This window comes from Methylobacterium sp. Leaf100, from assembly GCF_001422845.1.
Classification (GTDB): Bacteria; Pseudomonadota; Alphaproteobacteria; order Rhizobiales; family Beijerinckiaceae; genus Methylobacterium.
Map to the genome: position 1 here is coordinate 1 of NZ_LMMW01000056.1, position 55,417 is coordinate 55,417.

Here is a 55,417-nt window from a genome sequence, read left to right on the forward strand (position 1 = left end):
CTTAGCGACGATCTCTCCAGCCGTATGATTCTTCCGCTTAGCGACGATCTCTCCAGCCGTATGATTCTTCCGTCCCATAAAAACATCCTCCAAATGACCCAAGGCCATACATCAGGGAGGACCACTTTTCAGGGGGCAGGCCATAGGCAGCAGCGGCGCTATCACCGCCCACTTACACCGCTGAACTGCGACACCTCGCCCAACACAAATCCGACAGTGCCAATTTGTGAGCACGCGGGCCAACTATGCATCAACCTGCGGGCCAAATACCGGCATTTGCGGGCCTTTTTCCGGGCGAGGACAAACATCGGAGGTCACTTCCTTTGCATGGTCGCCGTGATCTTCGAGACCCGTGATCTGGAACGGCCCCTCCATGGTGCCGAAGGCCGGCACCAGGCCAGTATCATTGGCTGCCAAAGCCCGATCGCAGCACGACCTTGAATGCACGCCGCGACTCAAAGATACCGCCAAGCTCGGAAAAACCTCATTTTTCTTAGTAAGTTAGCAAACTACACCTTATGGGATGGCAGAACACCCGTAGCTAATGGCAGCACTTTGCTGCACTTTACACCACCTCGTCCCGGTGCCGCCCGCCGAGGCGCGAGCCGGCGACGTCCTTCTATTCTCCTTCCGCGCTCACCTGCCGGCCCGCCACTGCGCCATCGTGACCGGGCAAGGCACGATGATCCACGCCCATGACGGCGCCGCCGTCACCGAGGTCGCCCTGACCCGCTGGTGGCGGCGGCATTGCACGCACGCGTTCCATTTTCCGGAGGGCGCGGCCCGAAGCCGCCAGGAGGGGGCGCCCGGCTGATGCCGCGGCGGCCCGCCCGGGGCTCACATCACCGGGCGGATAGCCGGGCGGCCGGCTCCGATCCGGTCTTGCGCCCGGCCGGTCTCGGGGCAGGGGTCCGCTCCTGCCTCGGCCGCGCATGCCTCTCCTTCGTGCCGAAGCCGTTGGCGATCGCCAGGGCGGAGCGGTTCGCCGCGTAGGACGGGGCGACCATCGGGTAATCCGGCGGCAGGCCGAAGCGCGCCCGGTAGGTGTCCGGGTCCAGCCCATGCTTGGTGAGGTGGCGCTTCAAGGTCTTGTAGGACTTGCCGTCGAGGAAGCTGATGAGGCCGCCGGGCAGGACAGACTTCCTGACCTGGGACGGCTTGAGCTTCTCGACCTTTTCCTCGCGCGCAGCCTCCGATGCGCCCTCCGCCGTCAGATTCGTCAGAGCGTCGGACACGGCCCGGATTAGGATCGGCAGATCGGCCGCCGGAACCGAGTTGTTCGACAGATAAGCGCCGATGATCTTCCGGGTCAGATCCAGGCGATCGGCGGTTTCGGGTGAGCTGTGTTCAGTCATTTCGATGATCCAGAGAACATGATCGATCAGGGGCAGGCTTCGACTTGATCCGGCCAAGCCGTGCTCGGGCCACCTGATCCCCCCGACCCGATGTCTGCTCGAAGGGAGGCAAATCAGACGGCGAAGCTTCTCTTCGACATTCGCTCGAAGAGATGTCGCGCCGTTTGTCGTGTCGGATCAGGTGATGTCTCGTTGTACGAAGCCGATATGCGTCTCAGATGAACCCGATTTCGATCACTGATCTCATCGCCAAGATCGAAAACCATTCCTCATTTCATACCCAGAACGACACGTTGCCGGCTGAAATGGGAAACAATCGATCCGTTCATCTGCCATTATCCTAACACAAACTTCGCCGGACTTTTGCTCGAAGGCGCGGATTGTTTTGACTATCCGGACTTTCGAATGATCTCGAACCCCCGAACGATTGCGTACAGTACTATCCAGGGTGTCATTCCGGCGACAAGACGCCCTTTGACTGTGGCGCGGGGCGATCAACGACAGATTTCGCCAATCGACATCACCACGATTGATGATCGACCGAGTGATGGCGAGAGCGAGGCCGCCGCTTCGCGGCGTTCCCGACGAGGGGATCGGGCCCGGCAAGTGGGACGCCAGCGCCCCGGCGCATCCTGAGCCAAGGCATCCTGCGCCAAGGCGTTCGACAGCATGCCATTTGACGGCATGGCGCCGCGATGGTTGTCAAGGCGGGCCGCGCCGAGGGCGCCGGCGGGTCCCGCGAGGCACGGAAATGGTCACCGCCCTGCTCGCCCCGATCCTCGCAGCCCTGGCGGGGGCGGGCCTCGTGATCCAGCAAGCCCTGAACGCGCTGCTGCGCGGGGGCCTGAACTCCGCCGCCTGGGCGGGCTTCGTCAGCTACGCCGTCGGGCTCGCCTGCATGGGCGCGCTGGCCCTGGCGCGGCGCGATCCCCTACCCGCCTGGGCCACCGCCTCGCGCGTGCCGTGGTGGGCCTGGAGCGGCGGGGCCTTCGGCGCGGTGTTCATCGGCCTCGGCATCGTCCTCGTGCCGGTGCTCGGGACCGGAACGTTCATGGCGCTCCTCGTCGCCGGGCAGATGCTCACCTCCGTGGCCGTCGACCATTTCGGCTGGCTGGGCCTGGCCCAGCGCCCCATCGACGGCCCGCGCCTCGCAGGCGTCGCCCTCCTCATCGGCGGGGTGATCCTGATCCGGCGCTGAGGCGCCCGAACCCCGAACATCCCGGAGCCCGCCATGGCCACGCTGATCCTGCAAACCGCCGGAGCGGCGGCCGGAACGGCGCTGGGCGGTCCCATCGGGGGGATCGTCGGTTCGGCGGTGGGCGCGGCGGCGGGGTCGGGGATCGACGGGGCGCTGTTCGGCGGTTCGGGGCCGCGGGTCGTCGAGGGGCCGCGCCTCACGGAGGTGGCGGGCCTGACCTCGACGGAGGGCGATCCGATCCCCCGGCTCTACGGCCGCGCCCGCCTCGGCGGCACCCTGATCTGGGCGACACGCCCCCTGGAGGTCGCCAACACCCGCGTCGAGCGGGCGGGCGCGAGCGCCAAGGGCGGCGGCGGCGCCAGGACCGTGCGCACGGCCTACGCCTACTCCGTCGACCTCGCCATCGGCCTGTGCGAGGGCACCGTCGCCCAGGTGCGCCGAATCTGGGCCGACGGGCGCGAACTCGACCTTACCAGCCTGACGTACCGCCTCCACCGGGGCGAGGCCGACCAGGCGCCGGACCCGCTCATCGTCGCGAAGGAAGGCGCAGCCCCGGCCTATCGGGGGCTCGCCTACCTCGTGTTCGAGCACCTCGACCTCGCCGAATTCGGCAACCGGGTGCCGCAATTCGCCTTCGAGGTGGTGCGGCCCGTCGAGGGGCTCGCCGACCGGGTGCGGGCCGTGTGCCTGATTCCCGGCTCGACGGAGTTCGGCCTCGACCCCACCCCCGTCACCGAGGAGGCCGGCTACGGCACGAGCCGGCCCGCCAACCGCTTCCAGCTCCAGGGCATCACCGACGTGGTCGCGTCCCTCGACGCCCTCCAGGCCCTGTGCCCGAACCTCGCCAAGGTGTCCGTGGTCGCGAGCTGGTTCGGCGACGACCTGCGGGCCGGCCGTTGCACGGTGGCGCCGAAGGTCGACAATTCCACCAAGGCGACCACGGGCGACACCTGGCGTGTCGCCGGCCTGACCCGGGCGGGCGCCGGCCGCATTTCGACGACCCCCGACGGCCACCCGGCCTATGGCGGCACCCCGTCCGATGCCGGCCTCGGCCGCCTCGTGGCGGACCTCCACGGGCGGGGTCTGGGCGTCGTGCTCTACCCGTTCCTGATGATGGATGTGGCGCAGGACAACACCCTGCCCGATCCGCGCGATCCGTCCGCGCCGGGTCAGCCGCCCTATCCCTGGCGCGGCCGCATCACCTGCGATCCCGCCCCCGGTCTCCCGGGCAGCCCGGACGGCACGGCGGGGGCGGCGGCCCAGGTCGCGGCGTTCTTCGCGCAGTACCGCAGCCTCGTCCTGCACTATGCGGATCTCGCCGCCGGCTGGGGGGTGCCGCTGTCCGGCTTCGTCGTCGGCAGCGAATGCGTCGGCCTGACCCGCGTGCGGGGCGCGGACGACACCTACCCGGCCGTGGCGGGCTTCCTCGCCCTGGCCCGCGCGGTGCGCGACCGCCTCGGGCCCGGCGTTCCCCTCGTCTACGCCGCCGACTGGACCGAGTACGGCGCCCATGTGCGCGACGGCGGCGACACCGTGCGGTTCCCCCTCGATGCCCTGTTCGCCGATCCGGCGATCCACGCGGTCGGAATCGATTACTATCCGCCCATCACCGACTGGCGCGACGGGCCGGACCACGCCGACCTCGCGGAGGCCGATTCGATCCACGACCGGGATTACCTCGCGGCGCGCCTCGGGACGGGCGAGGCGTTCGACTGGTTCTATGCGGATGCGGACGCCCGCGCCGCCCAGATCCGCACGCCGATCACCGACGGCGCGCACGGCAAGCCGTGGGTGTTCCGCGCCAAGGACCTCGTCGGCTGGTGGTCGAACCCGCATTGGGAGCGCGACGGCGGCGTCGAGACCCGGACGACCGCCTGGGTGCCGGGGGCCAAGCCGATCTGGCTCACCGAGATCGGCGTGCCCGCCGTGGACAAGGGCACCAACGGCCCCAACGTGTTCCCCGACCCGAAATCCGCCGAGAACGCGTCGCCGCCCTTCTCCCACGGCACCCGCGACGACCTCATCCAGGCGCGCGGCCTCACCGCCATCCTGGAGCGGTTCGACGCGGACGCCCCCGGCTTCGACCCCGCCCACAACCCGGTCTCGGCCGTCTATGGCGGCCCGATGGTGCCGCCGGATTCCGTCTTCGTCTGGTGCTGGGACGCACGGCCCTACCCGGCGTTCCCGGATTTCGACACCGTCTGGGCCGATGCCGGCAACTGGTCCGTGGGCCATTGGATCACCGGGCGCATCGAGGGCCTCGAACTCGACCGGCTGATCTCCGCGATCCTCGACGATTGCGGCGTCGACGTGCCGGCCCGGATCGCGTGCGCGGCGCAGCTCGACGGCTACGTCGTCGACCGGCCGCTCTCGGCCCGCGCCGCCCTGGAGCCCCTGGCCCGGCTGTACGGCCTCGACGTGTCGGCCGTCGCCGGCGTTTTGCGCATCCGCGCCCCACGCCGCGAAGCCCCCCTGACGATGCCGGCCGGCGACCTCGTGGCCGCCTCGGACCAGGCGCCCCTTTCCCTGGTGCGGGCCGAGGAATCCGAGCTGCCCCGGTCCCTGGAGGTCACGGTGACCGATTCCGAGGGGGGCGCCTATCGCCGGATCACCGCCGCCGCCTCGCGCCCCACGGGTGCCCGGCGGCGCGAGGTCCGGTTCGAGGCCGCCGTGGTGACGCGCCGGGCCGAGGCCGAGGCCCTGGCGGAGGCCATGCTCGACGCCGACCTCGCCGCCCGCGACACCGCCGGGTTCACGGTGAGCCCGCGCCGGATCGATTGGGAACCCGGCGACCTCCTCGCCCTGCCCGGCGAGGCGGCGCCGCACCGCATCGTCCGCATCGCCGACGGCCCGGCCGGGCGCCGGATCGAGACCCGCGCCGTACCCCGCCACGGCCGGACGGCGCGGGGTGGCAGGCGCCCGGAGGCGGCCCCGCGCCGGGCGCCGCCGGCGCTTGCCGGACCGCCCTTCGCGGCCATTCTCGACCTGCCCCTCGATGAGGGAACGCCGACGCCGTTGCAGGTCCTCGCCGTGCGGGCCGAGCCGTGGCCCGGCGAGATCGCCGTGTGGCGGGGCGAGGCGGACGGGCCCCTGGCCCTGCACGGCCTCGTGGATTACCCGGCCTTCCTCGGCGAGACCCTGACGGCGCTGGCACCCGGCCCGCTATGGCGCTTCGACCGGGCGATCCGCCTCGACGTTCGCCTCGGGGGGGGCGGGGGGCCTCGCCTCCGTCCCGGAGGCCGCCGTTCTGGCCGGGGCCAACCGGTTCGCCCTGGTCGGCCCGGACGGCGTCGTCGAGATCGTCGCGGCGGCGGGCGTGACCCTCACGGGGCCGGGCACCTACCGCCTCACCGGCCTCCTGCGGGGCCTGGGCGGCAGCGAGGCCGAAGCTGCCCGCACCCTCGCGCCCGGCAGTCTGATCGTCCGACTCGACGAGGCCCTGGTACCCCTCGTCACCCGCCTCGACGCCGTCGGACGGCCGTTCCGCTACCGCATCGGCCCGGCCGTCCGGGACCCGGCCGACCCGCTCTTCGTCGCCCGCACCGCCACCGCCGGGCTCACCGCCCACCGGCCCCTGGCGCCCGTCCACCTGCGGGCGCGGCGCATCCCGGAGGGTCTTCACCTGACCTGGACCCGCCGGACCCGGCGCGACGGCGATGCCTGGGAGCCGGCCGACGTGCCGCCCGATCCCATGGTTCAGGGCTACCGGATCGATATTCACGCTGCCGACAAGACCGTCCTGCGCAGCCTCGCGGCCACGGACCCGTCGGTCCTCTACGCCGACGAGGCGGCCGATTTCGGCACGCCCCAGACGAGCCTCGACGTCGGCGTGGTTCCACTCGGCACCCTCACGGGGCCGGGGCCGGCCCTGCGCGCACGGGTGCCGATCCGCACGGCGTGACGCCCCTTACTCCGACACCCGACAGGAGGCCGCCCATGGCGCAGACCACCCCGCACCTCGCCCTGCCGCTGCTGGCGGCGGGACAGGCCGGCAAGCACGTCACCCACAACGAGGCGCTGCTCGCCCTTGATGCCCTCGTGCACCTCGCCTGCCGCGACAGGGATCTGTCGGCGCCACCCACCGACCCGGCGGAGGGCGACCGCTACCTCGTGACGGCGCCGCAACCGAGCGGGGCCTGGGCCGGCCTGTCCGGCCAGATCGCGGCGTTCGGAGACGGGGTCTGGACCGGCCTCGTCCCCCGCACCGGCTGGCTCGCCTACGTGGCCGACGAGGACGCGTTCTACCGCTTCGACGGGACGGGCTGGCGCCGCCTCCTCGACGGCCTGCGGGCTTTGAGCGGCCTCGCCGCCCTCGGCCTCGGCACGGAAGCGGACGCCGCGAACCCGTTCGCCGCCAAGTTGGATCGGGCCCTGTGGACCGCCCGCGATCCCGCCGAGGGCGGCAGCGGCAGCCTCGCGCTGGTGCTCAACAAGGCGACGGAGGCCAACGCCGTGGCCCTGCTGTTCCAGGCGGCCTATGCGGGCCGGGCCGAGTTCGGGTTGCTGGGCGAGGATGCGGTCAGCCTGAAGGTCTCGCCCGACGGGGCCGCGTGGCACGGGGCATGGCGGGCCGATCCGGCGACGGGCCATCTCGGCCTCGGGACCCTGGCCCTGCCGGGCGCCCCGGCGGCCCGCGCGCCCCTGCACGTGGCGCGGGAGGGAGCCGGTCCGGGCCTGTGCCTCGAAGCCTACGGCGCCGCCCCGGTGGCCCCCCCTCATCGAGACCCGCACCGGCCGGGGCAGCCGGGAGGCCCCCCTGCCGGTCCGCGCGGGGGATTGCCTCCTCGGCCTCGCCGGCGGCGGCGTCTTCGCGGGCGGCGTCGCGGAGAACCGTCTCACGGTCCGGGGCGTCGCCGAGGAGGATTTCTCCGCCGGCGCCCAGGGAACCGGGATCGTGTTCGAGGCCACGGATCTCGGCGGCACCGTTCCGCGTGCCGTGGTGAAGGTGCGGGCGAACGGCGCCCTCGAACTCGTGGCCCGGGCGGGAATCCCCGGTGCCGGCACGGCACCGGGCCAGATCGTGTTCGACAGCACCCTCGGCGCCTTCCGGGGCTGCACCGGCGCCGCCTGGTCGCGGCTCACCGGCCTCGCCCGCTTCCGCGTCACGACGAGCTTCGACAACTACATCGGGGCCGGCGCCTGGACGCGCATCGGTTTCAACACCGGCGACCTCAACGATCAGGGGCTCTTCCAGGCCGCCACCGGCGCCTTCGTCGCGCCCGAGGCGGGCGTCTACGCCCTCTCGGCCGGTCTCGCATTCCGGCGCAACGGCACCAATGCACCCGCCTCCCTGCAGGGCCGCTTCCACCGAAACGGCACGGCCGTCGCCGGTACCCGCCGGGGCGCCGCTGCGCCCGTCGACGGCGTCTCGACGGTTGGCCTCGGCGTCACCCTGGCGCTCGCGGCCGGGGATACGATCACGGTCCACGCCCTGTTCACGGGCGCGGACGGCTACGTTGCCGCCTCCGACAGCGACTTCTCCGGTTTCGGCCTCGCGTGAGCGCTCAGTACGGGTACCCGTAATACGGCGCCGACCGCCGAAGTTCATCGCCGTAGACGGGGCGCCCGTAACCGCGCGGCGCCGCTGCGGCACCCGGTCCGTAATAGCGGGGCGGCCGGTAGTTGCCGTTGTTCACGCCGGCCGAACGGTCGTTGCCGCTCTCCGTGGCGAAGGGCGTCAGCCCGCTGCCGCTGCTGCTGTTCTGGGCCGAGGCCCCGCCCGCCCCCGCCAGGAGAAGACCGGCGGCGAGGCCGCCGGCGGCACAGCGGGCGACGATCCGTGCTCGTGTCATGATCGCATTCCTCGCATCCGGCCACCGCGCGGGCCTGTCCTCATCTCCCGAACGAACCGCCGGACGCGCGCTTCCGTTCCGCGCGTCCCGCTCCCTTCCTACCCCAGATCCCTTCCTAACCCAGATCCCTTCCTAACCCAGATCCCTTCCGACGCAGGAGTGTTCCATGGATCTCAGCCCCATCGGCAAGGCCGTGCTCGTCGCCCGCGAGGGTCGGCGGCTGCATGCCTACCGCGATTCCGTCGGCATCTGGACCATCGGCATCGGCCACACCAGCGCGGCCGGTCCGCCCCTCGTCACCCCCGGCCTCGCGTTGACCCCGGCGGAATGCGACGCGGTGTTCGACCGCGACGTCGTCCGCTTCGTGGCGGCCGTGCGGGCGGCGGTGCCCGCCCCCCTGCCGCAGCACGCCTTCGACGCCCTCGTCTCCCTGTGCTTCAACATCGGCCCGGCGGCGCTCGGCCGCTCCACCCTGGTGCGGCGCCTGAACGCCGGCGACGCGGAGGGCGCGGCCCAGGCGATGATGCTGTGGGACCGGCCCGCCGCGCTCATCCCGCGCCGGGGCGCCGAGCAGGACCAGTTCCGCACGCCCTACGCCGTCGCCCTGCCCCGCGCCCGGCGGAACGACGCGGCGCCCATCGCGGTGCCGGACGGGACCGCACCCGCCCGGCCGGTCGCGCGCCGCACGGTGCCGCGCAGTCCGGGCGCGCCGCCGGCCGTGCCCCTGCCGCCCGAAGCTGCGCCGACTTGGCTCGCCCGAATCCGCGCCGCCCTCGGCGGCCGGTCCGGCGCCTGACGCACGCACCCCTCACGCCCCCCCGGAGACCCGAGCCATGCTCCACCCGATCCCGCGGCCGTCCCGCGCCACCCTCGGTCTCGCCCTGATGCCGGCCCTGACCGTGATGCCGATTCTACCCTGCGCCGCCGCCGGCCTCGACGCCGCGAGCGTGATCGTCCCCTGGGGCGACGCCGCCGCAGCGGTTGCCCAGACGGTCACCGGCCTCCTGCTGCCGCTCGCGGTCACCGCCGCGACGGCCGCCCTGGCGCGCCTCGCCGGCCCCTTGCGCGCCCTCGTCACCGCCACCCTGGTGGAGCGCCTGGTCCGCAACGTCGGCGACTACGCCGTCAACGCCGTGGCGGGCGCCGTGCGGGGACGGACGCTGAGCGTGCCCCTCGGCTCGGCCGTCATCGCTCGGGCGGTGCAGCGCGGCCTCGACGAGGCGCCGGCCTGGCTCGTGCGCGCGGCCGGCGGGCGCGAGGGCTTGGCCGAGAAGGTGTTCCGAAGCCTGCCGCTCGCGGAGGACGCCACCATCGCCAACACCCTGCGGCCGGCCGTGGAGGCCGCGCGGACGGGACGCCCGGCGCCCTGACACAGCCGGGAAACGCGGGGGCAGGCTCGGCCGGGGAGATCCGCGATGGAGGAGATCCGCGATGGAGAAGATCGCCCTCGAGGCCGCCCGCCTGCTGTTCTCCCACGACGGCGCGGGGTGGATCGTCGCCGTGCTGCTGGGGCTGGCCTGCCTCCACCTCCACCGCGAGACCGTGCGCGCCCAGGAAGCCCGCATCGGCGACACGGGCGCCACCGCCACCGCCCTGGAGCGGGCCTCGCACACCAACGCGGCCGTGGCCGCCGCCCTGGAGAGCCGGACCCGGGTGCTCGAGGACCTCACGCGCCTGGTGAGCGAGATGGCCCGGGGCGCCGAGCGCGGCGAGGAGCGCGCCCGAGACAAGCTCGACGACATCTCGCGCCGCCTCGACGAGGTCGTGCGCCGCCTCGGCGAGGGACGCCCGCCGCTCCGCCCCTGAACGCGCCCGTACGCCCGAACGCCCGTACGCCCGAACGAAGGTCAGCCCATGTCCCGCTTCCCCCTCACCGTCGATCCCGCCCGAAGCCGGGCGGCAGGGGCGCGCCTCGGCGCGGCCCGGCGCCGTTTCGATCTCTCCGCCATCGCCCTGCGCAAGGCCGCCCTCGATCACGTCGACGGCGAGATGCTCGTCAGCGTCGCCCTGCGGGCGAGCCTGGCGCGCCTCGCCACTCCGCCCGGCCCGGCATCCTGAGGCGTCGCCCCCCGCCCCCGGGGGCGTCGCCCCCGGCCGGGTGGAACCGAACCGCACCGGTTGCGCTTGCACCGGCATTCACGGCGCATTCAGTGCCCCCTCCCTATCCCGTGGTTCATGCGCATCCTCCTCGCCCTGCTGCTGATCGGCCTCGCCGTCGCGGGTTTCGCGACGGGCTCGATCGGCACGCAGGCCGAGGAGACCACGGGGGCTGCCATCGTGGCGCCGGTTCAGGTGACGCCGCGCCCCGACACCTGCCTCAACGCGGCCGACCTGCGCGAGGCCGTGGCCGACAAGCGCGTGATCGAGCCCGTGGCCGCCATCCGGGCCGCCCGCAAGGTGATCCCACGGGCCGAGATCCAGCGCGCCCGCCTGTGCCGGCACGAGGAAACCCTGGTCTACCTGCTCACGGCCTTGCGCCGGGACGGGCAGTTCGTCCACGTCATGGTCGATGCCACCACGGGCGAGATCAGCGGCCCCTGAACCAGCGAATTAGAGGAGTGCGGGACCGTGCGTCTGCTCGTCGTCGAGGATGACCGGGACATCAACCGGCAGGTGGTCAACGCCCTGGAGGAGGCCGGCTACGTCGCCGACAAGGCGTTCGACGGCGAGGAGGGCGGCTACCTCGGCGAGAGCGAACCCTACGACGCCATCATCCTCGACATGGGCCTGCCCAAGGCCGACGGGGTCAGCGTTCTCCAGAAATGGCGGCGGGCCGGCATCAAGACGCCCGTCATCATCCTGACCGCCCGCGACCGCTGGTCGGACAAGGTCGACGGCTTCGACGCCGGCGCCGACGACTACGTGACGAAGCCGTTCCACATGGAGGAGCTGCTGGCGCGGGTGCGCGCCCTCCTCCGGCGCGCCGCCGGCCATGCCACGAGCCAGATCGCCTGCGGCCCCGTGGTCCTCGACACCCGCTCGGGGCGGGTGTTCGTCGACGGCAACCCCGTCAAGCTCACGAGCCACGAGTACCGGCTGCTGTCCTACCTCATGCACCACACCGGCCGGGTGGTCTCGCGCGCCGAACTCACCGAGCACCTCTACGACCAGGATTTCGACCGCGACTCCAACACCATCGAGGTGTTCGTCGGGCGCCTGCGCAAGAAACTCGCCGTGGACCTGATCCAGACCGTGCGGGGCCTGGGGTATCTCGTGGACCCGACGCAGCCGCCGCCGCGGGTGTGAGGCGATGCGTAGGCGAAGCAATTGCCCATATTGAGCTGGGCCGGATGCCCCTTGGCCCTTGCCGTAGCGCGAGAAGGCGTCAAGGGCGCCCTCCGTATCCTCGGGGGTAATGGCCACGACGCGGACCCGTGCGGCTTCGAGCATCAACCGGACATCCTCCCGCGCCGCCGCGATGCCGCCACCGCGCTGGCGCGCAATGGCCAGGACGGTCTCGTAGAGGGCTAGGGCCGAGGTGATGGGTGCCGGGGCCGCCTCGAGCCGGTCGGTTAGGGCCTGCGCCTCCGGCTCGCGCAGGATCATCGCCACGAAGGCCGAGGCATCGACGAACATCTACGGGTTGCCGCTGAGCGCGTCATAGAATGCCTTGTCGGCCGCGAGACCCGTCGCCGGACGCGCGAGGGCACGGTCCTGGATCGGCCGAATCCGCTCCCAGAGACTCAGCTTCTCATCCTGGCGTTGCAGTTCGTTGCCGACGGCGAGCTTGATCGCCTCATCGGAAGAAATGCCCCTGCGCGCCGCCAGGGTCTGGACGAGCTGCTCGGTCTCGGGATCTTGGATATCGAGGCTCATCGTCGAATCTCCGTTCGGATGATGTACAGACGGAACGCGTCACCTTTCAACCGTCGCGCGCGGCCCCGGACCACGACGACGAGACCCGCATGAGCCGCGCCGCCGCATGATCTCCTCCCCCGCATGAGCCCGTTTCCCGCTTGGCTTCCCCTGCGCCGGCGCTCCATCGCCGTGCGGCTCGCCACATCCGCCCTGCTGGCGAGTTCGGCGATCCTGCTCATCGCCGCCGGCATCCTCACGACCCTGTACCGCGAGAACACCGAACGGGCCTTCGACAGCCGGCTGCTGGTCTACGCCAACAACCTCGCCACGGATCTCGTCTCGCCCAACGATCCCGAGAGCCGCTCCTTCACCCTGAGCGATCCGCGCTTCGACCTGCCCCTGTCGGGCTGGTACTGGCAGATCGGGCGCCCCGATGCGAAGCCCCGGGACCTGCGCACCTCGCGCTCCCTCGTCGGCGTGCCGCTCAAGGCCGCCAGCACGCCCGACACCACCGCCGGCGTCGGCCAGATCCGTCAGGGCTACGGCCGGGCGCAGGACGAACGCCCCCTGCGGATCATCGAGCGCGACGTCGATCTCGGCGAGGAGGGCCGCTACACCGTGCGCGTCGCCGGCCCGGCCGACGAGATCGCCAACGATGTCGGGCGCTTCCGCTTCTCCCTGATGGTGACCTTCGGGCTGCTGGGCCTGTCCCTGGCCCTGACCACCCTGCTGCAGATCCGCTTCGGCCTCGCCCCGCTGGCCAAGCTCCGCAACGCGCTCGGCGCCATCCGCCGGGGCGAGTCCGACCGGATCACCGGCGAGTACCCGCGCGACATCGCGCCGCTCGCCGGCGAGGTGAACCTGCTCATCGAGACCAACCGCGAGATCCTGGAACGTGCCCGCACCCAGGTCGGCAACCTCGCCCACGCCCTGAAGACGCCGCTCTCGATCATCGTCAACGAGGTCGGCGCGGCCGACGCCCCCGGCGACCTCTCGGCCAAGATCCGCGAGCAGGCCGCCGTGATGCGCGATCAGGTGAACTACCACCTCGACCGGGCGCGGGCCGCGGCCCTCGCCGGCACCCTCGGCACCTCCACGGAGGTCGAGCCGGCGCTCGCCGGGCTGGTGCGCACCTTCGGCAAGATCTACCGCGACAAGGACATCGCCTACGCGGTCCACGTGCCGCCCGGCCTGCGCTTTCGCGGCGAGCGCCAGGATTTCGAGGAGATGATCGGCAACCTCGTCGACAACGCCTCGAAATGGGCCGCCGGACGGGTCTCGATCCGGGCCGAGGCGGTGGCGCAGGACGATTATCCCCACCTGATGGTGTCCATCGAGGATGACGGGCCGGGCCTCGCCCCCGAGGACCGCGACGCCGTCCTCGGGCGCGGCCGGCGCCTCGACGAGACCAAGCCGGGCTCGGGCCTCGGGCTCTCCATCGTGGCCGATCTCGCCACCCTCTATCGCGGCCGGCTCCGCCTGGAGGCGGCGAGCCTCGGGGGCCTGCGCGCGGTGATCGAGGTGCCGGGCGACGCGCCGGCCGGGGCCGCGCCGCACGCCTGACGGGAATTCCTTGGGGTCGCACGGTTTGCCGTCGTGCTCCATACGGTTAAGGTCGATCCAGCGCCGGCCTTCGCGTGACACCGTGTCGCCCGAAGCCTGCATCGTAGGGACCACAGCGTGGCCTTACATGCGGTCGCACAGTGTTTCGAGGCGTGATGACGGCACTCTGGTTCATTCTGGCGCTCATGACCGGCGCGGCGGTGCTCGCCCTGCTCTGGCCGATGTCGCGTCGGGCCAATCCGTCGACGGCCCCGGATGCCGGCGCCATGGCGATGGAGACGGGGTTCTACGAGGACCAGCTGCGCGAGATCGAGCGCGATCTGACGCGCGGCCTCATCGCCGCGCCCGAGGCCGAAGCGGCGCGCACGGAAGCCGGCCGCCGCCTCCTGCGGGCCAACCGCGTGGGCGTTCCCCTCGTCCCCGGCATCGCCGAGCCGGCCCTGCGCCAGCGCCGCGCCGCCTCTGCCTTCGCCCTGTCGACGATCCCGCTGGTCGCCCTCATCGCCTACGGACTCTACGGCTCGCCGCACATGCCGGCGCAGAGCGCGGCCGAGCGGCAGGCGGCGGAGAACGGCGGACAGGATCTCCTCAACGCCATCGGCCAGATCGAGGCGCGGCTCGCCAGCAATCCTACGGACGGGCGGGGCTGGGCCGTGCTCGCCCCCGTCTACATGCGGATGGGCCGGTTCGACGATGCGGCCCACGCCTACGAGGCCGCCGCCCGCACCCTCGGCGAGACCTCGCAGCGCCTGTCCGATTGGGGCGAGGCCCTGATCGCCGGCAACAACGGCGTGATCTCGCCGCAGGCCAAGACGATCTTCGAGCGCGCCGTCGCCCTCGACGGAACGGCGGCCAAGCCCCGGTTCTACCTCGCCCGCGCGGCCGAACTCGACGGCGATATCCCATTGGCCATCAAGCGCCTGGAGGGCCTCGCCGAGAATGCGCCCGCGGACGCACCGTGGCTCCCCGTGGTGCGGGACAACCTCGCTCGCCTGAAGGGCGAAGCCTCCCCGACGGGCGGGGTCTCGCCGAAGGGTGATGCGCCGGTGGCCCGGCCCGGCGCCGGGGCCGCGCCCGATCCGGGCGCCGCCGCATCGCTCCAGGCGATGCCGCCGGAGGGCCGGAACGCCGCCATCCGCAGCATGGTCGCGGGCCTCGACCAGCGCCTCGCCGAAAAGGGCGGCACGGCGGACGAGTGGCTGCGCCTCGTGCGCTCCCTCGGCGTGCTCGGAGACCGCGACAAGGCCGGGGCCGCCCTCGCCCGGGCCCGGACGGCCCTGGCTTCCGACCCCGCGGCGCTCCGCGGCCTCGAGGCCCTGGCGGGTGAATTCGGGTTGACGCGCGACGGAGCGGGCCAGCCGGAGGCTGAAAGATCCGGCGCGGCCGGTGGTACCAGGGACGCCCCCAAGACAGACACCACGCAGGCCGATGCGGCCAGGGCCGGCACCGAGGCGGCGGTGGCCGCCGTGAAGGCGATGCCGGCGGCCGAGCGGGACGCGGCCATTCGCGGCATGGTCGCGGGCCTCGACCGGCGCCTGGCGGCCAAGGGCGGCACCATCGACGATTGGCTGCGCCTGGTGCGCTCCTATGCCGTCCTCGGCGAGCGAACCCAGGCGCGCCAGGCCCTCGACCGGGCCCGCATGGCCCTGAGCCCCGAGCCCCAGGCGAAGGAGCGCCTCGACGAGCTCGCCCACGAACTCGACCTCGCCGCGGCCGGACGCCCCTGACAATCGGTCCCGGCCGCCGACCTTGACCCGGGCGCCGACGCGGCCGACACCGTCCTTTAAGCCCATTCCAAACACGGGTTCCGGCCGCCGGGGGCGAAACGCCCGCTCCACCGGCGCCCGCGACACCACAACCGAGACGGGACGACCCGCGTGACCCGCAAGAGCCGCCGCCTCATCCTCATCAGTGCCTGCGGCGCCGTGCTGGCCCTGGCGGTCGGACTGATCCTGTCGGCCATGAGCGGATCGATCGTGTTCTTCCGCTCGCCGACGGAGGTCGCGGCGCAGGGCGTCGCACCCGGCACCCGGTTCCGCCTCGGCGGCCTCGTCAAGGACGGCTCGCTCCAGCGCGGGCCGGACCAGACCGTGGAATTCGCCGTGACGGACACCAACGCCACCGTGCAGGTGGCGTATCGCGGCCTGCTGCCCGACCTGTTCCGCGAGGGCCAGGGCATCGTGGCGGAGGGCCGCCTCGAGCCCGGCGGCCTGTTTCGCGCCGACACGGTGCTGGCCAAGCACGACGAATCCTACATGCCCCGCGAGGTCGCCGACGCCCTGAAGGCGCAGGGGCGCTGGCAGGAGGGCAAGGGCATGGTCGAGAAGCCCGCCGGCACCAAGCCCGCCGACGCCAGCACGGCCATCACCGATAAGACACTCGGTCAGCGCAGCGAGCGATGATGCGCAAGCTCCCCCGGAAGGACGCCCCCACGTGCTGATCGAAGTCGGCCACTTCGCCCTCGCCCTGGCGCTCGCCCTCTCCCTCGTCCAGGCGGTGATGCCGGTCTGGGCCGCCCGCTCGGGCGACCAGGCCCTGCGCGCCGTGGCGACGCCGGCCGCGCTCGGCACCTTCGCCTGCGTCCTGTTCGCGTTCGGGGCGCTCACCTACGCCCACGCCACCTCGGATTTCTCCGTCCAAAACGTGGTCGAGAACTCGCACACGGCCAAACCCTTCCTCTACAAGCTGTCGGGCGTGTGGGGGAACCACGAGGGCTCGATGCTGCTCTGGATCCTCATCCTGGCCCTGTTCGGGGCCTTGGTTGCGATCGCGCGCGAATCGGTTCCGCCGACGCTTAGGGCCAACACCCTCGCGGTGCAGGGTCTGATCACCTTCGTGTTCGTGCTGTTCATCATCACGACCTCGAACCCGTTCGCCCGCGTCAGTCCGGCCCCGCCCGAGGGCAACGACCTCAACCCGCTGCTGCAGGATTTCGGCCTCGCGATCCACCCGCCGCTCCTCTACGTCGGCTATGTCGGGTTCTCGATCACCTTCGCGTTCGCCATCGCGGCCCTCATCGACGGGCGCATCGACGCCGTCTGGGCGCGGGCCGTGCGGCCGTGGACCCTCACCGCCTGGAGCTTCCTCACCCTCGGCATCGCCATGGGCTCGTACTGGGCCTATTACGAGCTCGGCTGGGGCGGCTGGTGGTTCTGGGATCCGGTGGAGAACGCCTCCCTGATGCCGTGGCTCGCCGGCACGGCGCTCCTGCATTCCACCGTGGTGATGGAGAAGCGCGACGCCCTCAAGGTCTGGACGGTGCTCCTCGCCATCCTCACCTTCTCCCTGTCGCTGCTCGGCACCTTCATCGTGCGGTCGGGCGTGCTGACCTCGGTGCATTCCTTCGCCACCGACCCAACACGCGGCATCTTCATCCTCGCCATCCTGATCCTGTTCATCGGCGGCTCGCTGACCCTGTTCGCGTGGCGGGCGCCGATGCTGCGCCAGGGCGGCCTGTTCGCGCCGATCTCCCGCGAGGGGGCGCTCGTCATGAACAACCTGTTCCTCGCCGCCGCCTGCGCCACGGTGTTCGTCGGGACCCTCTATCCGCTGCTGCTGGAGATGCTGACGGCGGAGAAGATCTCCGTCGGTCCACCCTTCTTCAACTACACCTTCATTCCGCTGGCGATCCCGCTCCTGCTCATCGTGCCCTTCGGCCAGACCCTGGCGTGGAAGCGCGGCGACGTGCATGCCGCGTCCCAGCGCCTGTTCGCGGCGCTGGCCGTCGCCCTCGTGGTGGGCCTGGCCGTGCTCGCCTACACCTGGGGCGGCCCGATGATGGCCCCCGTGGGGATCGGCCTCGGCGCATACCTCGTCATCGGCTCCGTGCTGGAGATCGTCTCCCGCGCCCGCGGCTACGGCGCGAGCCGCACCCGCAAGGCCTCCGTGGTCTGGCGCCGGGCCATCGGCCTCCCGCGCTCGGCCTGGGGCACGGCGCTCGCCCATGCGGGCGTGGGCGTGGTGGTCCTCGGCATCGCCGCGCAAGGGTGGGCGACGGAGGGGCTGAAGACCCTGAAGCCCGGCGAGTCCCTGGCCTCGGGCCCCTACGTGGCGACCCTCGACCGGGTCGGCCCGCGCATGGGCGAGAACTACTCCGAGACCACGGCCTTCCTCACCATCCGCAACACCGGCGGCGACATGATCGGCACCGTGGAGACGGGCAAGCGGTTCTACCCGAGCCGCAAGATGACGGTGACGGAATCCGGTCTCCTCACCCTCGGGGTCAGTCAGGTCTACGCCAGCCTCGGCGAGGTCCTGCCCGAAGGCGGCATCGGCCTGCGCCTCTACTACAAGCCCTTGGTGCTGCTGATCTGGCTCGGCGCCGTGGTGATGGCGCTGGGCGGCGCCGTGTCCCTCACCGACCGGCGCATGCGCGTCGGCGCCCCGGCCCGTGCCAAGACGAAGCCCGTGCCCGCCGGCAGCATGGCGGCGGCGGAATGACCGCCGCCCCGCGCCTCGCCCTCGGGCTGCTCCTCGCCCTCGGCTCCGCCGGAGGCGCGCTCGCGGTGCAGCCCGACGAGGTTCTGAAGGATGCGGGCCTGGAAGCGCGGGCCCGGGACATCTCCGCGGGCCTGCGCTGCCTCGTGTGCCAGAACCAGTCCATCGACGATTCCGATGCGCCGCTGGCCCGCGACCTGCGCGTCATCGTGCGCGAGCGGCTCCAGGCGGGCGACACCGACCCCCAGGTCGAATCCTACGTGGTCGGGCGCTACGGCGAATACGTGCTCCTGCGCCCGGTCTTCGCCCTCCACACCCTGCTCCTGTGGCTGACGCCGCTCGCCGCCATCGGCCTCGGGATCTTCGGCCTGTGGCGCCTGTCGCGCCGCCGCACCGAGCCGACGCCGCAGGGCCTGAGCGCCGCCGAGGAAGCCGAGATCGCGGCCCTGACCCGCCGGGACTGACGGGCCGGGGGCGGAACTCGCGCCTCGGACGACGCACCCCGACGCCTCGCTTTCGCCCCACTGAAACGGGATGGATGAGGACGGCCCGGCGTCAGCGAAGGCCGATGTCCGGCGAAGGTTCGGACTCAGCGAAGGGCCGGGTTTACGCTTTCTTCACCACGACTCGCGAGCGTCTCCGCCATGCCGACCGCTTCGCTCACCCACGTTTCGCTCACCCACGTGCTGACCGGCTTCGCCGTCCTTGCCGCGAGCCTCGCGCTCGTCCCTCCGGCGGAAGCGCATCCGCACGTCTGGGTCTCGACGAAGGCCGAGATCACCTACGGCGAGGGGGGGCGCGTCACCGGAATCCGCAACGCCTGGACCTTCGACGCGTCCTATTCGGCCTTCGTGGTTCAGGGGCTCGACGCCAACGGCGACGGGGTGTTCTCGCCCGAGGAATTGTCGTCCCTGGCACGCGAGAACACCGCGAATCTCGTCGAGTTCGGCTACTTCACCAAGCTCAAGGTCGCCGGCAAGGAGCAGCTCTTCGCCGATCCGACCGAGCCGCGCATGGCGATGGAAGACGGCAAGCTCATCATGACGTTCCTCCTGCCCCTGAAGACGCCCGTGGCGCCGGGGCGCGGGGTGACGGCGCTGGAAGTCTACGACCCGACCTATTTCGTCGCCTTCGGCCTCTCCGATGAGGCCGACGCCGCGCGCCTGACCGGCGCGCCCACGGGCTGCGCCGCCACCGTGACGCGGCCGAAACCCGAAGTGGTCAAGGCGGCCGAGGGCAAAACGCCTGATGGCAAGACACCTGACGGCAAGACGGCGGACGCCAAGCCCGGCCTGTCGGAGGCGTTCTTCGAGGCGCTGACCGCCTCGGCGAATTACGGCAGCCAGTTCGCCAACCGGATCATCGTCGCGTGTCCGTAGGCGTCGCCGTCGCGGCGCAGCCGCCGGGCCTCCTCGGTCGGCGCCTGATCCTTGCCGCCGGTGCGACGACGCTGGCCGCCGGATTGCTCGCCGGCCTCATGCTCGTCATCGGGCCGGACGTGGCGGCGCCCCCGCCGCGCTCGCCCTTCGGCATCGGTTTTCGCGAGGCGGCGCCCTCGGCCACGGGCCTCGGCGGCTGGATCCTGGCCCTCCAGGCGAGCTTCTCCCGCAGCCTCCAGGGCGCGCTGCAGGCCATCAAGGCCGGCGGCGCCTGGGGGCCGATGCTGCTGCTGGGCTTCAGCTACGGCGTGTTCCATGCGGCCGGCCCCGGCCACGGCAAGGCGGTGATCGCCGGCTACATCGTCGCCGGGGAGCGCGCCCTGGCCCGTGGTTTCGCCCTGAGCTTCGCCGCCGCCCTGCTGCAGGCCGTGGTGGCGGTCGCCATCGTGGGCATCGGCAGCCTGCTCCTCCACGCCACCGCCGCCGGCCTGACCCGGGCCGGCACCGTCATCGAGACCGTCAGCTTCGCCCTCGTGGCGGCCCTCGGCCTCGCCGTCACTTGGCGCAAGGCCGGGCATCTGGCCGCCTTCGGGCGCGAGGGGGCCGGGTGCGGGCCGGATTGCGGGCACGTTCACCTCACGGACGGCGACGCGCTGGCCCGCCTCGGCACGTGGCGGGAGCGGGCCGGCGTGGTGCTCGCGGCGGGCTCCCGCCCCTGCGCCGGGGCGGTGCTCATCCTCGTCTTCTCGGCGTCCCAGAACATGCTCTGGGTCGGCATCGCCGCGACCTTCGCCATGGCGCTGGGCACGGCGCTCACCACGGGGGCGCTCGCGAGCCTTGCGGTCTTCGCCAAGGCGCTCGCCCTGCGCCTCGCCGGTGGGCGCGGTGAAGCCGGCACGCGGGCGGTCGCGGCCCTCGAACTCCTGGCGGCCGCCTTCGTGCTGGTGCTGGGCCTCGCCATGCTCACCGGCCTCGCCTTCGGCACCGGCGGCTGACTCAGGCCGGATCCGCTTACGTCTTTCAGGCTCGTGGATCCGGGCTCCGCTCAGGCCCGCCGGGTGATCCGGTCAACCCCAAGGTCGAGCTCCACGGTCTCGCAGTTGTCGAGCCACACCCCCGTGAGGTGAAAGAAGAACGTACCGTGTCCGACCACCGCGATGGTGCGCTCGGGCCGCGCCGCGAGCCAGTCGCGAAACGCCGCCACGCGACCATCGAACAGGGTGCGGGGCTCGACATGGATGCCCTCGGCATCGGGCTCGCCCTCGGCGTGCCACCAGATCTCGGGCAGGTGATCGACGGCGACATCCGGGAACTCGGCCGCCAGCACGGAGGCGGCCCGGCCCATGTCGCAGCTGCTCTCCTGGCATTCCCGGTGCAGCACCTCCACGAGGATCTTCGGCTCGGCCGGATGGCCGGCGAAGATCCCCTTGGTGGTCTGAATCGCCCGGGTCAGGGGCGAGGTCACCACGAGGTCGAAGGCGATGTCGTGGAGACCGGTGCGCGCGGCCTCGACCTGAGCCAGCCCCCGCTCGGTCAGGCGGGCATCGATGTGGCCGGGGTCGCGCCCCGTGAGGCGATGGGCGGCGTTGAAGGTCGATTCGCCGTGTCGGATGCAGACGATGCGCGTCGGGGTCATAGAAATCCGGTCTGGATGGGCGGGGGTTCCCGTCGAGATAGGCGGCGGCCCACGGGCTGGAAAGGGCGCTGGGGTCGCGCTTCGTCAACGGAGCCTCAACCAAGGGCGCGTTGAGTGGGCGGCCGAGCCCTCCAGGATCGCCCCCATGCTTCAGCCGACGCCGCCCCCGCCGGACACCCTGGCCGCCCTGGAGGCCTTGCGCGCGTCCGAGACCCTGGCCTTCCCGGGTGATGCGGCCCTCCGGACCGCGTTCGGCACCTGGCAGGACGAATTGCTGCGCGAGCGCCGGATGTCGGGCAACACCGCGGAGGCCTATGCCCGCGACCTGCGCCAGTTCCTCGCGCACCGGCAGGCCCGGCACGGCCGCCCCGACATTCCCGGCCTCATCGCCCTGAAGCCCCGCGACCTGCGCGGATTCCTGGCGGCGCGCCGCGCCGAGGGCATCGGCGGGCGCTCGCTCATGCGCCAGCTCGCGGGCCTGCGCTCCTTCGCCCGGCACCTCGCCCGCGAGGGCCACGGCACCGTGGCCGCACTCGGCGCCGTGCGCTCGCCCAAGGTCGAGCGCCGCCTGCCGCGGCCGATCCCGATCCCCGCCGCCAAGGCCATGACCCGCACGGCTTTGCGCGACGGCGAGGACCGCGAACCGTGGATCATCGCCCGGGACGCGGCGGTGATCGCCCTTCTCTACGGCTCCGGCCTGCGCATCTCGGAGGCGCTCGGCCTCGCCGCCAGGGATGCCCCGATACCGGGCACGGATTCGGTGACCGTCACCGGCAAGGGCGCCAAGATGCGGATGGTGCCGGTGCTGCCGGCTGTCCAGCGGGCGGTGGCGGCCTACCTCGCCGCCTGTCCCTACAGCCTCGACCCGGCCGGGCCGCTGTTCGTCGGCGCCAAGGGCGGGCCGCTCTCGCCCCGGATCATCCAGTACGCCGTCGCCGCCATGCGTGGCGCCCTCGGCCTCCCCCCGAGCGCGACGCCGCACGCCCTGCGCCACTCCTTCGCCACGCATCTGCTGGGCCGCCAGGGCGAGTTGCGGGCGATCCAGGAGCTGCTCGGCCACGCCTCCCTGTCGACGACCCAGCTCTACACCAAGGTCGACGCCGCCCGGCTCATGGACGCGTTCGACGCGGCCCATCCGCGGGCGGGGACGATGCGGCGGGTGTCGGGGGCGGCATAGACCGTCGGCCGAAGCCCGCCGGGCCGCCCGGTCGAGGCCCCCTACAATTCGGAGTCCGGCACATCGATGCCGGACAGCGTCCCGTCGGCCAGGCCGCGCGCCCGCGCGAAGCGCGGGTGGTCACGCAAGTCCGGCTTGAGACCGAGCGCCCTGTCGAGATCGGCGCGGGCACGCGCGACGTCGCCTTTCTGGCCGTAGGCGATGCTGCGCTCGAACAGCGCCTCGGCCCAGTGCGGCCGCAGGGTCAGGGCGTCGTTGAAGTCGCCGATCGCCCGCACGGATTCGTTGCGGCGCCGCCACATCAGGGCCCGGTTGTACAGGGTGACGGCCCGCACGGTGGCATCCGTCGCCAACTGGAGCGCCCGTGCGAAATCCGCCTCGGCCCGAGCACCGTCGCGGAAGTGCTCGTAGAGCCCGGCGCGCACCTGATAGGCGAGCGCGATGCCCGGATCGAGCGCGAGCGCCCGGTTCACATCGGCCAGGGCGCCGCTCCAGTCCTTGAGGTCGCGTTTGGCGAGACTTCGATCGTAGAGGGCCAGGACGCCGTCCGGCTGGCGGCGCAGATACGCGTCGAAATCCGCGATCGCGGCGGCGGGCTCGCCCCTGCCCCGGTGCGCGATCCCGCGGTTGAGGTAGGCCGGGGCGTAGGTCGGATCGAGGCGCAGGGACGTGTCGAGATCGGCCAGCGCGCGATCCCGCTCCCCGCGGACCGCGTGACCGACGGCGCGGTTGAAGTACGCGAGGGCGTAGGACGGATCGATGGCGATCGCCGCGTCGCAGGCGGCGATGCCCAGGTCCGGCGCGCCGGTGTTGTTGAGGACGTTGGCGCGCCAGAGGAACGCCGCCTTGTTGCGCGGATCGAGGCGCAGGGCCGCGTCCACCGCCGCCAGAACGCCGGCAGCATCGTGCCGGTCGAACAGAAGTCCGGCCCGCAGGACATGGCTGTCGGCCCTGCGCGGATCGATCCGAAGGGCCTCGTCGATGTCGGCGAGGGCGGCCTCCTTCTCGCCCATCTGATTCAGAACGGCCGCCCGGGTCGAGAGGATGACGGGATTGGTCGGGACGAGGCCGATCGCCGTGTCGCAATCGCGTCGCGCCTGCGCGACCCGCCCCTGCCGGAACAGCACGAAGCAGCGATTGCCCAGCGCATCGGCGTAGGACGGCATGAGCGTGAGGGCCGCGTTGCAATCCTCCAGGGCGCGATCGAGGTGCAGTCCATCCGCCTGGGCGCCGCACCGATTGCTGAGGAGAGCGGGCTGGTTCGGGGTCAGCCTGAGGGCTTCGGTGTAGTCGCGAATCGCCTCGTCCGTCCGCCCGAGGCGTCTCAGGGTGTGTGCGCGCCACCAGTAGAGATCCGAGGTCGAAGCCCCCTTGAGCGCCTCTCCCAGATCGGTCACCGCCTCGGCGAGTTGCCCGAGCTTGAGGAGGGCCATCGCGCGGCGGCGATGCAGGTCGGCCGTCTCGGCGTTCGCATCCGACGGCCTGTCGCGCAGCAGCAGCGAGCACGCGGCGACCTGCGCGGCCCAGTCGCCGCGCCCACATCCGGCCGTCGCGATCTCGGCGGCCTGCGGCTCCGGGGCCGGGCCGACGTCGAGCGCCCGGGCGGAGCCGCCCATCAGGGTCGCCGCGAGGATCGCGGCCATCCGCACCGGACCTGGGACCATCCTGAACCTCCCGCTCCGCACGCGGACCCCACGGGCCCGGCCCCCGAGGGACCGAACCTCCGCACGCACAACGCGCAGACCCCGGCGAGTGTGCCGCCTCGCGGGAGGTTCACGGTCGGGGACGAGCATCCGGCGCCGGTTCGAACGACGGGCTCCGCACCACCGCCGTGGCGACGTCCAGCAAGGTCTCCCCGGTGATGTCCGGCGCCCGCAGGGCGGGCGAGTACGGACGGCCGCGCGCGACGTAGCCCGCCGTGAGGCCGGCGGCCATGGCGCCGTGGAGATCCCACGGATGGGTCGCGATGAGGGCCATGTCGCCCGGAGCGACCCCGGCCGCCCGTGCGGCGTGGAGGTAGACCTCGGCGCGTGGCTTTGCGAGCTTCACGTCCTCGACGGAAAGAACCCGCTCGACGAGATCCTCCAGGCCCGCCGCGGCGAGCAGGCCCTGCGTGGTGCCGGCCGCGCCATTGCTCAACGCGAAGATCCGAATGCCGGCTTCGGCGAGAACCCGGAATGCGGCCCCGGCGTCTTGGTGCGGGGGAAGGCTCTTCATCATGTCGAGGACGGCCTGCCTGCGCTCCGGGGCGGTCTCCAGGCCCTGCATGGCGATCAACTCGTCGAGGCACCCCGACAGCGCGGACTGGAAGGGCGCGAAGGTGCCGGTCGCCGCCAACGCGAAGGTGTCCCGCAGTCCGGCGGTGTAGAGGAAGTCCAAGGCGAGGGGCGGCAGGCCCAACGCGACCAGCGCGGGCCGCATCGGCTCATGCTGAACACCGTGCCGATGATGTCGAAGGCGACGACCTTGGGGCGAGGGGGCATGACGGTTCCACCGGCGCGAGGCGCGTTGGGATCGAGGGCCGGGGTGATATCGCGGGCGTCGCACACGCCCACGGCAACGGGAGGGCCGCCCGGGATGCGCTTCCGTCCACGCGGTTAGAGGGTTCGCGCGCCCGCCAGCCGCTCCAGCACCCGCGCGCGGCCGATGAGGGGCAGGAGCCCCGCCAGGTCCGGGCCGTGCTCCAGGCCGGTCAGGGCGAGGCGTAAGGGCATGAACAGCGCCTTGCCCTTGGCGCCCGTGCGTGCCTTCACGGCGCCGGTCCAGGCCTTCCACGTCTCCCCGTCCCAGGGCTCGTCCGGCAGGACATCGACGGCCGTTGCGATGAAGGCCGGGTCGGCGATCACGGGCGTGACGGGTCCGGTCACGACACGCCACCAATCCCCGGCCTCGGCGACCTTGGCGAGGTTGGCCCGCACGCCGAGCCAGAACGGCTCCAGCACGTCTTCCGGCACGCCGAGGGCTAGGAGGCGGGCGCGGACCTCGCCCACCGGCATGGCGTGGATGAGCCGGGCGTTGAGGCCGTCGAGCTCGTGCGGATCGAACTTGGCGGGTGCCCGCGAGATGTGGGCGAGGTCGACGAGGCTCGCCAGCTCGTCCATCGACGCCACCGCCCGCACGGCCTCGGCCGACCCGGTGAGGACCGCGAGCGACCGCACGGCCGCCGGCTCGTAGCCGGCCTCGCGCAACCCCCGCAGGGACAGGTGACCGAGGCGCTTCGACAGCCCCTCCCCGTCCGCCGTGGTCAGCAGATTGTGGTGGCCGAAGACCGGGACCGGATGCCCCAGGGCCTCGAAGAGCTGCACCTGAACGCCGGTGTTGGTGACGTGGTCCTCGCCCCGGATCACGTGGGTCACACCGAGGTCGGCGTCGTCCACCACGGAGGGCAGGGTGTAGAGGTAGGTGCCGTCGGCCCGGATCAGCACGGGATCGGACAGGGAGGCGCAATCGACATGGGCCTCGCCGCGCACGAGGTCGATCCAGCCCACCGTGCGGGGTTCGAGCTTGAACCGCCAATGCGGCGTGCGCCCCTCGGCCTCGAGGGCGGCGCGCTCGGCCTCCGTCAGGCCGAGCGCCGCCCGGTCGTAGATCGGCGGCTGGCCGCGCCCGAGCTGGCGCCGACGCCGGCGCTCCAGCTCGTCCTGGGTCTCGTAGCAGGGGTAGAGCCGCCCCGCGTCCTTGAGACGTTCGGCCGCCGCATCGTGGATCGCCGACCGGTCGGACTGGCGGGCGCGCAAGTCGGGCACGATGCCGAGCCAGGCGAGATCCGTCTCGACGGCCTCGGCGAATTCCTGCGTCGAGCGCTCCCGGTCGGTGTCGTCGAGGCGCAGGAGGAAGCGCCCGCCATGGGTCCGCGCGAACAGGGCGTTGAGCAGCGCCGGCCGGGCATTGCCGAGGTGCAGGTAGCCCGTGGGCGAAGGTGCGAAGCGGACGAGCGGTGGGGTGCGATCGGTGGTCATACGCGACCGTCTAGCAGGCGGTTGGAGGCGAGGAAAACGCCGCTTCCGCCAGCAGGGCGGTGAGAAGGGCGCGCAGCTGCGCCGGCCGGGTCGGCTTGTGGACGAGTTCGGCCCCCAGGGCCTCCACCTCGGCCGCGATGGCGGCGCCGTGGTCGGCGGTGGTGACGATGACGGGCGGGACGCGCCCGGCCGTGTCGCGAAAGTGCTCGGCGACGGCGAGGCCGCAGGCGCCGTTGTCGAGGTGGTAGTCGAGGATGAGCAGGTCCGGCCGGAGGTCCGCCGCCGCGACCCCGGCGAGATCGCGGAAGACGAACACCTCGGCGTCCCAGTTGCGCAGGAGGCGGGCGAGGGCGTCGGCCGTGGCCGGATCGTTCTCCACGACGAGGATCCGGGCGCCGGTCAGGCGCGTGGCCACGGGGCCGACGCGCGCCTCGGGGGCCGGCGCGGCGGCGCTCACGGGCATGGTCAGGCTGACGCGGGTGCCGTGGCCGGGGCGGGAGGCGAGGGCGAGGGGATGGCCGAGGGCCGCCGCCATGCGCTGCACGATGGAGAGCCCGAGACCGAGGCCGGGCTCGCAATCCCGTGTCTCGGCCTGTCCGCGATAGAATTCCTCGAACACCAGCGCGCGCTCGGCCGGAACGATCCCGCAGCCGGTGTCGATGACCTCGATCCGGCACACGGACCCGCGCGACCGCACGGCGAGGAGGACGCCGCCGGAGGTGGTGTAGCGCAGGGCGTTGGAGACGAGATTCCGGACGATGCGCCCGAGCATCACCGGGTCGCTCACCACCATGCGGTCCGCCCCGCGCACGTGCAGGCGCAGGCCCTTGCCCTCGGCGGTGTGCCGGAAGCTCGCCGCGATGCCGTCGAGGAGATCGGCGAGGCGCACGGGCCGGATCACGGGGTGCACCACCCCGGCATCGAGCTTCGAGATGTCCAGGAGGGTCTTGATCAGGTCCTCGATGGTCTGCAGCCCGCGCTCGATCTGGCCCGAGATCGCCCGGGCGTCCGGGCCGAGGGACATGTCGGCGAGGGCCGAGGCCGAGAGGCGGGCGGCGTTGAGGGGCTGGAGCAGGTCGTGGCTGGCGGCGGCGAGGAAGCGGGTCTTCGAGCGGTTGGCCGTCTCGGCCTCCTCCTTCGCCGCGACCAGGGCCGTGTTGGACCGCTCCAGGCTGTGCATCAGCCCGGTCAGTTCCTCCGTCCGCGACCGGACCCGGCCCTCCAGCATGATCGCCGTCTGGAACAGCGAATAGGCGCTGCCCTGCTGGTCCATGCTGCGCTCGACATGGGCCATCAGCGCCGCGTTGATGCGCTCGAGCTTGGCGATGCGCTGCGCGCTCTCCGGGTCCGGGGGACCGCTCACGGCAGCGGCCGGCGCCCGATGGCGATCCCCGTGAAGGTCTGGTTGAGGTGCATGGCCCGGTACTGCTCGCCGTAGGTCTCGAAGCCGACGACGTCGTAGCGCCGATAGAGGTCGCAGATGCCGTGGCGCCCTTGCGCGTGCTCGGCGTCGAGGCGGCGCAGGATGCAGTCGAACCCGATCACGAGGTCGATGCCGCCGAGTTGCGTCTCCAGGCGTTCGAGTTCGGCCCGGGTGGCGGCGACGATGTCGCGCGGCCGGGCGAGGGTGAGCACCACCCCCTCGTCGATGGCGCAGAAGAAGCTGAGTGACCCGTTCTCCGGATCGAGGCGCCGGATCGAGCGGCAGAAATACTCGCCGCCGATTCGAACGGCCAACGGATAGGCGGCAAAGCTCATCGGCGAGAGCCCTTCGGGGTCGAGCCCCACCGCCATGGCGTATTCCCGCGCCGCCGGCTCGGCGTTGAGCTCGTAGACGATGCGGCGCTCGTCGTCGGAGGCCGTCACCACGAACTTCGTCGTCGTCGGTTCGAAGTTGTCGCTCTTGAAGATCTGCGTCGGGTAATCGGTCTCCACGAGGAGCAGCACCGCCGCCCGCCGGTGGATCGCACCGCCGTGCAGGAGCGTCGCCTCCCGGAAATCGAGGCCGTCGCCGGCCGAGCCGCCGACCAGGGGAATGCCGTCGAGGGCCCAGGCGATGGCCGAGACCACGGTCTCCTCGGCATTGGCGAGCCCGTCGATGAGGGAGAGGGCGAAGCGCCCGCCCTGGGGCGGCTCGCCGGCCTCGCCGCCGAGGGTGCGCCGCAGGGCGCGGACGGCGGCGGCGGTGCGGGCGACGTCGAGGTGATCGATGGCGTCGAGCACCGCGGAGACGATGCGAAAGCCGGCCATGGGAAACGCGATAAGCACGAGGCCTCGGGCGAGGCCCCCGGCCGGGCTGATCCCGCCCGACATGGTGCAGCCGGCGACCGGCATACCGGGGAAGTGCTTCGTCAGAGCGTGATTGAGGGTCTCGACGCAGACATCGGACGAGAAGAACACCACGATCTGCGACAGCTCGGCGGGGCCGAGGGCGGCGGCGATCTCGGATACGGCGCGGCCCGCCTCGGACGCATCCGTCCAGGCCGTTCGAATCCCGCACAGATGCGTGCGCACCTGCGTGTCCTGGCTCACGCCTCGCTCCCGTGCCGTCGGGCGCGGGCTTGGCGCCCGTCAACCCATTGCGCCGACTGTGTCAGCGCGCCCGAACGCACGCAAGCGCGCCGCGTCAGCCGGCGGGCACGCCGACGGAGAGGCCGCCGCCCCGGCCGATGGCGCGGACGCGCGGCCGCTCGGGTACGAGGTCCCACAGCCGGGCCTCGGCGTAGCGCAGGCGCCGTTCCCCATCCGCGCCGGTCCCGTGGAAGCACTGCTCCAGGGCGAGGATCGCCGTCGGGCGCGGCGGGTGCGGTCGCGCGGTCGTGTCGATGTCGAGGGCGACGGCGTCCGCGATCCCCTGTGCGAAGCCCTCGACGGTCGCCACGAGGGCGGCCATCTCGGATTCGTCGAGGGTCAGGACGAGGCAGAGCCGGGGCGCGTCGTCGGGGCAGGCCTCGACGGGGATGTCGCGCCGGAAAGCGAGGGTAAAGCGCGGGGTCTCCGCACTGGGGTAATCCCACCGGTGAGCGGCCCGCACGCCGGCCAGCGCCACCCACTGGTCGGGCCCGGTGGAGGACGGCGCGGCGATGCGGCCTTCGGGGCGCCCGTCCTGACGGAAATGCAGGAGGGGGTTGATGCCCGCCCGCCCGACATCGGGATAGCGGGCGAGATACATCAGGGTGCTGAAGGCCGGGCTCGGATCGAGGCCGGCGGCGGCGCCCGTGCGCAGGTAATGCCGCACGGGGTCGAGGCGGGTCGGCCCGCTCTGGCGGCGATAATACGCCGTGTCGAAATCCGCGTTCGGATCGTAGCCGAGGCCGGCGCCGCGCCGGACGTAGTGCCAATACGGGTCGATCCCGGAACGGGCCACGTCGGGGTAGCGCGTCCGGTAGAAAGCCTCGTCGAACAGGCGCGGCACACGGCCGATGATGAGCCGACGAACGAGTTCCGTGATGCGCGCGACGGCACGCTGGCGGGGGTTGGGTTTCGCGCTCATGCGAAGGTCGGTGCCTCGCAGAGACGGCGCAGGGTCTGCGCGTAGCGCGTGGGGTCGCAGTCGGCCCGGATCCGATCGAGACCGGCCCGCCGAACCTCGGTCCAGAGGGCGTCGTCCGTGTGGAGGCTCGCCAGGGACTCGGCGAAGCCTGCCGGATCGCGCCAGTCGCGCGTCAGGGAGCCGGTGCCGTCCGGCCAGCCGATCTGCGCGGCGAGGATCGGCGTGACCACGCCGGGCAGGCCGTGCGCCACGGTCTCGTGGACCTTGTGCGGGATGCCGGCGGCAAAGCGCGTCGGGGCCAGCGACACGCGGGCGGCATCGAGGATCGGGCCGACCGCGTCGACGCGGCCGAGGATCCGCACCCCCTCGCCCGAAAGCCGTTCACGGATGGACGGCGCCACGGCGCCGACGAGGGTGACGTGCGCATCCGGCATTCGCGCGCGAAGAAGGGGCCAGACGTCCGAAAAGAACCAATCGAGGGAATCGATGTTGGGCTCGCCCTCGCGGGCCAGCGACCCGAGGAACACGAAGCCGTCGCGCGCCGAGAAATCGGGCGGGTCGTCCCGGAAGGTCAGCGCATGGCCCAGCACCGTGGCGTTGGGAACGCCGCTCGCCCGTAGCACCCGCGCCTCGGCCTCCGAGACGCAGACCACGTGGTCGGCCACGGCGAAGTGGCGGATCTCGCGCGCGCAGGCCCGCGCCAGGGCGGGGCCGTGGGCGGGAGCGCCGGAGAGCGCCTCGGTGACGAAGCCGCGCAGGGCGAACACGGCCTCCGAATCGAACACGATTCGGGAGCGCCCGACATCCCGCGGGGTGAGCCCGAGATCGTGCAGCACGCGGCAAGTCCGTTCGATGTTCGGCGGACGGCTGACCCAGAGCACGTCGTAGTAATCCGGCCGCTCCTGGACGAGGTGGCGCAGGCCGGCCTCGCCGCAGGGCTCGACGATCTCGATGCGGGTGGAGAGGTCGCGGGTGAGCCGGCCCGGTTCCTCGCGCTCGCCGTGGATGGAGCAGAACGTCACCGCGTAGCCGAGGCCCGCCATGGCGTTGAGGATGTGGTTGGCGCGCGGCAGGCCGGCACCGAGGTCGAGGTGCGGCGCCCGGTCCTCGACGTAGAGGACGCGCAGGGTCCAGGGGTCGTGGTCGCGGGCGGCGAAGCCGGTGCGCTGCGGTCCCTGCCCGAACAGCCACGCCGCATGGCGCTCGCGAAAGCGCGCGCGGTTGCGGTCGAGCAGGCGCTCGACGTCGTCGCGCCGGGCGCTTGTGACGTTCTCGACGTGGATCGCGATGGCACGGGGCTGATACACCACCCGGCGCCCGGCCTGGTGGCAGCGCACGCACAGATCCGTGTCCTCGAAATAGGCCGGCGCGAACCAATCGTCGAACCCGCCGAGCTGCCCGAACAGGGCGGCCTCGATCATCAGCACGGCGCCCGAAACGTAGCCGACTTCGCGGGCGAAGGAGGCCTCGGGCGCGAAGGCATCGGCGCCGCCCCGGCCGTATGGATGCGTGGTCTGGGCGTCGTCGCGAAAATTCGCTCCGGCTTCCTGGAGGACGCCGCCCGGGAACACGAGGCGGGCACCGGCGATGCCGACGGCGTCGAACTCCGTGAAGGTGTCGAGGAGGGCGCGGAGAGCCCCGGGCATCAGGTCGACATCGGGGTTGAGGAACAGGAGATACGGCCCGCGCGCCAGCGCCGCGCCCGCGTTGCAGGCGGGGCCGAAGCCGATATTCTCGTCGTTGAGCACAACCTCGGCGCCGTCGACCCGGGCGAACAGGGTGCGGGTCTCGGCATCGGAGGCGTTGTCGACGACGATGACCTCGAAGGGCACGCCAGCCAGGGCCTGCCCGGCGGCGAGGCGGTAGAGGGTCCAGGCCAGCATGTGGCGGGCGCCGCGCGCGACGATGACGATGGACACGCGCGGCGTCGCTTCCGATCGGATGACGATGCGGACATCGTTGAGGAACAGGGAATTCCAGATAAGGGCCGCCTCGGCGAGGGCGGCCTTGCGGCCGGTGGCGGCATCGACGGCTTCGAACAGCGGCGTCATGGGCGATGTGGTCGTGGGTGAAGTCGTCATGGGTGAAGTCCGGGGGACGAGCCGGCGGCGGGCAGCCGAACGCGGCCGACGAGGTCGTCGTGCAGGATCAGCAGAAGGCCTCCGTTCGTCGGCGCCTCTCCTCCGTCCAGGGTGAGGCTCGCCGGGACGGGCGCGAGATCCGTGCGCGTCGCGCTCAGGAACGGCAGCCCCTGGGCGAGCCCGAGGGGCGTGATGGCGCCCAGGGTCAGTTCCAGCGCCGCGTCGGGTTCGATCAGAAACGCCGCGCCCGGATGGCGGCCGACGACGAGGTGACTCGGCAGCGCCAGAGCCACGACGAACCGTCGGGGTCCGGCGCCGACGAGGCGCGCCTCGGCCTCCCAATCGGGCTGCACCCCGGCGATCTCCACCGCTACGGCGGCGCGGAGGGCCGGCGGCAACCGGCGCCCCCGCACCCATTCGGGACCAAGGGCGACTTCGGCTCCGGCGAGGCCGCTCGCGATTCCCCTCGAGGGTCCCTGCTCTGCTTGCACGAACCAGCGCCGCCGCTCGGGCGAATAGGGGGCCGTGCCCGGCGGGGCCGCGCGTTCGGTGGCGATGAGAATGCCGTGTCGGGCATCGTCCGGCTCCGCCGTGCCGAGGCCGGCCACGCAGGTCAGGGCGCCACCGGGCAACGCCAGGGTGACCGGATCGTGTCCATCGATGGCTGCGGGAGGCACCGCATCGCCGCGTTCGGGGATCAGATCTCCGATGTGCGCCCGCAAGAGCGTCAGAAGCGCGTCCTCCGCCGCCTGCGTGCCGGAATTATAGCTGGCAAATAAATTCGCGCAGGCCTCTGTCAGCGCCGCCAGCCCGCGGGCGTCTTCCACGAGGGTGAGCACCTGCGCCTTGACCTCGTCCACACCCGCGCAGCGATGGGCCGGAGCGATGGGCGAAAAACCCTCGAAACCGATGCTGGTGCCGATGACGGGGACGCCGAAAGAGAGGGCCTCGGCGACCTTCATCTTGAGACCGCTGCCCATGAGCATCGGTGCCACGACGAGATCGACGCCGTCGTAGAAGTCCTCGATCCGATCGACATAGCCGGCTAACTCGATGCCCGGTCGTGGCCTCGCCCCGAGGCCCGCGCAGATCTCGCCGGCGATGACGAGGATCGGCCGGCCCGGTCTCCAATCCGCGCTCCAGGCTTCGGCGAAGCGCCCGATGGAGAAAAGGTTCGGATCGTTGCCGTGGCCGATGAAGCCGATCCGGGCGAGGCGCTCGGGGGCGCGGAACGGCCGGCGGGCCGGGAAATGCGGCGGCAGGAGGTGGATGTGCGCGCGCGTGATCGCCGCGAAATGCGCCGCCTCCTCCGCTTGAATCGCCAGCACCACGTCCGCCCGGTCGAGCCCGGCCGCTTCCCCGGCCGCGTCGGTGTAGAAGAAATTCGGCTCGGCCCGAAACGGGCGGTACTGCGCCTGCCGGTCGGCGAAGCGATCGTGGGTGTCGATGAGGGTGAGGCGGCCGGGCGGCACCGCCACGAGGCAGCGCGACAGGAACACGTAATTGACCAGGACGGCGCGGGTCTCGGGGTAGGCCGCGCAGTACCAGGCGACGAAGTCCACGAGTTCGTCGGGGCACCAATCGTCGATGCGGAAGTGCCGGGCGCGCGTCTTGAGGGGGATCGCGGCCTTCGGTTCGATCCGGAAGGTCCGCTGGAAATGCCGGGCCATGGCCGACGCATCGGTGGGCGGGTGCTGGCCGAAGCGGCGGTAGATCTGGTCTTCGTGGGCGAAGTAGGCGAGATCGACGGCGAACCCGCCCCGCGCCAGGGATTCGCAGGTGGTGACGAGGCGGCGCCGGTTGCCGGCGCTCGTCGGGAAGGCCGGCATCGGCGCGATCACGAGGACGGTCGGGCGGCTCACGGGCGCACCCGAACGGCGGTGATCCCGTCCGATCCGACGAGGAGGGCGGCGTCGGTGGTGCCCGTGGTGGGCTCGCCCCAGACGGGATCGAGGGTGAGGACCGCATGGGGCGCGGCACCGAAACGCAAGCGGGCCCGCGCCACCCGGGTGCAGCGCCACCGGGCACCGGAGCGCAGCATCAGGACGCTCGGGATATGGCTGCCCGTCAGGGTCGCCTCGCCCGAACCCGCTAGCGCGAGGTCGGGTGCGCCGGCCGAGCCCTCCTGACTTTCGGCGAGGGCCGACAGGGCGGGGCCGAGGAGCGCCAGCAACGGGGTGAGGGCACCGTAGGTCGCGGGGGTCAGGGCACCCAGCACGGCCGGGCACAGGGCCGAGCGCTCGGCCGGATCGAGTTCGGCCGCCGGACGCGGCGGCGGAACCGAGACGATCAGGTCGTGGAAGTGCGTCGCGACGGTCAGGCTCCCACCCGGATCGTGGGCGGAGAGGACGAGGAGCGCCATCGGCTCCGTGCCGGGCCGGCCAAGGCCGCAGAACGCCCAGGTCAGGAGTTCGCCTGCGCCGAGGCCCAGGGGAATCGGCAGGGCGGTGGACAGGGGATAGCGGACGACGAAGACGCCTTCGCCCACCGCGAAGAGATGTCCGTCGACCCGCTGCGCGGATGGCTCCGTCATCGGGACGGGACGCGGATACGCAAGTCGCGTTTCTCCGACCGCCCTCAGGCCGCCCGCCCGGCGGCGCCGAAGGCTGCCAGGATGCGGGCCCAGGAGCGGGTGCCCTTGTGGAAGCTCTTCAGGTCGTACTTCTCGTTGGGCGAGTGGATGCGGTCGTCGTCGAGGCCGAAGCCGATCAGGAGCGTGTTGCGGTCCAGCAGCCGTTTGAAGTCGCCCACGATAGGAATCGAGCCGCCGGCCCCGATGGTCACGGCGGGCACGCCCCATTCCTCGGCCAGCGCCGCGCGGGCGAGGTCGAGTTCCGGCATGTCGTAGGGCAGGCTGATGGCTCGGCTGCCCTTGTAGCAGATCACCTCGACGGAGCAGTCGGCGGGGATGCGTTCGCGCACGAAGGCCTCGAAGGTGCGGGCGAGCCGCTCGGGGTCCTGATCGTCCACGAGGCGGAACGAGACCTTGGCGCTGGCCTCGCCGGCGATCACCGTCTTGGTGCCCTCGCCCGTATAACCGCCGATGATGCCGTTGACGTCGCAGGCGGGCCGCGACTGGACGAGTTCGATGAGCATGCGCCCGTGCTCGCCGGCTGGCTCCGATAGGCCGATGGGGCCGAGGAACGTCTCCGCCGTGAAGTCGAGGCCGCGCCACTGGTCGAGGATGGCCTGCGGCGTCTCGCGCACGCCCTCGTAGAAGCCCGGTAGCGCCACCTTGCCGTCGGCGTCGTGCAGATCGGCGATGATCTTCGACAGGACGTGGATGGGGTTGCGCGCCGCGCCCCCGAAGAAGCCCGAATGCAGGTCGCGGTCGGCGCAACGCACCTTCACCTCGAAATACGCGAGGCCGCGCAGGGACGTGGTGATGGCCGGCGTGGTGGGGTTCCACATGCTGGTGTCGCACACGAGCACGATGTCGGCGTCGAGCTTGTCGCGGTTCGCCGCGACCCATTCGGGCAGGCCCTGCGAGCCGTTCTCCTCCGCGCCCTCGATCAGGATGGTGACGCCGCAGGGCAGCTCGCCCTCCATGGCCAGATGCGCCCGGCAGGCCTCGATGAAGGTCATGACCTGACCCTTGTCGTCGGAGGCGCCGCGCGCGACGATCTGCTGCTCGCCCTTGGCGTTCAGGGCCATGCGCGGCTCGAAGGGCGGCGTCTCCCACAGGGCCAGGGGGTCGACCGGCTGCACGTCGTAATGGCCGTAGAACAGCACGTGCGGTGTGCCGGGCTTCGGCGCATGGGCCAGCACCACCGGATGCAGCGAGGTCTCGTGGATGCCGGTCTCGAAGCCGAGCGCCGTCAGCGTGCCTTCCAGCCACTGCGCCGCCGCGCGGCAATGGGGTGCGTAGGCGGCATCGGTGGAGACGGACGGGATGCGCAGGAACGCGAACAGGCGCTCCAGGGCGTTGTCGAGATCGCGGTCGATGTCGTTGAGAACCGGAGCGAGCGCAGTCATCGGACGTCCTTCGTCGGGAATCGACACCGGGTTAGCCGAGGTGCCGTGAGGGCGCAAACCTTCCCGCCGGGCCCTGAAAGGGAACAGGCGCAATCTGGAACGGTTATCGAGTGGACCGACCAGGGACGGTGATTTTCCCCCTGCCTGCCGTTTCGACCGAATTTCCGAAATCCGGCGGCCGTTGCGGTCGCTGCTTCTGTCACGGACACATGCCATGCTCATCGAAAGCGGCGCGCCCGACGCGGCGAACACCATCGCCATCAGCCTGACGATCAACGGGCAGGCCCGCACCCTCGACGTCGCCCCGTGGACCACCCTCCTCGACCTGCTGCGCGAGGATCTTGACCTCACCGGCACGAAGAAGGGCTGCGATCACGGCCAGTGCGGCGCCTGCACGGTGCTGGTCGACGGGGTGCGGATCAATTCCTGTCTGGCCCTCGCCGTGATGAAGGACGGGGCCAGCATCACCACCGTCGAGGGCCTGGCCGAGAGCGCCGGTCTCCACCCGCTCCAGGCAGCCTTCGTCGAGCACGACGCGTTCCAGTGCGGTTACTGCACGCCCGGACAGCTCTGCTCGGCGGTGGGCATGATGACGGAGGGCCACGCGCATTCGCGCGAAGAGATCCGCGAGGCCATGAGCGGCAACATCTGTCGCTGCGGCGCCTACACCAACATCGTCGACGCCATCGAAGACGTGATGCAGGCGGGAGCCGCGAAATGAACCGCTTCGATTACGTCCGCCCCGAGACCGTCGCCGACGCCGTGAAGGCGGTGGCAGGGGGCAACGCGCGCTTCATCGCCGGCGGCACCAACCTCGTCGATCTGATGAAATACAACGTCGAGCAGCCGGGCCGCCTCGTCGACATCACCCGTCTACCCCTCGACGCCATCGCGGCGCGCGACGGCGGCCTCAGCATCGGTGCCCTCGTGACCAATTCCACCGTCGCGTACGACGCGCAGGTGAAGGAGCGTTACCCGTTGCTCGCCAGCGCGATCCTGGCGGGGGCCTCGGGCCAGTTGCGCAACGCCGCCACGACGGGCGGCAACCTCAACCAGCGCACCCGCTGCTACTATTTCTACGACGAAGCGACACCCTGCAACAAACGCCTGCCCGGCTCCGGCTGCCCGGCCATCGGCGGCGTCAACCGCATCCACGCCATCTTCGGCACGAGCCCGAGCTGCATCGCCACCCATCCCTCCGACATGTGCGTGGGCCTGGCCGCCCTCGACGCGGTGGTGCGGGTCGCGGGGCCGGAGGGCGAGCGGACGATTCCGTTCGCAGAGTACCACCGCCTGCCGGAGGACAATCCGGAGCGCGACACCACCCTGAAGCCCGGCGAGATCGTGCTCTCCGTCGACCTACCCGACGAGACCTTCGGCCCGCACCATACCTACCTCAAGCTGCGCGACCGCCTCTCCTATGCCTTCGCCCTCGTGTCGGTCGCCGCCGTAATGACGCTCGACGGCGATACGATCCGGTCCGCCCGGTTCGCCCTGGGCGGCGTCGCCCACAAGCCGTGGCGCGACAGGGAAGCCGAAGCCTTCCTCGCCGGAAAGCCGGCGACGCACGAGACCTTCGCGGCCGCCGCCAACATCGTGGTCGCCGCGGCCCAGCCCCAATCCGAAAACGCGTTCAAGGTCGAACTCACGCGACGCGCCCTCGTGCGCGGCCTGTCCCAGGCCGCCGCCGGCACGCCCCAGTCGCAGTCCGACAAGCGCATCGCCTGAAGGAACTCCGCTCCATGGCCAAGTCCATCAATTCCTCCGGCACGGACACCTACGTGGGCACGGCGCGCAGCCGCGTCGACGGTCCGGCCAAGGTCACCGGGCAAGCGAAGTACGCCGGTGAGTTTTCCGCGCCGGACCTCGCCCACGGCTACGTCGTGTCGAGCGGCATCGCCCGCGGCCGCATCACCGCCCTCGACACCGCCGCCGCCGAAGCCGTGCCGGGCGTGATCAAGGTCCTCACCCACGAGAACCGGCCCCGTACGGCGTGGCTCGACTACAATTACCAGGACATGGTGGCCCCACCCGGCTCGCCGTTCCGAGCCCTCTACGACGACAAGATCCAGTACAGCGGTCAGCCCGTCGCCCTGGTCGTCGCCGAGGATTTCGACACGGCCCGCCACGCCGCGTCCCTCGTCAAGGTCGCCTACGAGGCCGAGGCCCCGACCACCGATCTCGAGGCCCAGCGCGAGCTCGCCTACGAGCCGCCGAAGAAGCGCTCGGGCATCAAGCCGCCGCCGGCCCCGTGGGGCGACGCCCCGGGCGCCTTCGACGCCGCGCCGATCAAGGTCTCGCAGGATTATCGCCTGGCCGTGGAGCACCACAACCCGATGGAGCCCCACGCCTCCACGGTGGTGTGGGAGGGCGACGGCAAGATCACCGTCTACGACAAGATCCAGGGCGTCGTGAACACCCACGGCTACATCGCCGCGGTGTTCGGCATGAAGAAGGAGGATGTGCGCGTCCTCAACCCGTATCTCGGCGGCGGCTTCGGCTCGGGCCTGCGCCCGCAATACCAGCTCTTCCTCGCCGTGCTGGCCGCCCGCGCCCTGGAACGCTCCGTGCGGGTGGTGCTGACCCGCGACCAGATGTTCACCTTCGGCTACCGCCCCGACGTGCTCCAGACCGTGTCGCTGGGCGCGGATGCCTCGGGCGGCCTTCGGTCGATCCGGCACGACGCCATCTCGGGCACCTCGAACTTCGAGGATTACCAGGAGGTCGTCGTCAACTGGTCGGGCGTGCTCTACGATTGCGACAACGTCGCCCTCTCCTACAAGCTCGCCCAGCTCGACACCTACACGCCGTCCGACATGCGCGCGCCCGGCGCCGTCACGGGCGTGATGGCGCTCGAAATCGCCATGGACGAACTCGCCTACGAGACGGGGCAGGACCCCATCGCCCTTCGCCTCAAGAACTACAGCGAGAGCGACCGGACGGAGGGCAAGCCGTTCAGCTCCAAATCCCTGCGGGCCTGCTTCGCGGAAGGCGCGGAGCGCTTCGGATGGTCGACCCGCAATCCAGAGCCGCGCTCCATGCGCGACGGGCGCGAACTCGTCGGCTGGGGCATGGCCACGGGCATTTGGGAATCGATGATGCAGCAGTCGAGCGCGAGCGCCACGCTGACCCAGGACGGCAAGCTCACGGTCGGCAATGCCACGGGCGACATCGGCACAGGCACATACACCATCCTGACCCAGATCGCCGCCGACACCCTCGGGCTGCGGATGGAGGACGTGACGACGAAGCTCGGCGACACCGACCTCGCCGAGGCGCCGCTCGCCGGTGGCTCGTGGACGGCGGCGTCCTCCGGCACGGCGGTGATGCGGGCCTGCCAGGATCTCGCCGGGCAACTCTTCGCCCTGGCGCGCGGGCTCGACGATTCCCCGCTCGCCAACGTCGATTTCGACCGCGCGGTGTTCAAGGATGGGCACATCGGGGTAGCGGGCGACGCATCCCGCAGCATCGCCATCACCGATGTGCTGAGGGCCACCGGCACGGAAACCCTGGAGGCCACGGGCTCGGCCGGGCCGGATGCCGCGCACCAGAAGGCCTTCTCGCCCTACACCCACTCGGCGGTGTTCGTTGAGGTGAAGATCGACGAGGATCTCGGCGTGATCCGCGTCACCCGCGTGGTCTCCGCCATCGCGGCGGGCAAGATCCTCAACCTCAAGACCGCACGCAGCCAGATCCTCGGCGGCGTGGTCATGGGGATCGGCTCGGCCCTGGAAGAGGAATCGATGCTCGACCACACGCTGGGCCGGTTCATGAACCACAATCTCGGCGAGTATCACGTGCCCGTGAACGCCGACATCCACGACATCGACGTGATCTTCGTCGACGAGGAGGACAAGGCCAATCCCATGGGCGTGAAGGGGCTCGGTGAGATCGGCATCGTGGGAACGGCGGCGGCGGTGGCCAACGCGGTGTTCCACGCCACGGGCAAGCGCATCCGAGAACTGCCGATCACCATCGACAAGCTCCTGGCCTGAGCCCCGGTCGCATCCGCGACAAATTTCCGATGTCGAACACACCGGTTTCCAAGTCGGTGGAAGGTAGAGATTTGCGTGGGACGCATGGCATCCAGACATGGAAGTGCAGCGCAATATTTCATATTGCGTCGCACCATTCATCCTCCATATACCAGCTGTCGGGATGGTGGCGGAGCGGGACGTGTCGGACATTCTGCAGAGGCAACGACCCACAACGCGGGTCGGTGACAGCGAGAAGATCACGATCAACCTCGGCTACGTCGACCTCGGGCATATCGACCTTCTCGTTTCCGAAAGCCTTTATGCCAACCGCTCCGACTTCATCCGCACGGCCGTCCGCAATCAGATCGTCCGCCACGCCGACGTGACGCGTCAATCCGTGGCCCGCAAACACGTGGAACTCGGTCTGCGCCACTACAGCCGCCTCGATCTCGAAGCCCATCGTGCTGCCGGCACCACCCTGGATATCCGTGTCCTGGGACTCGCCAGCATCGCCGCCGACGTCTCCCCCGAACTCGCGCGCGAGACCATCGCGTCCATCGAGGTCATGGGCAGCCTGCAGGCGAGTCCCGCCGTCAAGGCGGCGCTGGCCGACCGGTTGCGCTGACCACCCTCGCCTTATCGTCAAGCCCCGCCCTTCCAACCCCGCCCCGGACCGTTCGTGCGTCCCCTGGTGCCGCGCAGAACCTGAAAGCGAATCTCCGATGAGCGATCAACAGAACCGGATGCAGGACCGCTTGGCCGACATGATGGAGGCGACCCGGCTCACCGCCACGGGGCGCCTCGGCGACGCATCGGCTCTGATCCAGCGCAGCATGAACGAAGGTCTCGAGCCGCACGGCCACGTGTCCCAGCCAGCAGAAACCGCCGGTCTGACCGACCGCCTGCGCAAGGTGGTCGAGTCGGTGACGCAGGGTCTGGAGCGCAGCGTCGCGCCCGTCCTGGAAGGGCTCGGCGTATCGGGCCGCGTCGGGCGCAGACCGGACGAGGAGGCGATGCCCGCCACCCCGGAGCCCGCCACCACCGGCGAGAGCAGCTTCACCGACGGCAGCCATACGGGTCCGCACGGGACCCGCGAGTACAAGCTGTTCGTGCCCAAGGCCCATCCGGGCACCCGCCCCCTGGTGGTGATGCTTCACGGCTGCAGCCAGTCGCCGGCCGACTTCGCCGCCGGCACCGGGATGAACACCCTGGCCGAGACGCATGGATTCTACGTCCTCTATCCCGGCCAGACGAGCCGGGCCAACGGGCAGCGCTGCTGGAACTGGTTCCAACCGGGCGACCAGGACCGCGAGGCCGGCGAGACCGGCATCATCGCCGGCATGACCCGCGCGGTCGTCGCCGAGCATCGGATCAATCCCCGCCACGTCTTCATCGCCGGCCTCTCGGCGGGCGGGGCGGCGGCGGCCAACGTGGCCCACGCCTATCCCGAACTCTTCGCGGCGGTGGGCATCCATTCGGGGTTGGCGGCGGGGTGCGCCCGCGACGTCTCGGCGGCTTTGACCGTGATGCGCCTCGGGCCCGTGGCGGCGGCCGATTGCATCGCCCCCGTCACGCCCATGCCGACCATCGTGGTCCACGGCGAGAGTGACGGCACGGTCAATCCGCTCAACGGCGAGCAGGCGCTCACCCAGGCGGGCATCGCCGGTTTGACCCCCGAAGTCACCGAGGCCGTCAGCCCCGGCGGACTTCCCTACATCCGCACCCGCTACGCCGATGCGGCCGGGCACGTCTCCGTCGAGAGCTGGTTGGTCCGGGGACTCGGCCACGCCTGGTCGGGCGGCACCATGGCTGGAAGCTACACCGATCCGCGTGGGCCGGACGCGTCGCGCGCCATGCTGAACTTCTTCCTCGCCAACCCCCTCAAGCCCTGAGTGCGGCCACGTTGTCGATGAGGCGGGTGCGGCCGAGATAGGCCGCCGCCAGAACCCGTACGGGCCGGCTGGCCCGCGTCGCCGGCTCCAGGGTCTCGGCGTCGCGGACCTCCAAATACTGCACGGGCGAAAAACCCGCCGCCTCCAGTTCGGCCCGGCCCCCGGCCACCAGCGGCTCCGCCTCGGCTCCGGCGGCGAGGCCCGTGGCGATGGCCGACAGGACCGCGTGCAGGCGCGGCGCGGCGCGGCGCTCCTCGGGGCTGAGGTAGCGGTTGCGCGAGGACAGGGCGAGGCCGTCCGCCTCGCGAAGGGTCGCCACGCCCTGGATCTCCACGGGCAGGTCGAGGTCGCGCACGGCGCGGCGGATCACCTGAAGCTGCTGATAATCCTTCTCGCCGAACAGGGCGATGTCGGGCTGCACCCGATTGAGGAGCTTCGTCACCACGGTGGCGACCCCGGAAAAGTGCCCCGGGCGGAACTGGCCGCACAGGCCCTGCGTGAGGCTATCGACCTCGACGCGGGTGGAAAAGTCCGGCGGATACATGGCAGCGACATCGGGCAAGTAGGCGGCATCGGCCCTGGCCTCCGCCAGGAGGGCCAGATCGGCCTCCGTATCGCGCGGATACCGCGAAAAATCCTCGGTCGGGCCGAACTGCGTCGGGTTGACGAAGATGCTCGCCACCACGCGGCGTCCCAGCTCACGCGCCCGCGCCACGAGGGCGAGGTGGCCCGCATGCAGGGCCCCCATGGTCGGCACCAGCACCACGGATTCGCCGGCCTTGCGCCACGCCGCGCCTTGCGCGCGCAACGGCGCCACGGCCTCGAAGCGGAGGAGGGATGAATCGGGCATTGCGGCTTCCGTCCGGGTCACGGGTCTGGCCGCAGACCTAAACGCCCGCCCGCATCCGCGCCAGTCGTTAGGGACAGTAGGGCAGCAGGGGGCGGCCGTAGGGATCGTCGACGCCCAGCGGCGGCGTGAAACCGTAATAGCTCGGTTTGCCGAGGCCATAGGCGGAACCGACATAGCTCGGGTCACCGGGCCGGTCGGTGGGCACGGGTGCGCGGCGCGGGATGCACCCGGCCACGCGACGGCGTGGGACGGGGGCCCGGCGCACCACCGAATCGTCGCCTTCGGCCCGGGGGAAATAACGCGGCAACGGCGCGACACCGTCGAGCGCTTCATACCCTTCGGTGGGGCGCCCGGCGTCGAGGAAGTCCGCCGCACGGGCCGGCCAGCCGACCAGAAGGCCGAGGGCGATCAGCCCCCCCGGGCGCCAAGACCGCCCCGTCGCCGTCACCCTGCGCCACATCCACCCACTCCCCGCGCGTCAGGGTTGGCAGAGGGACGTAAACCGGTGGTTAACCATGCCGACCCTCAGGCCCGCCCGTCGAGGTCGGCCAGACGTCCGCGATCGGTTCCGGTCGGAGCGGCGGCTCGGACCGGCCGGCCGAGGCGACGCGCGAGATCCGTCAGGTCGGGGGCGGTGACCGAACCGCGCCCGTAGAGGGTGCCGTCGAGGGCATCGAGGCCGGCGGCGATGGCGGGGTCCGCCCGCCAGGCCCGCGCGAGATCCGGCGCGCCCTGGAGGACGGGTGCGAGGCGGGCCCGGAAGGCGGTCGCGTCACCGGCGGCGGCGGCCAGGACGAGGGCCCGTCGGGTCGCGCGATCGAGGCGCTGGCGCGACCGCGTGGGCGCCCCGAACCCGACGAGCGCCAGACCGAGCCCGAACGCGGTCAGGGCCGCCCCGACCACGACGAGGGGCGAGGCCGGCGTGATCGGCTTGGCGTCCTCCTCCCGGTCGGGCAGGCCGCCGCCGATCTGCCGGGCCGGAATCTCGGCCTCCCGCAGGGTGCGGGACACGGTGTCGAACCACGGGATGATGATGGCGTCCAACGGGATCACCTCCGCGATGGCGGGGCGCACGTCCCACTGGTAGGTCGCCCGGGCGATGGGCCCGGTGGGGGTGATGATGGTCTCGCGGGTCACAGGTCCGGCGAAGGTGAGGATGCCGCGCGTGCGCATGACCGGCCGGGGCGGCAGGCCTTCGGCGACCATGCCGTGCGCCTCCAGAGTGACGATGCGCCGGGTGCTCTCGCCGATCTTCACCGTCTCCGGGTCCGGGCTCCACGAATCCGTGATGGTGACCTCGCGGGCCGGAAGCCACCATGGCTCCTTGGCGTCGGGCCCGCCGACGGGCTTCGTCCAGTTCGCGACGGAGAGCTGCACCGGGGGCGAGGGCACGTCGACCACTTTCCGGACGCCGCCGTCGTTGACCGTCAGCCGGTGGAGGAACGGCTCGATGGTGAAGTCGCCCGCATGGTGCGGGAAGATCGCCACCACCCGGTCGAACGCGATGGCGACCTGCCCGTCGGGCAGGCGCGTCTTCGACCACGTATCGCGGCCGAGTTGGGTCCAGCTGAAATTCGCCAGCGACGGCTGGATCACCTCCTCCAGCAGGATCGGCTGGCGATAGACCCCACGGATGCGCAACAGCACCATCTCGCGGGAGAACGGATCGGCGTTGCCGTTGCGCTCCGGGGTCACCGTAAGGGTGAGGTCGCCGGGGTCGATCTCGGCGCGAGCGGGGGCGTTCGCGAAGAGCATGATCAAAATCAACATCGCAAGGGATGTGATGCCAATCCCCGCAGACGGCTGCCGATCGCAGCGCGGGTCCCCTCTCCTGGAAGGAGAGGGACAGGGTGTGGCTCCTCCGCCAGAACCGGTCAGGTTCAACGACCGAGGCCGACGGCCAAAGCTCACCATGGGTTGCTCCCCCCCGGCACGGCCGTGCCGGCCTCGACGCGCACGGCCTGCTCGGCCTTGAGGCGCAGCTTGAGATAGCGGCCGGGATCGTCCGGCAGGGTCTGGAGCCAGAGGCGGTCGGGCCGGATCTCGTGGGCTTCGAAGCTCTTCGTCACCCGGCGCGCTTCCCGCTCGGGCGCGGCGGCGACCATGGCCGAACCGGCACCCGTGCGCCCGCGCCCGGCGGCGTCGCTGGCCGAGCCCCGCGCCTCGCCCTTGCCGGAATCCACCGAGACCTGCTCGGCCTTGCCGCGCCGCGCCACCTTGCTGTTGCCCGGCGTCGAGGAGGTGGTGCCACCCTCCTTGTTGCCGGCCAGTCCCTCGCCGCTGGAGGTCGCCTGGGTGTCGTCGTTGGGGTCCTGGTTCGAGGTCTTGTTGTAGCGCGCGCCCGTGGTCGCGGTCGCGTTGGCGACCCCGCCCCCCTTGCCGGGATCGCCCGCCCCTTCGTCGACGAGGCGGGCGATGAGGGAGCGGTTGGCCTGGGCGTCGGCATCGCGCGGGTTGTAGGTGAGCGCCGCGTCGTAGGCGTCGAGTGCCCCCTGCAGATCGCCGGCCTTCGCCAGGGCGTTGCCGAGGTTGTAGGACCCGCGCCGCCCGGCCGCGCGGAACAGGGCCGCGGCTTCGTCGTAGCGCCCGGCTTGGTAGAGCGCCGGGCCGCGCCACGCCGGATCGTCGAGGATGGCGGCGGCGGCACCGGGCAGGCCGAGGCCCATGAGCGTGCGCCCGAGGCCCGTGCGCGGCTGCGACACCCCGGCGAGGCCGAGAATGCCCACTCCTGCGAGGCCGAGGCCGGCAAAGCGCGCCCAGGTGGTCCAGCGGCGCGGGCGGGGAAACGGAAACGCAAGTGGCATCAGGCGCTCCGGCGGAACAGGGCCAGCGCCGGCAGGAGCGCCAGCAGGATCAGCCAGCGGCCGAGATCGGCGAAGGCCAGGACGGTGTAGCCGCCGGCGGCGAGGTGCTGGGCCGTACTCGCCCCGACGGTATCGAGGACGGGCCCCGGTGCGTCGAGGTCGGCGAGGCGTCCGCCGCCCGCGGCGACGAGGCGCTCCAGCGCCGCGCGGTCCGGTTTCGGCGACGCGGCCGGCAGGCTCGGACCGGCGGGCACGAACACGCCGCTCAAGGCCCAGCCCTTGGCCCGGATCGCCGCGGCCTCGCGGGCGGCAGCCTCGCCGATGCCGTCGCCATCCGTCACCAGCACCACGTCGCCCGCGATGACGCCGGCCTCCGAGAGGGTCCGGCGCGCCAGGGCGAGGCCGCGTTCGGGGTGGGTGCCCCGGTCGGGCACCGTGTCGCCGTCGAGCGCGAACAGGGTGGAGGCGAGGGCGTCGCGGTCCGTGGTGGGCGGGATCGCCAGATAGGCGTCCCCGGCATAGACCACCACGGCGACGCTGCGGGTGCCGGCCGCCTGGGCGACGCCCTCGGCGATCTGGCGCACGTCCTTGAGGCGCCCCCCCTCGGCGACGGAGCGCGAGAGATCGATCACCACCACGGTGGCGTCGAGGTTGCGGAAGGTGGTGGCGTCGGGCCGTTCCACGGCGGGTCCCGTGAGGGCCAGGGCAATGAGACCGGCGGTCAGCGCGGCGGCGAGGTTCGCCTGTCGGCGCCCGCCGAGCACGGCGCCGCGCCGGGCGAGCAGCGCCATCAGGCCGGGATCGACGGCCTTGGCCCAGTCACCCAGCGGCGCCGAGCGCCAGGCCGCGCGAAGGGCCAGGATCGCCACCAGGGGGATCGCCACGAGCCACCAGGGCCGCAAGATCGCCAGGGCATCGAGGACACTCACGCGACCCGCCTCGCCGCCAGAAGGCCGGCTGCGCACAGGAACGCCACGGCGGCGGGCCAGGGCCACAGGTCCTTTCGCAGGGGCACGGGCGGCGCCTTGGCGCGTCCGCCCTCGATCTCGTCGATGGCGTCCGCCATGCCGACGAGGTCCTCGGTGGTCTTCACCCGGAACATCCGGCCGCCGGTGAGTTCGGCGATCTCCCGTAGGGTCTCGGTGTCGACCACGTCCTGCTCGCCGTCGGCGTTGGAGAGGTCGCGGGGGCCGAGCGCGATGGTGTGGACCCGGACTCCGAGTTCCTTGGCGAGGCCCGCGACGTCGCGCGGCGTGGTCTGGCCGGCATTGTTGGCCCCGTCCGTCATCAGGATCACCACCTTGGCGGTCACGGGCGGCCCAGCCTCGCCGGTCTCGGCCGAGGATGGTGGGGTCAGGCGCTTCAGGGCGAGGCCGAGGCCATCGCCGATGCCGGTGGAGCGGCCGACGAGGCCGATGGTCGCCTCGTCCAGTGCTCGGGCGACGGTGGCGGTGTCGAAGCTCGGGCTCGCAGCGACGTAGGATTCGTTGGCGAAGATCACGAGGCCGATGCGGTCGCCGGCCCGGCGGCGGATGAAGTCGGTGCCGACGCGCTTGACCGCCGCCAGCCGGTTCACGGTCTGGCCGTCGAGGGCGAAGTCGCGCCGCTCCATGCTGCCGGACAGGTCCATCACCAGCATGATCTCACGGCCCGAGGCCGGCAGCGCCGTGGCGGGCAGGACGAGGCGGGGACCCGCCAGCGCGGCGACGAGGGCCACCCACAGGGTCCAGACCAGCACGGCGCGGCCCCGCCCGCGCGCGGCGACGCTGTCGCCCCGGGCCGCCGCGGCGACGAGGGAGGCGGGCACGCGCAGGGCCCCGCTCGAGCCGACCCGCTCGGCCGGCATCAGGCGCGCCGCCAGCAGCGGCAGGGGCAGGAGCAGCAGGGTGTAGGGGCTCGCGAGGTCGAACGCCGAGGCTAGCGCGGTGAGCCAGTTCGGCATGTCAGGCCCCGATCCGCTGCATCAGCCGTACGAGCTCGGCGTCGATGGCGCCGGGCTCGGACGCCTCGCGGCGGTAAAGGCCGTCGGCGAAGGTCCGGCCGGCGCCCTTGGTGAAGAAGTCCGTGGCGAACAGGCCGTCGAGGGTGGCGGCCCAATCGCTCCCCTGCGTCGAGGCCGCGGCGTCGCCCCGCAGGGTGCGGGCGAGACGGCGCAGGAGTCGCGCCTGGGCGACCCGGCGCGGCCCCGGCGGCAGGGCGTTGGCGGCGGCGAGTTCGCGCGCGGCGGCCCGGCGCACGGTGTTGGCCTGCCGCGCCCTCAGGTACCGGACGAGGCCGACGAGGAGGGCCGCCGTGAAGCCCAGCGCGATGGCGAGCACCACCGGCCCCTGCGCCGCGCCGGCGGTCTCTGCGGGCAGGTGCAGCCCGCGCAGCTGGTCCAGGCTGGCGGGGATGTCGGCGGGGGCGTTTGCGGGATTCATGGGCACCGTCCGCCGGTGCGGGTTTCACAGCACCGCATCGAGCCGTTCCATGAGGGGAGCGTAGGCCTCCGGTCCGGCCTCGACATCGAGGCGCAGGCCCTCGATGCCGCGGCGGGCATACTCGACGAGGCGGGCATCGGCGTCGCCGGGCGGGCGGTCCGCCCGGTTCGCCTGCACCGTGCCGCGCCGGCCGTCTTGGGTGGCGAAGGGGTAGAAGCCCGGGGGGCGGGCCCGCTCGAAGGCGTCGCTGACCAGCACCAGACGGATCGACAGGCGCTCGGCCATCACCGTGAGGAGGTGCTCGAAATCCGCGCCCGGATTGTCGAGGGCGGTGCCGAGGACGAGGTGTCCACCGGAGGGCAGCAGGCTCTGGGCCAGGGTCAGGGCGCGCGACAGGGGCGGGTCCTGGGTCGCGGCGTCCGCCAGGGCCTGGGCATGGGCCATGGCCAGCGCTCCCGTGACGGCCGTCATGGCACGCTCGCCCCCGGCGGGGCGCACCACCACGGGTTCGCCCGCGCCCACCGCCACGAGGCCGACCCGGCCGCCATCGCCGGCCACCCGCCAGCCGAGGAGCACGAGGGCTTCGGCGGCGGCCACCGAGCGCAGGGCCCGGCGGGTGCCGAACAGCATCGAGGGGCGGACATCCACGAGGAGCACCACGGCGCGGTCGCGCTCGTCGTGGTGGGTGCGGACATGCAGGATGCCCGTGCGGGCGGTGGCGTTGCGGTCGATGTGGCGGCGGTCGTCGCCCTCGGACCACAGGCGCACGTCGTCGGGCTCGGAGCCGCGCCCGCGCCGCCGGGTGACGATGCCGCCGGGCAGGCCCGCCAGGGTGCGCGTCGCCGGCGAGGTGCCGCGCCGGGCGAGGTGGCGCAGCCCCATGAGGGCCTCGCCCGAGAGGTGGATGCCGGGCACCTGCGTCGTATCGGCGACGGACGGGGAGGCCATGGCGGGGCTCAGAGCGCCCGCACCCGCTGGACGAGGTCGCGGATGATGCCGCGCGCGGTCCTGCCCTCGGCCGCCGCCCGCCAAGTGAGGCCGATGCGGTGGGCCAGGGCGTCGGCGGCCAGATCCGCGATGTCCTCGGGGACGACGTGGTCGCGTCCACGCAGGTAGGCGCGCGCCTTGCCGGCGAGCATGAGGGCCAGGGTCCCGCGCGGCGAGGCCGGGTGCTCGATGGCGGCGCGCAGATCCGGCGCGGCCGAATCCGTGCGGGTGCCGGCCACCAGGCGCACGAGGTAGTCCTTCAGGGCGGGCGCGACGTAGACGGCCAGCGCCGCCTCCCGCGCGGCCCGGATCTCGGCAACCGAGAGTTTCACCGGCATCGCCTCGGCGTGGTGGTTCAGCTCGCCCTCGACGAGGTCGAGGATGCGGCGCTCGGCGGCCTCGTCGGGCATCTCCACCACCACGTGGAGGAGGAAGCGGTCGAGCTGGGCCTCCGGCAGGGGGAAGGTGCCGGCATGCTCGATGGGGTTCTGGGTCGCCACCACCATGAACGGGTCGGGCAGGCCGTGGGTGTGGCCCGAGACGGTGATCTGGCCCTCGGCCATGGCCTCCAGCAGGGCCGACTGGACCTTGGGCGGGGCGCGGTTCACCTCGTCGACGAGGACGAGGGAGTGGAACAGGGGGCCGGGCAGGAACTCGAAATCGCCGGCATCCTGACGCCACACGGTGGTGCCGGTGAGATCGGCCGGCATGAGGTCGGGCGTGCACTGGATCCGGGCGAAGCTGCCGTCGAGGCCGTCCGACAGGCGCTTGACCGCGCGGGTCTTGGCCAGGCCCGGCGCACCCTCGATGAGGAGGTGTCCGCCGGTGAGCAGGCCGATGAGCAGACGCTCCACCATGATGTCGGCGCCGATGAGCCCGTGCAGCAGGCCGTCGCGCAGGGCGAGAACCCGCGCGTGCAGAGCTTGATCGAGGGGCGACGCGGCCGGACGCTCGGCCAGCGCGGCACCGCTCATGCGCACGACTCCGCGCGGGCGAAAACAGCCTTCGGGGCAAGGACGGTCAGCCGTACCATGCGCGTCTCCTCGACGATTTTTGGTGCGGGTTCTTAAGCGACCCACGTCGTCCGGGTGTGCCGGTGCGGGGCCCCAGCGTCAATCCCGCGGGCGCGGCCCGATGGCCGCACGGTCGATGTCGGGCAAATTGCCCGACGGCGCGTGGTCGGCCGCCGGGGGCGGCCCTACATCCGGCTCTCCATCGTCGGAGCCCGCGCCCCGTGACCACGGACCTCTTCCCCGGTTTCTCCGCCCCCTGGATCGACATCCCCGCCGGGCGCTTCTTTGCCCGGATCGGCGGTCCGGAGGACGCACCGCCCGTCCTGCTGCTGCACGGCTTTCCCCAGACCCATGCCTGCTGGCACCGGATCGCACCGGCGCTGGCCGAGACCCACCGGGTGATCTGCCTCGACCTGAGGGGGTACGGCTGGTCGGCCGCCCCCGAGGGCGATGCCCGGCATGAAACCTATGCCAAGCGTACCCTCGCCCGGGACGTCGTGGCCGTGATGGAGCATCTCGGGCACGTGCATTTCGCGCTCGTCGGTCACGATCGCGGCGCGCGCATCGGCTACCGTTTGGCCCTGGACGAGCCCGGCCGGGTCGCGCGCCTCGCGCTGCTCGATATCCTGCCGACCCTGGTGCAGTGGGAGCGTATCGAAGCGTCGAGCGGGTCCGCGCATTGGAAGGATCTCGCCCGTCCGGCGCCCGAGCCGGAGAACGAGATCGGACGCGATCCCGACGGCTATTTCGAGGGCCTGCTGCGCGACTGGAGCAATGCCAAGTCGCTCGATGCCTTCGCGCCCGCCGCCCTCGCCCTCTACCGGCAGGGCTGGGCCGTGCCCGAGCGCATCCATGCGATGTGCGAGGATTACCGGGCCGGGGCGACCCGCGACCGCGAGGCGGATCTCGCCGATCTCGCCGCCCAGCGCACGATCCCCTGCCCGACCCTGATCCTGACCGGCGACGGGTATCTCGACCGCAGCGCCGAGGCGCCCCTCACCGCTTGGCAGCGCACCTTCGCGCCGAACGCGACGGCCGTCGATCTCATCTCAGGGCACTTCCCCGCGGAGGAGAACCCCGAGGGCACACGCGACGCACTGCGCGCCTTCCTGGCGGCATAGGCGGATCCGTCACGGTTCCGTCACGCGGGATCGCGATGACACGGCATGCTCCTGTCCTCGCCGCTCCCCGAATTCGTCAATTCCGCCGTCAGCCTCATCGTCGCCTTCGCACTCGGCACCCTCATCGGAGCCGAGCGGCAGTATCGGCAGCGCACGGCGGGCCTGCGCACCAACGTCCTCGTGGCCGTGGGGGCGGCCGCCTTCGTCGATCTCGGCATGCGCCTGGAGGGGGCGGCCGGCGGCACCCGCACGGTGGCCTACGTGATCTCCGGTGTCGGCTTCCTCGGCGCCGGCGTGATCATGAAGGAGGGCATGAACGTGCGTGGCCTCAACACGGCAGCAACCCTGTGGTGCTCGGCCGCCGTCGGCGCCTTCGCGGGCGCGGACTTCCCCCTGGAAGCCGCCTTCGTCACGGCGGCCGTGCTCGCCGGCAACACCTTGCTGCGCCCCCTGGTCAACGCGATCAACCGGACGCCCATCGACGAGAGCCAGACGGAGGCGACCTACGAAGTCCAAGTGACCGTGCAGGCGGAGTCCGTCGGCCCCGCGCGAGACCTTCTCGTCGAACGCCTCGAGGCGGCGAACTACCCCGTCGGCGGGATCGAAGTGGTGGAGCGCGGCGAGGACACCGTCGAGGTAGTGGCGACCCTCGTCGCCACGGCGGTGGCGGCGGCCGAACTCGACGCCGTGACGACGGCCCTCGAACGCATGCCCCTCGTCACCCACGCCACATGGTCGGTACAGACCGCCGATTGATGGCCGAATCCCGCGTGCGCCCGCGCACCTCCAGGGCGTTCCGGCGCATTGCCGCGGGATGATCCGCGACCGACCTCAGACGCATCGGGTCCACGCGCGACCAGGCTCTGCCCTGGCCACGATCCCGGACCGTGAGGATCGAACACCATGGCAGACCAGAAGAACGCACTCATCGTCGGGGCCTCGCGCGGCCTCGGTCTCGGCCTCGTCGAGACGTTCCTGCAGCGCGGCTGGCGGGTCACCGCCACCCAGCGTTCGACCGCGCCGGGGCTCGCAGCCCTGTCGTCCGACGCATTGCGCATCGAGACCGCCGATATCGACGACGATGGCGCCGTCGCGTCCCTCCGCGAAACCCTGTCGCGCGAACGCTACGACCTGATCTTCGTGGTCGCCGGCGTCGCGACGCAGGCGCATGAACCGCTCCACGCCGTTCCGCGCGACGTGGCGGCCCAGGTCTACCTCACCAATGCGGTGAGCCCAATCCGCTTCGCCGAAGCCTTCCTCGACCGGCTCGCGCCGAAGGGCCTCGTCGCCTTCATGAGTTCGGTCCTCGGCAGCGTCGGCCTCAACGAATCGGGCGGCTGGGAGAATTACCGGGCGAGCAAGGCGGCGCTGAACACGCTGGCCCGCAGCTTCGAGATCCGCCACCGCGACGCCGGCTTCGGCGTGATGCTGATGCATCCGGGCTGGGTCCGCACCGAGATGGGCGGGGCGGACGCGGACATCGACGTCGCCACCAGCGTCACCGGCATGTCCGACGTCATCGAGGGCCGTCTCGGCCAGGCCGGCTGCGTCTACGTCGACTACACTGGCAAGACGCTCGACTGGTAGTCGAGACGCTCGACTGGTGGTCGAGGACCGATCGCCCCGGGCGACCGGGGCGGTCCGAACCTACCGGCTCAAGGGCGGACGCCCGCGCCGCTCGACGATGACGGGCGGACGGGTGCGGCGCTCGACGATCACCGTACGCGGCGCACGGTTCGGGCTGCCGGCCGTCAGGATGCGTTCGGGCATCCGTTCGGGCTTGGCCTTCGCGGCGGCCAGGACATGCGGGCGGATCTCGTCGGCAGGCAGGCCGATCAGGCCGGCGGCGATCTCGACCTGATGCTCGACCTCGTCGGCGAGATCCTGCGCGGCGGCCACCGCCTCTGGAATCGTCGGCGGCTCCCGGCGCACGCGGATCGGCGGCAGGTCCTTGAAGGATTTCGGGGTCTTCTTCACGGCAGGACTCGCGCTCGGCATTCCATCACCATACGCCGCGGACAGGCTATGTGCAGTGCACAAAATCGCGTTCGGCGGTTGCGTCGCGGACATCGCTGGGGAATTGAGTTCACGGAGCCGGGCGCTTCGGTTTCCACGCAAAGGATGCGCCGGTCGCAAACCGCCTTCCGAGACGTGTCGAAGTGCCGCACCGTTGCGGCCACCAACGGCGCGACGGATAAGTGGTCATGCTCGACGACCTTGACGATCTCTCCGACCCGCGCCTCATCCCGGCCCGACCCGATCTGGCCGACATTCGCCTGCGCGGCCGGATCGCGGCGGCCCAATACGTCGTGGGCGAGGCCCGCCGGGTGGTGGTGCCGTCGGCCCCCCTGCGGCGTGCGCCCCGGTTCGATGCCGCCGTCGACACCGAGGCGGTGATGGGCGACGCGGTGACCCTCTACGAGGCCGAGGAAGGCTTCGCCTGGGTCCGACTCGGACACGACGGCTATGTCGGCTACCTGGCGGAGGCCGCCCTCGGGCCGGTCGATCCCGCGCCGACGCACCGGGTCACGGCCCTGCGGACCTTCCTGTATCCCGGCCCCGACCTGAAGCTCCCCGCCACCGGATACCTCACCCTCGGCGCCCGCCTGTCGGTGGTGGGCGAAGCGGGCGGGTATCTCCGCCTCGCCACGGGCGACCATGTCTTCGCCGGCCATTGCGCCGCCCTCGACCGGACGGACACGGATTTCGCCGCCACTGCCGAGCGCCTCGTCGGAACCCCCTACCTCTGGGGTGGCCGCACCAGCCTCGGCCTCGATTGCTCGGGCCTCGTCCAGCTCTGCCTCGACCTCGCCGGGATCGCGGCGCCCCGCGACGCCGACCAGCAGGAGGGCGGTCTCGGTGCAGCCCTCCCCCCCGGCCTCGACGGGCTCGCGCGCGGCGACCTCGTGTTCTGGCGCGGCCATGTCGGGCTGATGCTCGATGCCACCCGCCTCATCCACGCCAACGGCTTCCACATGGCGGTGGCGGTGGAGCCGCTGCGCGACGCCGTCGCCCGCATCCTGGAGAAGAGCTACGGACCCGTGACCTCGATCCGACGACTCATCCCTTCAGCCGCGACTTGATGCGGTAGATCAGGCCGTCGCGCACGTCGCGATAGCCGTCGAGGCGCTGGTCGCGGGAGCCTTCGTGAAAGTTCGTCGGGTCGGGCGTCGGCCAGTACTCCACCTCCACGGCGTTGGTGCGGGTGAGCTCCAGGGCGGCGTGGTGGGCCTCGGGCGCCAGGGTAACGATGAGGTCGAAGTTCAGCCCCTCCCACTCCTCGAGTTCGGCGAGCGTCCGCGGCTTGTGGCGCGTCGCATCGATGCCGATCTCGTCCAGCGCGGCCACCATGAACGGATCGGCGGGCTCGCCCGAGCGGACCCCGGCCGACTGCACGTAGATCGACTTGCCGAAGTAGTGGCGCGCGATGGCCTCCGCCGCCAGCGAGCGCACGGCGTTGAAGTTGCACATGAACAGGGCGGATTGGACACGCTTCTTCGGGCCGGCCTCGTCCGCCATCCGGTCACTGTCTCCGGGCGCTGGAGTCGACGGCTCCAGGTCTTAGTGAACGATATCTTGGTGGACGAGGTCTTGGTGGACGCACGAAGCCTTCGGGGTGCGGCTGCCGCGCGATGGACGTCACGTTCGGGAGAGCGCCGCTCAGGCCTTCCAATGCAAGGCAAAGACCAGGGTGAACAGGCGCCGCGCGGTCTGGTGGTCGAGGTCGACCTTGCCTTCAAGGCGCTGCTTCAACAGGTCCGAGGCTTCGTTGTGCAGGCCGCGCCGCCCCATGTCGATGGCCTCGATCTGGGTCGGCGAGGCCGTCTTGATGGCGTTGTAGTAGCTCTCGCAGATCATCTCGTAATCGCGGATCACCCGCCGGAACGGGGTCAGCGACAGGAGGTGCGTCATCACCGGCTCGCCGGATTCGTGGCGGATCGCGAAGGCGAGCTTGCTCTCGACCAGCCCCAGGGTGAGGGCAAACGGCCCCTCGCGCCCCGGAATCGCGAAGCTGTTCTCTTCAAGGATGTCGAAGATCGCGATGGCGCGCTCGTGCTCCTGGTCGGGGTTGCCCCGGCCGATGGACTCCTCGTCGAGGGTCACCGCCACGAGGCGGTTGGGAGATTTCGGCTCCGTGGATTTGGCCGCGCCGGGCATCATCGCCTCACAGGTTCAGGCGGATGGCCACCGAGCGGGCGTGGCCTTCGAGACCCTCCGACCGTCCGAGGGCGATGGCCGAGGGTCCGAGCGCCCGCAGGCTCTCGGGGTCGCAGCGCAGGATCGTCGTGCGCTTCATGAAGTCGAGGACGCCGAGCCCGGACGAAAACCGCGCCGAGCGCGCCGTCGGCAGGACGTGATTGGGGCCGCCGACATAGTCGCCGATGGCCTCCGGCGTGTGCGAGCCGAGGAAGATCGCCCCGGCGTTGCGCACCTTCGCGGCCAAGGCCTCGGCATCGTCCGTCTCGATCTCGAGGTGCTCGGGCGCGAGGCGGTCGACCAGGGGCACCGC

At 71.8% G+C, this 55,417-nt stretch carries 53 protein-coding genes and 4 pseudogenes (1 of these 57 cut by a window edge); 29 read left to right on the forward strand and 28 right to left on the reverse strand.

Features of this window, described 5'->3' with window-relative positions:
* A partial coding sequence (locus ASF25_RS23415) for a hypothetical protein (RefSeq protein WP_210168831.1) occupies positions 1–441 on the forward strand: 441 nt, incomplete at its 5' end.
* Positions 442–571: 130 nt separating this feature from the next.
* Positions 572–814 (forward strand): annotated as a pseudogene (locus ASF25_RS17510) (NlpC/P60 family protein); the annotation flags it as partial.
* Positions 815–842: 28 nt separating this feature from the next.
* Here ASF25_RS17510 and ASF25_RS17515 read toward each other — a convergent pair.
* Positions 843–1,355 carry a MucR family transcriptional regulator gene (locus ASF25_RS17515; protein WP_056306195.1) on the reverse strand — a complete coding sequence of 171 codons (513 nt, stop codon included), beginning with the start codon at positions 1,353–1,355 and terminating at the stop codon, positions 843–845.
* Between the two features lie 751 nt (positions 1,356–2,106).
* Between ASF25_RS17515 and ASF25_RS17520 the strand changes: the two genes are divergently transcribed.
* The 4 genes and pseudogenes from ASF25_RS17520 (at position 2,107) to ASF25_RS23785 (ending at position 8,053) form a co-directional block, all read left to right on the forward strand.
* The gene (locus tag ASF25_RS17520) at positions 2,107–2,553 is read left to right on the forward strand and encodes a DMT family transporter (protein ID WP_056306197.1); all 447 of its coding nucleotides are present in this window, start codon (positions 2,107–2,109) and stop codon (positions 2,551–2,553) included.
* A 33-nt stretch (positions 2,554–2,586) separates the two neighbouring features.
* Positions 2,587–6,454, forward strand: a pseudogene (locus tag ASF25_RS17525) (glycoside hydrolase/phage tail family protein).
* Between the two features lie 35 nt (positions 6,455–6,489).
* Positions 6,490–6,762 (forward strand): annotated as a pseudogene (locus ASF25_RS23780) (DUF2793 domain-containing protein); the annotation flags it as partial.
* Positions 6,763–7,573: 811 nt separating this feature from the next.
* Positions 7,574–8,053: a hypothetical protein gene (locus tag ASF25_RS23785; RefSeq protein ID WP_244473089.1), complete on the forward strand. Its 480-nt coding sequence runs from the start codon at positions 7,574–7,576 to the stop codon at positions 8,051–8,053.
* A gap of 4 nt (positions 8,054–8,057) precedes the next feature.
* Here the strand turns inward: ASF25_RS23785 and ASF25_RS17535 are convergent, their stop codons facing one another.
* The gene (locus ASF25_RS17535; RefSeq protein WP_056172817.1) at positions 8,058–8,345 is read right to left on the reverse strand and encodes a hypothetical protein; all 288 of its coding nucleotides are present in this window, start codon (positions 8,343–8,345) and stop codon (positions 8,058–8,060) included.
* Positions 8,346–8,511: 166 nt separating this feature from the next.
* On the opposite strand from ASF25_RS17535, the gene ASF25_RS17540 reads away from it, so the two are divergent.
* From ASF25_RS17540 to ASF25_RS17565, 6 genes are all read left to right on the forward strand, one after another.
* The gene (locus tag ASF25_RS17540; protein WP_056172814.1) at positions 8,512–9,141 is read left to right on the forward strand and encodes a lysozyme; all 630 of its coding nucleotides are present in this window, start codon (positions 8,512–8,514) and stop codon (positions 9,139–9,141) included.
* 37 nt (positions 9,142–9,178) lie between these two features.
* Positions 9,179–9,715 (forward strand): hypothetical protein, encoded by a 537-nt coding sequence (locus tag ASF25_RS17545; protein ID WP_056266900.1) that lies wholly within the window; start codon positions 9,179–9,181, stop codon positions 9,713–9,715.
* 61 nt (positions 9,716–9,776) lie between these two features.
* The gene (locus ASF25_RS17550; protein WP_056266899.1) at positions 9,777–10,151 is read left to right on the forward strand and encodes a hypothetical protein; all 375 of its coding nucleotides are present in this window, start codon (positions 9,777–9,779) and stop codon (positions 10,149–10,151) included.
* A 48-nt stretch (positions 10,152–10,199) separates the two neighbouring features.
* A complete protein-coding gene (locus tag ASF25_RS17555; RefSeq protein WP_056172805.1) occupies positions 10,200–10,403 on the forward strand; it encodes a hypothetical protein in 204 nt (67 codons plus the stop codon).
* Between the two features lie 117 nt (positions 10,404–10,520).
* On the forward strand, positions 10,521–10,886 hold the full coding sequence (locus tag ASF25_RS17560) for a PepSY domain-containing protein (protein WP_056306202.1): 366 nt from the start codon (positions 10,521–10,523) through the stop codon (positions 10,884–10,886).
* 27 nt (positions 10,887–10,913) lie between these two features.
* A complete protein-coding gene (locus ASF25_RS17565; protein ID WP_056172801.1) occupies positions 10,914–11,591 on the forward strand; it encodes a response regulator transcription factor in 678 nt (225 codons plus the stop codon).
* Positions 11,592–11,711: 120 nt separating this feature from the next.
* Here the strand turns inward: ASF25_RS17565 and ASF25_RS23790 are convergent.
* Both ASF25_RS23790 and ASF25_RS17570 read right to left on the reverse strand, forming a co-directional pair.
* Positions 11,712–11,921: pseudogene (locus ASF25_RS23790) on the reverse strand (type II toxin-antitoxin system VapC family toxin); the annotation flags it as partial.
* Positions 11,922–12,161 carry a type II toxin-antitoxin system VapB family antitoxin gene (locus ASF25_RS17570; RefSeq protein ID WP_056306204.1) on the reverse strand — a complete coding sequence of 80 codons (240 nt, stop codon included), beginning with the start codon at positions 12,159–12,161 and terminating at the stop codon, positions 11,922–11,924. It abuts the pseudogene before it with no gap.
* A gap of 123 nt (positions 12,162–12,284) precedes the next feature.
* Here ASF25_RS17570 and ASF25_RS17575 point away from each other — a divergent pair, with 123 nt between their 5' ends.
* The 7 genes from ASF25_RS17575 to ASF25_RS17605 all read left to right on the forward strand — a co-directional run bounded on the left by ASF25_RS17575 (position 12,285) and on the right by ASF25_RS17605 (position 20,517).
* Positions 12,285–13,706 carry a sensor histidine kinase gene (locus ASF25_RS17575; RefSeq protein ID WP_056306206.1) on the forward strand — a complete coding sequence of 474 codons (1,422 nt, stop codon included), beginning with the start codon at positions 12,285–12,287 and terminating at the stop codon, positions 13,704–13,706.
* 155 nt (positions 13,707–13,861) lie between these two features.
* Positions 13,862–15,433 carry a c-type cytochrome biogenesis protein CcmI gene (gene ccmI, locus ASF25_RS17580; protein WP_056306208.1) on the forward strand — a complete coding sequence of 524 codons (1,572 nt, stop codon included), beginning with the start codon at positions 13,862–13,864 and terminating at the stop codon, positions 15,431–15,433.
* A 150-nt stretch (positions 15,434–15,583) separates the two neighbouring features.
* The gene (ccmE, locus tag ASF25_RS17585) at positions 15,584–16,108 is read left to right on the forward strand and encodes a cytochrome c maturation protein CcmE (protein WP_056266882.1); all 525 of its coding nucleotides are present in this window, start codon (positions 15,584–15,586) and stop codon (positions 16,106–16,108) included.
* Positions 16,109–16,139: 31 nt separating this feature from the next.
* Positions 16,140–18,146 (forward strand): heme lyase CcmF/NrfE family subunit, encoded by a 2,007-nt coding sequence (locus tag ASF25_RS17590; protein ID WP_056306210.1) that lies wholly within the window; start codon positions 16,140–16,142, stop codon positions 18,144–18,146.
* Positions 18,143–18,607, forward strand: coding sequence for a cytochrome c-type biogenesis protein (locus ASF25_RS17595; RefSeq protein WP_056306212.1), 465 nt, complete (start codon positions 18,143–18,145; stop codon positions 18,605–18,607). The genes ASF25_RS17590 and ASF25_RS17595 overlap by 4 nt, the downstream gene beginning before the upstream one ends.
* Positions 18,608–18,787: 180 nt before the next feature.
* Positions 18,788–19,522, forward strand: coding sequence for a DUF1007 family protein (locus tag ASF25_RS17600; protein ID WP_056306214.1), 735 nt, complete (start codon positions 18,788–18,790; stop codon positions 19,520–19,522).
* The gene (locus tag ASF25_RS17605) at positions 19,513–20,517 is read left to right on the forward strand and encodes a nickel transporter (protein ID WP_056306216.1); all 1,005 of its coding nucleotides are present in this window, start codon (positions 19,513–19,515) and stop codon (positions 20,515–20,517) included. The genes ASF25_RS17600 and ASF25_RS17605 overlap by 10 nt, the downstream gene beginning before the upstream one ends.
* Before the next feature lie 50 nt (positions 20,518–20,567).
* Here ASF25_RS17605 and ASF25_RS17610 read toward each other — a convergent pair whose 3' ends face one another.
* Positions 20,568–21,158, reverse strand: a complete 591-nt coding sequence (locus ASF25_RS17610; RefSeq protein WP_056266872.1) for a histidine phosphatase family protein — start codon at positions 21,156–21,158, stop codon at positions 20,568–20,570.
* A gap of 145 nt (positions 21,159–21,303) precedes the next feature.
* On the opposite strand from ASF25_RS17610, the gene ASF25_RS17615 reads away from it, so the two are divergent.
* On the forward strand, positions 21,304–22,335 hold the full coding sequence (locus ASF25_RS17615; protein ID WP_082502892.1) for a tyrosine recombinase XerC: 1,032 nt from the start codon (positions 21,304–21,306) through the stop codon (positions 22,333–22,335).
* Between the two features lie 41 nt (positions 22,336–22,376).
* On the opposite strand, the gene ASF25_RS17620 is transcribed toward ASF25_RS17615, so the two are convergent.
* From ASF25_RS17620 to ASF25_RS17665, 10 genes are all read right to left on the reverse strand, one after another.
* Positions 22,377–23,999 carry a tetratricopeptide repeat protein gene (locus tag ASF25_RS17620; RefSeq protein ID WP_162239279.1) on the reverse strand — a complete coding sequence of 541 codons (1,623 nt, stop codon included), beginning with the start codon at positions 23,997–23,999 and terminating at the stop codon, positions 22,377–22,379.
* A 109-nt stretch (positions 24,000–24,108) separates the two neighbouring features.
* Complete coding sequence (locus ASF25_RS17625; protein ID WP_244473081.1) at positions 24,109–24,756, reverse strand: HAD family hydrolase; 648 nt, start codon at positions 24,754–24,756, stop codon at positions 24,109–24,111.
* Positions 24,757–24,932: 176 nt separating this feature from the next.
* Positions 24,933–26,294 (reverse strand): glutamate--tRNA ligase, encoded by a 1,362-nt coding sequence (gltX, locus tag ASF25_RS17630; RefSeq protein WP_056306220.1) that lies wholly within the window; start codon positions 26,292–26,294, stop codon positions 24,933–24,935.
* 10 nt (positions 26,295–26,304) lie between these two features.
* Positions 26,305–27,588 carry a hybrid sensor histidine kinase/response regulator gene (locus ASF25_RS17635; RefSeq protein ID WP_082502916.1) on the reverse strand — a complete coding sequence of 428 codons (1,284 nt, stop codon included), beginning with the start codon at positions 27,586–27,588 and terminating at the stop codon, positions 26,305–26,307.
* A 65-nt stretch (positions 27,589–27,653) separates the two neighbouring features.
* On the reverse strand, positions 27,654–28,826 hold the full coding sequence (locus ASF25_RS17640) for an FIST N-terminal domain-containing protein (RefSeq protein ID WP_056306224.1): 1,173 nt from the start codon (positions 28,824–28,826) through the stop codon (positions 27,654–27,656).
* A 94-nt stretch (positions 28,827–28,920) separates the two neighbouring features.
* Complete coding sequence (locus ASF25_RS17645; protein ID WP_056266858.1) at positions 28,921–29,787, reverse strand: hypothetical protein; 867 nt, start codon at positions 29,785–29,787, stop codon at positions 28,921–28,923.
* Positions 29,784–31,868, reverse strand: a complete 2,085-nt coding sequence (locus ASF25_RS17650) for a glycosyltransferase (protein WP_244473082.1) — start codon at positions 31,866–31,868, stop codon at positions 29,784–29,786. Before ASF25_RS17650 ends, ASF25_RS17645 begins: the two co-directional genes overlap by 4 nt.
* Positions 31,865–33,730: a glycosyltransferase gene (locus tag ASF25_RS17655; protein ID WP_348271339.1), complete on the reverse strand. Its 1,866-nt coding sequence runs from the start codon at positions 33,728–33,730 to the stop codon at positions 31,865–31,867. The genes ASF25_RS17650 and ASF25_RS17655 overlap by 4 nt, the downstream gene beginning before the upstream one ends.
* Positions 33,727–34,401, reverse strand: a complete 675-nt coding sequence (locus ASF25_RS17660) for a hypothetical protein (RefSeq protein ID WP_056306228.1) — start codon at positions 34,399–34,401, stop codon at positions 33,727–33,729. The genes ASF25_RS17655 and ASF25_RS17660 overlap by 4 nt, the downstream gene beginning before the upstream one ends.
* Before the next feature lie 44 nt (positions 34,402–34,445).
* Positions 34,446–35,843 carry a M20/M25/M40 family metallo-hydrolase gene (locus ASF25_RS17665; RefSeq protein ID WP_056172743.1) on the reverse strand — a complete coding sequence of 466 codons (1,398 nt, stop codon included), beginning with the start codon at positions 35,841–35,843 and terminating at the stop codon, positions 34,446–34,448.
* A gap of 214 nt (positions 35,844–36,057) precedes the next feature.
* On the opposite strand from ASF25_RS17665, the gene ASF25_RS17670 reads away from it, so the two are divergent.
* The 5 genes from ASF25_RS17670 (at position 36,058) to ASF25_RS17690 (ending at position 41,712) form a co-directional block, all read left to right on the forward strand.
* Positions 36,058–36,564: a (2Fe-2S)-binding protein gene (locus ASF25_RS17670; protein ID WP_056306231.1), complete on the forward strand. Its 507-nt coding sequence runs from the start codon at positions 36,058–36,060 to the stop codon at positions 36,562–36,564.
* On the forward strand, positions 36,561–37,571 hold the full coding sequence (locus tag ASF25_RS17675) for a xanthine dehydrogenase family protein subunit M (protein WP_056306233.1): 1,011 nt from the start codon (positions 36,561–36,563) through the stop codon (positions 37,569–37,571). The genes ASF25_RS17670 and ASF25_RS17675 overlap by 4 nt, the downstream gene beginning before the upstream one ends.
* A gap of 14 nt (positions 37,572–37,585) precedes the next feature.
* Positions 37,586–39,838, forward strand: a complete 2,253-nt coding sequence (locus tag ASF25_RS17680; protein WP_056306236.1) for a xanthine dehydrogenase family protein molybdopterin-binding subunit — start codon at positions 37,586–37,588, stop codon at positions 39,836–39,838.
* Between the two features lie 163 nt (positions 39,839–40,001).
* Positions 40,002–40,445, forward strand: coding sequence for a CopG family transcriptional regulator (locus ASF25_RS17685; protein WP_156369065.1), 444 nt, complete (start codon positions 40,002–40,004; stop codon positions 40,443–40,445).
* A 97-nt stretch (positions 40,446–40,542) separates the two neighbouring features.
* The gene (locus ASF25_RS17690; protein WP_056306238.1) at positions 40,543–41,712 is read left to right on the forward strand and encodes a PHB depolymerase family esterase; all 1,170 of its coding nucleotides are present in this window, start codon (positions 40,543–40,545) and stop codon (positions 41,710–41,712) included.
* Here the strand turns inward: ASF25_RS17690 and panC are convergent.
* The 9 genes from panC to ASF25_RS17735 form a co-directional block, all read right to left on the reverse strand.
* Entirely contained in the window at positions 41,702–42,562 is an 861-nt protein-coding gene (gene panC / locus ASF25_RS17695) for a pantoate--beta-alanine ligase (RefSeq protein WP_056306240.1), read from the reverse strand. The two genes, ASF25_RS17690 and panC, sit on opposite strands and share 11 nt — an antisense overlap.
* Positions 42,563–42,629: 67 nt before the next feature.
* Positions 42,630–43,022, reverse strand: coding sequence for a hypothetical protein (locus ASF25_RS17700; RefSeq protein WP_056306242.1), 393 nt, complete (start codon positions 43,020–43,022; stop codon positions 42,630–42,632).
* Between the two features lie 65 nt (positions 43,023–43,087).
* Positions 43,088–44,317 (reverse strand): hypothetical protein, encoded by a 1,230-nt coding sequence (locus ASF25_RS17705; RefSeq protein ID WP_244473083.1) that lies wholly within the window; start codon positions 44,315–44,317, stop codon positions 43,088–43,090.
* Positions 44,318–44,469: 152 nt separating this feature from the next.
* Positions 44,470–45,366 (reverse strand): tetratricopeptide repeat protein, encoded by an 897-nt coding sequence (locus tag ASF25_RS17710; RefSeq protein WP_056172714.1) that lies wholly within the window; start codon positions 45,364–45,366, stop codon positions 44,470–44,472.
* Positions 45,366–46,295 (reverse strand): vWA domain-containing protein, encoded by a 930-nt coding sequence (locus ASF25_RS17715; RefSeq protein ID WP_056306384.1) that lies wholly within the window; start codon positions 46,293–46,295, stop codon positions 45,366–45,368. Before ASF25_RS17715 ends, ASF25_RS17710 begins: the two co-directional genes overlap by 1 nt.
* The gene (locus tag ASF25_RS17720) at positions 46,292–47,308 is read right to left on the reverse strand and encodes a VWA domain-containing protein (protein ID WP_056306246.1); all 1,017 of its coding nucleotides are present in this window, start codon (positions 47,306–47,308) and stop codon (positions 46,292–46,294) included. Before ASF25_RS17720 ends, ASF25_RS17715 begins: the two co-directional genes overlap by 4 nt.
* Position 47,309: 1 nt before the next feature.
* A complete protein-coding gene (locus tag ASF25_RS17725; RefSeq protein WP_056172710.1) occupies positions 47,310–47,786 on the reverse strand; it encodes a DUF4381 family protein in 477 nt (158 codons plus the stop codon).
* 24 nt (positions 47,787–47,810) lie between these two features.
* A complete protein-coding gene (locus ASF25_RS17730) occupies positions 47,811–48,734 on the reverse strand; it encodes a DUF58 domain-containing protein (RefSeq protein WP_056172707.1) in 924 nt (307 codons plus the stop codon).
* Positions 48,735–48,742: 8 nt separating this feature from the next.
* Positions 48,743–49,747, reverse strand: a complete 1,005-nt coding sequence (locus ASF25_RS17735; RefSeq protein ID WP_056306248.1) for an AAA family ATPase — start codon at positions 49,745–49,747, stop codon at positions 48,743–48,745.
* Positions 49,748–50,007: 260 nt separating this feature from the next.
* Between ASF25_RS17735 and ASF25_RS17740 the strand changes: the two genes are divergently transcribed.
* The 3 genes from ASF25_RS17740 to ASF25_RS17750 all read left to right on the forward strand — a co-directional run bounded on the left by ASF25_RS17740 (position 50,008) and on the right by ASF25_RS17750 (position 52,494).
* On the forward strand, positions 50,008–50,907 hold the full coding sequence (locus ASF25_RS17740) for an alpha/beta hydrolase (RefSeq protein ID WP_056306250.1): 900 nt from the start codon (positions 50,008–50,010) through the stop codon (positions 50,905–50,907).
* A gap of 45 nt (positions 50,908–50,952) precedes the next feature.
* Positions 50,953–51,663 (forward strand): MgtC/SapB family protein, encoded by a 711-nt coding sequence (locus ASF25_RS17745; protein WP_056306251.1) that lies wholly within the window; start codon positions 50,953–50,955, stop codon positions 51,661–51,663.
* Between the two features lie 147 nt (positions 51,664–51,810).
* Positions 51,811–52,494, forward strand: a complete 684-nt coding sequence (locus tag ASF25_RS17750) for an SDR family oxidoreductase (protein ID WP_056306253.1) — start codon at positions 51,811–51,813, stop codon at positions 52,492–52,494.
* A 60-nt stretch (positions 52,495–52,554) separates the two neighbouring features.
* Here ASF25_RS17750 and ASF25_RS17755 read toward each other — a convergent pair whose 3' ends face one another.
* Entirely contained in the window at positions 52,555–52,884 is a 330-nt protein-coding gene (locus ASF25_RS17755) for a hypothetical protein (RefSeq protein WP_244473084.1), read from the reverse strand.
* Between the two features lie 227 nt (positions 52,885–53,111).
* Between ASF25_RS17755 and ASF25_RS17760 the strand changes: the two genes are divergently transcribed.
* Positions 53,112–53,990, forward strand: a complete 879-nt coding sequence (locus ASF25_RS17760; protein WP_056306255.1) for an NlpC/P60 family protein — start codon at positions 53,112–53,114, stop codon at positions 53,988–53,990.
* Here the strand turns inward: ASF25_RS17760 and ASF25_RS17765 are convergent.
* The 3 genes from ASF25_RS17765 to hisD all read right to left on the reverse strand — a co-directional run.
* Positions 53,968–54,426, reverse strand: a complete 459-nt coding sequence (locus ASF25_RS17765; protein ID WP_056172687.1) for a low molecular weight phosphatase family protein — start codon at positions 54,424–54,426, stop codon at positions 53,968–53,970. The two genes, ASF25_RS17760 and ASF25_RS17765, sit on opposite strands and share 23 nt — an antisense overlap.
* Before the next feature lie 141 nt (positions 54,427–54,567).
* Positions 54,568–55,068, reverse strand: a complete 501-nt coding sequence (locus ASF25_RS17770; RefSeq protein WP_244473085.1) for a UPF0262 family protein — start codon at positions 55,066–55,068, stop codon at positions 54,568–54,570.
* 4 nt (positions 55,069–55,072) lie between these two features.
* Positions 55,073–55,417, reverse strand: the 3' portion of a protein-coding gene (hisD, locus tag ASF25_RS17775; RefSeq protein ID WP_056172684.1) for a histidinol dehydrogenase. The gene runs 951 nt beyond the window's last position; 345 of the gene's 1,296 nt are visible here — the last part of the coding sequence; its start codon lies off the right edge, out of view — the gene reads right to left on this strand; the stop codon is at positions 55,073–55,075.

What these genes read in the sequence shown, in the direction of transcription:
- ASF25_RS17665 (WP_056172743.1), bottom strand. Translation starts at nt 35,843, where the DNA reads ATGACTGCGCTCGCTCCGGTTCTCAACGACATCGACCGCGATCTCGAC.
- ASF25_RS17620 (WP_162239279.1), bottom strand. Translation starts at nt 23,999, where the DNA reads ATGGTCCCAGGTCCGGTGCGGATGGCCGCGATCCTCGCGGCGACCCTG.
- ASF25_RS17555 (WP_056172805.1), top strand. Translation starts at nt 10,200, where the DNA reads ATGTCCCGCTTCCCCCTCACCGTCGATCCCGCCCGAAGCCGGGCGGCA.
- ASF25_RS17595 (WP_056306212.1), top strand. Translation starts at nt 18,143, where the DNA reads ATGACCGCCGCCCCGCGCCTCGCCCTCGGGCTGCTCCTCGCCCTCGGC.
- ASF25_RS17550 (WP_056266899.1), top strand. Translation starts at nt 9,777, where the DNA reads ATGGAGAAGATCGCCCTCGAGGCCGCCCGCCTGCTGTTCTCCCACGAC.
- ASF25_RS17560 (WP_056306202.1), top strand. Translation starts at nt 10,521, where the DNA reads ATGCGCATCCTCCTCGCCCTGCTGCTGATCGGCCTCGCCGTCGCGGGT.
- ASF25_RS17600 (WP_056306214.1), top strand. Translation starts at nt 18,788, where the DNA reads ATGCCGACCGCTTCGCTCACCCACGTTTCGCTCACCCACGTGCTGACC.
- ASF25_RS17725 (WP_056172710.1), bottom strand. Translation starts at nt 47,786, where the DNA reads ATGAATCCCGCAAACGCCCCCGCCGACATCCCCGCCAGCCTGGACCAG.
- ASF25_RS17770 (WP_244473085.1), bottom strand. Translation starts at nt 55,068, where the DNA reads ATGATGCCCGGCGCGGCCAAATCCACGGAGCCGAAATCTCCCAACCGC.
- ASF25_RS17730 (WP_056172707.1), bottom strand. Translation starts at nt 48,734, where the DNA reads ATGGCCTCCCCGTCCGTCGCCGATACGACGCAGGTGCCCGGCATCCAC.
- ASF25_RS17700 (WP_056306242.1), bottom strand. Translation starts at nt 43,022, where the DNA reads ATGTGGCGCAGGGTGACGGCGACGGGGCGGTCTTGGCGCCCGGGGGGG.
- ASF25_RS17645 (WP_056266858.1), bottom strand. Translation starts at nt 29,787, where the DNA reads ATGAGCGCGAAACCCAACCCCCGCCAGCGTGCCGTCGCGCGCATCACG.
- ASF25_RS17575 (WP_056306206.1), top strand. Translation starts at nt 12,285, where the DNA reads ATGAGCCCGTTTCCCGCTTGGCTTCCCCTGCGCCGGCGCTCCATCGCC.
- ASF25_RS17570 (WP_056306204.1), bottom strand. Translation starts at nt 12,161, where the DNA reads ATGAGCCTCGATATCCAAGATCCCGAGACCGAGCAGCTCGTCCAGACC.
- ASF25_RS17705 (WP_244473083.1), bottom strand. Translation starts at nt 44,317, where the DNA reads ATGCTCTTCGCGAACGCCCCCGCTCGCGCCGAGATCGACCCCGGCGAC.
- gltX (WP_056306220.1), bottom strand. Translation starts at nt 26,294, where the DNA reads ATGACCACCGATCGCACCCCACCGCTCGTCCGCTTCGCACCTTCGCCC.
- ASF25_RS17540 (WP_056172814.1), top strand. Translation starts at nt 8,512, where the DNA reads ATGGATCTCAGCCCCATCGGCAAGGCCGTGCTCGTCGCCCGCGAGGGT.
- ASF25_RS17660 (WP_056306228.1), bottom strand. Translation starts at nt 34,401, where the DNA reads ATGACGGAGCCATCCGCGCAGCGGGTCGACGGACATCTCTTCGCGGTG.
- ASF25_RS17710 (WP_056172714.1), bottom strand. Translation starts at nt 45,366, where the DNA reads ATGCCACTTGCGTTTCCGTTTCCCCGCCCGCGCCGCTGGACCACCTGG.
- ASF25_RS17625 (WP_244473081.1), bottom strand. Translation starts at nt 24,756, where the DNA reads ATGCGGCCCGCGCTGGTCGCGTTGGGCCTGCCGCCCCTCGCCTTGGAC.
- ASF25_RS17735 (WP_056306248.1), bottom strand. Translation starts at nt 49,747, where the DNA reads ATGAGCGGTGCCGCGCTGGCCGAGCGTCCGGCCGCGTCGCCCCTCGAT.
- ASF25_RS17535 (WP_056172817.1), bottom strand. Translation starts at nt 8,345, where the DNA reads ATGACACGAGCACGGATCGTCGCCCGCTGTGCCGCCGGCGGCCTCGCC.
- ASF25_RS17745 (WP_056306251.1), top strand. Translation starts at nt 50,953, where the DNA reads ATGCTCCTGTCCTCGCCGCTCCCCGAATTCGTCAATTCCGCCGTCAGC.
- panC (WP_056306240.1), bottom strand. Translation starts at nt 42,562, where the DNA reads ATGCCCGATTCATCCCTCCTCCGCTTCGAGGCCGTGGCGCCGTTGCGC.
- ccmI (WP_056306208.1), top strand. Translation starts at nt 13,862, where the DNA reads ATGACGGCACTCTGGTTCATTCTGGCGCTCATGACCGGCGCGGCGGTG.
- ASF25_RS17685 (WP_156369065.1), top strand. Translation starts at nt 40,002, where the DNA reads ATGGTGGCGGAGCGGGACGTGTCGGACATTCTGCAGAGGCAACGACCC.
- ASF25_RS17675 (WP_056306233.1), top strand. Translation starts at nt 36,561, where the DNA reads ATGAACCGCTTCGATTACGTCCGCCCCGAGACCGTCGCCGACGCCGTG.
- ASF25_RS17650 (WP_244473082.1), bottom strand. Translation starts at nt 31,868, where the DNA reads ATGACGACTTCACCCACGACCACATCGCCCATGACGCCGCTGTTCGAA.
- ASF25_RS17680 (WP_056306236.1), top strand. Translation starts at nt 37,586, where the DNA reads ATGGCCAAGTCCATCAATTCCTCCGGCACGGACACCTACGTGGGCACG.
- ASF25_RS17520 (WP_056306197.1), top strand. Translation starts at nt 2,107, where the DNA reads ATGGTCACCGCCCTGCTCGCCCCGATCCTCGCAGCCCTGGCGGGGGCG.
- ASF25_RS17670 (WP_056306231.1), top strand. Translation starts at nt 36,058, where the DNA reads ATGCTCATCGAAAGCGGCGCGCCCGACGCGGCGAACACCATCGCCATC.
- ASF25_RS17690 (WP_056306238.1), top strand. Translation starts at nt 40,543, where the DNA reads ATGAGCGATCAACAGAACCGGATGCAGGACCGCTTGGCCGACATGATG.
- ASF25_RS17545 (WP_056266900.1), top strand. Translation starts at nt 9,179, where the DNA reads ATGCTCCACCCGATCCCGCGGCCGTCCCGCGCCACCCTCGGTCTCGCC.
- ASF25_RS17765 (WP_056172687.1), bottom strand. Translation starts at nt 54,426, where the DNA reads ATGGCGGACGAGGCCGGCCCGAAGAAGCGTGTCCAATCCGCCCTGTTC.
- ASF25_RS17720 (WP_056306246.1), bottom strand. Translation starts at nt 47,308, where the DNA reads ATGCCGAACTGGCTCACCGCGCTAGCCTCGGCGTTCGACCTCGCGAGC.
- ASF25_RS17615 (WP_082502892.1), top strand. Translation starts at nt 21,304, where the DNA reads ATGCTTCAGCCGACGCCGCCCCCGCCGGACACCCTGGCCGCCCTGGAG.
- ASF25_RS17610 (WP_056266872.1), bottom strand. Translation starts at nt 21,158, where the DNA reads ATGACCCCGACGCGCATCGTCTGCATCCGACACGGCGAATCGACCTTC.
- ASF25_RS17760 (WP_056306255.1), top strand. Translation starts at nt 53,112, where the DNA reads ATGCTCGACGACCTTGACGATCTCTCCGACCCGCGCCTCATCCCGGCC.
- ASF25_RS17750 (WP_056306253.1), top strand. Translation starts at nt 51,811, where the DNA reads ATGGCAGACCAGAAGAACGCACTCATCGTCGGGGCCTCGCGCGGCCTC.
- ASF25_RS17515 (WP_056306195.1), bottom strand. Translation starts at nt 1,355, where the DNA reads ATGACTGAACACAGCTCACCCGAAACCGCCGATCGCCTGGATCTGACC.
- ASF25_RS17635 (WP_082502916.1), bottom strand. Translation starts at nt 27,588, where the DNA reads ATGGCCCATGTCGAGCGCAGCATGGACCAGCAGGGCAGCGCCTATTCG.